Origin of the sequence: Brevundimonas sp. NIBR11 (assembly GCF_027912535.1) — a bacterium.
Taxonomy (GTDB): domain Bacteria; phylum Pseudomonadota; class Alphaproteobacteria; order Caulobacterales; family Caulobacteraceae; genus Brevundimonas.
The window spans coordinates 1,604,975-1,659,541 of sequence record NZ_CP115465.1; the positions used below are offsets into that span (position 1 = coordinate 1,604,975).

Sequence of the window (54,567 nt, forward strand, 5' to 3'; positions counted from 1 at the left end):
ACCAGCCCGGCGGGCTCAGCGTCGGGACCGCCATGGCCCAGGCCAAGGCCAATCTCGACGCGCTCAAGGCCGAGGGTCAGGCCATCGTCGCCGAACGCATCGCCCGTCTTGCCGCCCTGAAACCGCCCGGCCCCGGCATGGATCCGATCCTGCAACTGAACGAGGCCTATGAGCTGTCGAGCGCCGTGATCGACGCCGCCGGGCCGTTCGACCGCGACGACCTGTGCAAGGCCGCCGCCGGTCTGTGTGACCTGATCGACGCGGCCGAACAGGGCAAAGCCTTCGACTGGCGCATCGTCACAGTCCACGCCCAGGCGCTTCAGCTGATCCTAAGCCTGCCCGAGGACGCCGAAGCCGCGCGGACCGAAATCCTCGCCAACCTGCACCACATGGTGAAGCACAAGATCCCGACGATCGATCAGTCCCCCGACTGAGCCTCGTCAAGCCCGACGCGCGCACCGCGAGTCTGCTTCTTCCACAGGGCCGCGTATTCGCCGCCGACCCGCGCCACCAGTTCGTGGTGGGCGCCGCGCTCGACGATCCGTCCAGCCTTGAGCACCAGGATCTGCTCTGCGTCGGCGATGGTCGACAGGCGGTGCGCGACGACAAGCGTCGTCCGTCCTGCCTTGGCTTTCCGCAGCGTCTTCTGGATCGCCGCCTCGGTCCGGCTGTCCAGCGCGCTGGTCGCCTCGTCCAGGATCAGGATGCAGGGATCGGCCAAAAGCGCCCGGGCGATGCCGACCCGCTGACGCTCTCCGCCCGATAGCTTCAGACCCCGCTCGCCGACGCGGGTCTGCATCCCGTCCGGCAGGCTGCGGATGAAAGCCGCCAGCTCGGCCGCCTCGGCCGCCGCCCAGACCGCCTCCTCGGTCGCCTCGGGTCGCGCGAAGGCGATGTTCACGGCCAGAGTGTCGTTAAACAGGGCCACGTCCTGAGGCACCAGGGCCACCGCTCGCCGCAGCGACGCCTGGGTCACGTCGCGCGCATCGGCGCCGTCGATGACCACTCGCCCGACCTGCGGATCCAGCAGACGCAGAGCCAGTTTCACGATCGTCGACTTGCCCGATCCCGACGGCCCGACCAGAGCCGTCGTCGTGCCCGGCGTCACCGTGAACGACACGTCCTCCAGACCGTTGGCGCGGGCGTCGTGGCGGAAGGAGACGTCCTCGAACGCCAGCGCCCCGCCCCTCCGTCCCTCCGGCCGCACCAGATCGGCGGCGCCCGGCGCGTCGGCGACCTGAGGCGTCTGCCGGGTGACCTTCAGCATCTCCTCCATGTCGATGAAGGACTGGCGGATTTCGCGGTAGGCGAAGCCCAGGATGTTCAGGGGCGCATAGAGGGAAATCAGGATCAGCACCGCGGCCGTCACGTCGCCCGGCCCCATCCGCCCGGCCGCCGCCTCAAATCCGGCCATCACGGCCATGACGCCCAGGCCGATGTTCATGATCAGGGCCTGGACCGCGTTGAGCAGCGCCAGCGAACTGTTCGCCTTCAGGGCGGCCGCGTTATAGGCCCCCAGCGCGCGGTCGTACCCCAGGGCCGCCCGCGTCTCGGCCCCGAACGACTTCACCGTCTCGTAGTTGATCAGGGCGTCCACGACCTGACCGGCCGCCTCGGTATCGGCGGTGTTCATCGTCCGCCGGTGCTCGATCCGCCAGTTGGAGATGGCGAAGGTCAGGCCGGTGTAGATCACCACCACCACGACGGCGACGGCGGCGAACCGCCAGTCGTACTTCCCGCCCAGGACCGCCGCCGCCAGGATCAACTCCAGCCCGGTCGGCACGAGGTTGAAAGCCAGGATTCTCAGCAGGAAGTCGACCGAGCGAGAGCCGCGATCCACCGTCCGCGACAGGGCGCCGGACCGCTTGGTCTGGTGGAAATCCAGCGACAGGCTGAGGGCGTGAGCAAAGGTCTCGGTCGCGGCCGTTCGCTGCGCCGCCTGACGCACAGGGGCGAAGACGACGTCCGACAACTGAGGCGCGCCTGAGGACAGGAATCGCACGAGGGCCCAGCCGACCGCGAAGCCCGCGAACCCCAGCCCGACCGACACGCCGGCCGGCTGATCCGCCGCCAGATGGTTGACGGCCGCGCCCAGCACCAGAGGCGCCAACACGCCCAGCCCCTTGCCGGCGATGGTCAGCAGGATCGAGAACACCAGCCGCAGCCGCAGCTGCGGCGCGCCTGATCGGCCGACCAGCTTGATCAGGTCCAGCAGGGCGGGCAAGGTCTTGGGATCGACCGGGGGTTCCGCTTCCGCCCCTGCGCGCTGCGCCTTGGCCTCTATGCCGCCACCGCCCCGCATTCCTGATCGTTCACCACGCGCCATGGGGTGGATATGGACTGCGCCGGAGCCTCACGAAAGTCCGGCGATCGCCTCAATGACTTCGTCGACGACGGCCTCCTCGGTCGCCCAGGAACAGACGAACCGCACCGAGCCGTCGTCGAACCGGTAACAGGCCCAGCCCAGCTCGTTGAGCTTCGCGTGCGCCATCGCCGGCATCCGCACGAAGACGGCGTTCGCCTCGACCGGATGGGCCAGGACGAAGCGCGAGCGCGTCGCGATCCCCGCCGCCAGCCTCTGGGCCATCAGGTTGGCGTGGGCGGCCCCGTACTCCCAGGCATTGGCCTCCAGCATCCCCAGCAGGGGCGCCGCCAGAAACCGCCCCTTGGACGCCGTCTGCCCGGCCTGCTTCAGCCGGTTCTCGACCCGCCGGGCCAGCGACTTGTCGAACATGACGATGGCCTCGGTGCACAGCCCGCCGGCCTTGGCCCCGCCGAACACCAGCACATCGACGCCCAGACGCGCGATCTGTGTCAGATCAAAGCCCGCCGCCGCCGCATTGGCCAGACGCGCGCCGTCCATGTGCACGCCAAACCCCCGCGCCTTCACCGGCTCGATCAGATGGCGCAGCTCTTCCTCGGTATAGACCGTGCCGTATTCCGTGGACTGGGTCAGCGAGAGGGCCGCCGCCGGCTGGCGATGCCCGACCTCCGGTTCCTCGAGCGCGGCCTCCAGCGCCTTCTGCTCGATCTTGCCCGACAGCCCCGGCAGGCCGATCAGGCCCACGCCTTGGCCGAAGAAGCCCGGAGCCCCCGTCTCGTCGGTACAGATATGCGCCGCGTGATGGGCCAGCACCGCCTCGTGCGGCCAGGCCAGCATCGACAGGGCGATGGAGTTGGCGGCCGTGCCCGAGAAGACGAACCGGACTTCTGCGTCCGCGTCGAGCCTCTGGCGAATCTGGTCGGCGGCGCGGGCGGTAATGTCATCCGCGCCGTAGGCCCGCGCATAGCCCTCGTTCGCCGCGATCAACGCCTGCAGCGCCGCCGGCGCCATGCCGGCCGTGTTGTCCGATCCAAAATCGTAGCGCATCGCGGATCAGGCCTCTGTCTGGTCATCGTCGGGGCGGGTGTCGAAGCCCGCGCTGCGCGGATTCGTCCGACCGCGCAAACCGTGGACGCCCTCGGCCGCCTTCGGCATCGGCGCGTTTTCTTCGCCATAGGGGACCGCCACCTGATGCGGGAATGGAATTTCGATCCCGGCGGCGTCCAGCGCCTCCTTGGCGGCCTGGAAGACGTCCGCCTTGGCCTGCCAGTAGTCTTCTGATTTCGCCCAGGCGGCCAGGGTCATCTCGACCGAACTGTCCAGAAGATTGGTCACCCCCGCCCAGGGCGCGGGATCGGGCAGGACCGCTGCGACGCTGCTCGCGGCGCCGACCAGCGCCTCCTTGGCCGTATTCAGATTGTCGCCGTAGCCGACGCCGATCTTCAGCTCCATCCGGCGCGTCTTCTGGCCCGACAGGTTCAGGATGATGTCGCCGAACACCTTCCCGTTCGGGGCCATGATCTTCACGTTGTTGGCGTCCGACAGCTGGGTGAAAAAGAGGTCCAGCCGCTGCACCTTGCCGACATTGCCGCCGATGTTGACCAGATCCCCCACGCGATAGGGTCTCAGCACCAGCAACATCACCCCCGCCGCCACGTTGGACAGCGTCCCCTGCAACGCCAGACCCACGGCCAGGGACGCGGCGCCCAGCACCGCGATGATCGAGGTGGTCTGCACGCCCAGCCGCTGCAGCACGGCGATGAAGCCGATCAGGAAGACGACGACCCGCACCACCTGCACGGCGAAACTCAGCACCGTCGGGTCGTGGCGGAACCCCCTTACCCGGCCCAGGGCCTTGCGCGTCGCCCCCGCCGCCCACTTGGCCGCGAAGATGGTCGCGGTCAGGATCAGAAGGGCGACGGTCAGATTGACCGCGAAGTCGCCTGCGATCTGGGTCAGCTTGGCCAGCATCACCGCATCCACGGCGACGGCCTGCTGTCCGGTGGCGATGAGGGTGTTCAGAGGATCGGCGCTCGACGTCATGAGCGGGGTCTAACGCCCCGCGCGGAGTTTGGAACCCGACGACGTCACTTTTACAGCCCCTCGACGGCGCCATGCGAGCGGCGCACAGTGAGACTGTCTGGGGAGGAGCAAGGTCTTGCGTCAATCATCACTGGTCGTCGGCGTGGACGTGCCCTGGGTCACCAGCTGGACGGCGGAAACCATCCAGGGCGTCCGGCCCTGTCCTTCGGTCGGCGGCCAACTGGCGCTCGTGCAATCCGAGCAGCCGGGCTTCGGCAAGCCGGAGTATTCAAAGAACCATCTCCTGCGTCAGCGACTCAGCATGACCCGGATGCTCTGTCCGATGTGCGGACAGCCCACGACGCCCGGCGACCGCGTGACCCAGGTCGCCCGTCGCCTCGCCGCCGGACGGCTGCGGGCGTCGGGCCGGGCGAGCGGCCTGCCCCCGACCATCGCCGACGAACAGGTCGTGGTCGACGCGGGCGCGATCGCACCGCTGCATCGTCGCTGCTCGGACCTGTCTCTGAAACACTGTCCCCACCTGCGCGGCGAGCCCGCCATAGACGTCCAGCCCTTCCCCGCCCGCTGGGGCCTCATTCCGCTGATGATCGAGGCGACGGCCCCTACGCCCGCCGAGTTTTCGCTTCTCGCCGCCGCAGTGGTCGCCGCGCCGGTCGCCGTGGTGACCTTCCTTCAGCTTTGCGGCGTCACCGATCAGATCGACCGCGCCTGGCGCACGGTCCGCAAGTCGGCCTAGATCTTCGCCACCCGCCCGCCGCCGCTCTCGAGCTGGTCCAGCAGGTCCATCACGTCGTCCAGCGTATTCGCCTCCCGCGCCGGCTTGTCCCAGCGTATGCGGCTGACGCGCGGGAAGCGCATGGCCACTCCCGACTTGTGCCGGGGCGAGCGCTGCAGACCCTCGAAGGCGATCTCCAGAACCAGGCCGAAATCCCGCTCGGCGCGAACCGACCGCACCGGCCCGAACCGCTCCACCGTGTGATCGCGGACGAACTTGTCGAGTTGTTTCAACTCCTCGTCCGTGAAGCCGAAATAGGCCTTGCCCACGGGGGTCAGCGCCCCCTCCGCCGTCCAGACGCCGAAGGTGTAGTCGGAATAGAAGCTCGACCGCTTCCCGTGCCCCCGCTGGGCGTACATCATCACGCAGTCGACGACGTGCGGATCGCGCTTCCACTTGAACCACCGCCCTTTCGGCCGTCCGGCGACGTAGGCGCTGTCCCAACGCTTCAGCATCAGCCCCTCGGCCGCCGCTCCGACCGGCGGATCGGCGCGGAGCATGCCGAGGCCTTCCCAGCTGTCGAAATCCACCACCGGCGACAGATACAGCCGCTCGCCCTCATGACCGGCGACCACCGCCTCCAGCCGCGCCCGGCGTTCCTTCAGCGGCCGTCCGCGAAGGTCCTCCCCCGCCTCTCCCAGCAGGTCGTAGGCGTAGAGCGAAGCCGGATAGGCGGCCATCAGCTTGGCGTCGACCGTCTTCCGGTTCAGTCGCTGCTGCAGGTCGCCGAACGGCGCGACCGCAGGCTCTCCTGTTTCATTGGGCCGCATGACCAGCAGCTCCCCGTCGATCGCCCCCTCGAACGTCAGGGCGTCCATCAGATCGGGAAAGGCGCCCGTGATCTCGTCCCCGTGGCGGGAATAGAGCCGCGACACGCCCTGTTCGCGCACGGCCTGCACACGGATGCCGTCCCACTTCCATTCGGCGGCGTAGTCGGCGGGGTCCAGCTTGTCGAAATCGACCGCCTCGTCGATGGCTACGGCCAGCATGACCTGGCGGAAGCGGCCGGGCGCCTCGGTGTCCGGTCGCTCGGCCCGGCCTTCGACCCAGGCGAACAGTTCGGCATAGGGCGGCTTCACCGCGTGCCAGACCTCGACGATGTCGGCGGCGGTCAGAGGCTCCAGCGCCGTCGTCGCCTCCCCGCCTCCGGGGTCCGGCGCCTCGGTCACGGTCTCGGGCCGCATCATCGCCACGGCCGTCCGCGCCAGCTGGGCCGACAACCCGACCCGCATCCCGCCCGTGACGAGCTTCAGCAGCGCCCACCGCCCCTTGGGGGCCAGCGCATCCAGCCAGCCCTCGATCAGACCCTGCACCTCGCTGCGCTTGGCGGCGGCCAGGGCGTCGACGACCTCGCCCAGCTCCGGCTCGCGATTGGGCCTATGGTTCGGATCGGTGGGCCAGATCAGGGCGGCCGTCTCCGCCAGGTCGCCGACATAGTCGTAGGACCAGCCGAAGAGCACCGGGTCGACCCGCGCCTCCACGGCCCTCCGGATCATCGCCGGCTTGGCGTCGTTGAACACCAGTTCGCTGGTCAGGGCCGCCAGCGCCCAGCCGCGATCCGGGTCCGGCGTCGCGCGCAGATAGTCCCTCAACAGCACCAGCTTGGCGTTCCGCGACCCGGTCAGCGCCAGGCGATCCAGCAGTTCGGCGAAGGCGCGCATTCTTCCATCCGTGCACCCGGCGAGGGCTGGGGTCCACAGGCAAACTCCGAAGAAGCCGATTGGTCTCCGATCCAGCTTCACCGCCTTGTCTAGCCTCTGCCGTCCGCACCTCAGGCGTTGCCGGGGCGCACGAAGGTCAGACACGCGAAAACGCCCCGGAGGTCTCACTCCGGCGCGATCGGGGGGCAGGTTAGGATCAATCTTTCGAACGCCTTGAGGGGATGTCCTGACGTTCTGTTGCAGATTTGGACTCTCTGGACTCGGCGTCCTCGGAGTCCAAATCCTCAGGTCTTAGTTGAACAGACCCGCGATCACGGCGGTGATCAGACCACCGGCGACGGCTGCCAGGACCGCGTCATTGCCCGAACGGACGTAGTGGTAGCCGCGGGGCGGGGCGCGCAGGCCGTAGCGGCTGTAGTCGTTCACCACATAGCCCTGCGTGTAGTAGCTCGGAATCCGCTGGCCGTAGCTCCACTGGCGGACCTGGTAGCCGCGCGGCGGGGCGTAGCGACCGGCACTGTAGCGACGTTCCGCACGCTGCCAGCGGTCGTAGGCGCGAGCCTGCTGACGGTACTCCTGGCGGTCCTCGCGACGGTCCTGACGGTACTCGCGACGGTCGTCGCGGCGATCCTGGCGCTGCTCGTAACGCGACTGGGCGTCTGCGGCAGAGGCGACGCCGATGGATCCGGTGGCGATCACGGCGGCCAGGGCGGCGGTGGCGAACTTGTTCATCACATACTCCTACTGTCGGGGGCTTCCGACTTGCCCCCACACTAGGTTTCCGGCTTTGAGCCGGGTCTGAACGACGCCGGTCGGGTCAGGTTCAGGCGGCGGCCGCCGTTTCGCCCAATTCCGCCGCGACCCGGACGCTCGCGCGGCCGCCACGGACGGTCTGCATCAGCTGGGCGAGGGCGGCGAAGTCGATAGGCTTGTTCAGATAGGCGTCGGCACCCGCGTCCAGACCCGCCGCATGGTCCTCGTTCCGCGCCGAGGCGGACAGGACGGCGATCGGCGTTTCCGAGTTCTGGCCCTTGGTGCGGATCAGGCGCGTTGCGCTCAGCCCGTCCATCACCGGCATGTTGACGTCCATGATGATCAGGTCGAACCGCTGCTGGTTCGCCATATCGACGGCGATCTGGCCATTCTCGGCGGTGGCGGTGCAGTGGCCCGCCGAACCCAGCCAGGCTTCCAGGATCATGCGGTTGACCGGGTGATCCTCGACCACCAGCACGTTCAGGCATTCGCCGTCGCCGACCTCGGCGTCGATGGCCTCGGCCTCGGTCACTGTCGACCACTCGACCACGTCGGCTTCCACGATCAGGGTGAAGGTCGAGCCCTGACCCACGGTGGAGGTCACGGTGATGTCCCCGCCCATGATGTTGGCCATGCGTCGCGCGATGGTCAGCCCCAGACCGGTGCCGCCGAAACGGCGGGTCGAGGAGGCGTCGGCCTGGGTAAAGGGCTGGAAAAGCCGCTCCAGATCGGCCTCGGCAATGCCAGCGCCCGAATCGGTCACCGAAAAGGCGAAGGAGACGCGCTTGTCGCTGATACGGGTCGATTCGACGCGGTAGTCGATCAGGCCCTTCTCGGTGAACTTTACTGCATTCGACAGCAGGTTCTGGATGACCTGACAGACGCGCAACGGGTCGCCGCGCACTACTGCGGGAGTCTCGCCGATGAAGGTCGATCGGAACTCCAGCCCCTTGGCCTCGGCCTGGGCCACGAACGGGCCGGTCACCCGCCGATGCAGATCGTCGAGCTGAATGTCGATGACTTCGAAGGTCATCTTGCCCGCCTCGATCTTGGTCATGTCCAGGATGTCGTTCAGCAGGCTCAGAAGATTGTCGCCCGAGTTGCGAATGATCGAGAGATATTCGCGCTGCGTGGCTTCCAGACGCGTCGCGCCCAAGAGCTGGGCCGCGCCGAGAACTCCGTTCATCGGCGTGCGCAGTTCGTGCGAGATGACGCCGAGGAAATTCGACTTGGCCTGGTTCGCGGCGTCGGCCTTGTCGCGGGCAGCCTCGAGCTCCTCGATAAGGTGAGCCTGATGCTCTTGGAACGCCTTGATCCGCTCCTCGCGAAGCATGGTCATGGTCACCAGCACGAACATGCCGGCGGCGGTGAAGGGCATGATGCTCAGGAAGGACCAGAACATCGGCCCGCCCCACAGGCTGACGGCGATGGCGACAGCCACCGCCGTATAGGGGGACGAGATCACGACGGCCTGTTTCGGCGAGCTTCTAAGCTGGGCGAAGACGAGGACATAGCCGCTGATCAGGAGCGCCACGGCCAGCGGATGGCCGAACGGATGGCCCGAGAACCATGCCATGAGGGGCGCGGAGGCCCAGGCGGCCGTGGTCACGGTGGCGACAGCGGGAAACAGCAGGCCCCAGCCCGCGTCGACCCGACCCGCCATCGATTTTTCGAACTTGCCGCGAATGGCGCCGGCGCCGACCGTGCCCAGGAACCAGACGACAGCTTCGACCCAACCGACCGTGCCCAGGAGGCCGATCGCCCAGCTGCCGATGATGATGTAGCGCAGGTACTGGGTCTGCAGGATAGCCGTCAGGGCCTGAGCGGCCTCGGAGGCGCTGACGCCGGCCGACTTGGTCGACTCGAGGCTTTTGCCAATATCCTCGGACCCAACCATGCGTACCCCACGTCCCTGAACTTCCCGAGGTGACGCTATGACGAACCTTCTAAGACGAAGTGAACGCTGGTCTTTCCTCAACCCCCGGCTTCATCGGGACTCTGTGCCTTGATCGACAGGGCGTGCACCGGTCCCGCCAATTCGTCGGCCAGCACGGCGTTGACGGCGCGCTGCCGCTGCAACCGCCCGACGCCGGAGAAGGCCTCCGACACGATGGTCAGGTTGAAATGGCTTTCGCCGCCGGGGCGGGCGTCCATCCCGCCTTCGTGATGGTGTCCGGCGTGGCGCCAGCTGTCGTCCTCCAGCTCCAGCCGGGTCGGCTGGAACGCGGACATGAGTTTTTCCCGTATAATCGACGCGATCGGGCCTTCCGGCATGTCGGTTTCCTTGATGGTGACCAAATCGACCCTACACTGTGCCCAATGGCCGCGTCATTCGAGTACAAGCCCCGTTTCAAGGACATGCGGATCAAACCGCCCAAGGCCGGCGAAGCAGCCGAAGCCGAGGCCGACGTTCTGCGCCTCAAGCCTGGCGAAAAGCCTTGCGAATGGCCCGACTGTTCGCGCGCCGCCACAGCCAAGGCGCCCAAATCGCGCGAGCGGTTGAACGACTTCTATGAGTTCTGCCAGGCCCACGCGGGCGAATACAACAAGGGCTGGAACTTCTATGCCGGCATGAATGAGGCCCAGGTCCGCGCGGCCCAGGAAAACGAGGCCATGACCGGTGGTCGCCCGACCTGGGAGATGAAAGCCGGCAAGAACTCGCGCGAAGCGGCCGCCTTCGCCGCCAAAATGGGCACAGCCAACAACACCGGTTCGGGCTCCTGGCAGGACAGTTTTGGCCTGTTCGGCCGCCGCGTCCGCGAACAGGCGGTGCGGGAAGAAGAAGGCCTGCGAATCGGCAAGCTGGAGCGGCAGGCGCTTGCCGACCTCGACCTGGACATCCGCACCGAGAAGACGGCGGTCAAGGCGCGCTATCACGAGTTGCTGAAACGCTTCCACCCCGACCTGAACCAGGGCGACCGCGGCGCCGAAGCCAAACTCCAGCGCGTGATCAAGGCGTACAAGACTCTGAAGAAAGCCGGGCTGGCGGCTTAGACTCGTCCCTTCCCGCGCTCCGCTACAGATCCACCGTTCAAGCGCTGGCGCGACGTGGAGGAGACACTAAGTTCAAGCTCCGCACTCACAGGAGCCTGACCATGAACATCCTCTACAAGGCCCATGCCACCTCCACCGGCGGCGGCCGCGACGGAGGCCGTTCGACGACCGACGACGGCAAGATCGACGTCCTGCTGTCCCTTCCCGCCGAAATGGGCGGCCAGGGCGGTGCGGGCACCAATCCGGAGCAGCTGTTCGCGGCTGGTTACGCCGCCTGCTACATGGGCGCCCTGCGCCTGGTGTCGGGCAAGGCAGGCACGCCCGTCGGGCCGGACACCAAGATCCACACCACGGTCGGAATCGGTCCGAACACGCGCGGCGAGGGCTTCAACCTCGACATCGCCATCAAGGTCACGGACCACGGCCTCGACAAGGCGACGATCGACGGCCTGATCGCCGCCGCCCATCAGGTCTGCCCCTATTCCAACGCCACGCGTGGCAACGTCGACGTGGATCTGTCTGCGGAATAGTCTGACGGGCATGAGCGCCCTGCCTCCTCAGGTCCTGATCGTCGGCGCCGGTCCCACGGGATTGGCGGCGGCGCTTTTCCTGGCGCGCCGGGGTGTTCGCGCACGCGTTGTCGATGCCGCCCCGGGTCCGACGACGACCTCCAAGGCTCTTGCTGTCAATCCGCGCACCCTGGAGCTGCTGGCCGAGACCGGCGTCGCCGACCGCATCCTCAGCGAGGGCCAGCACATCGGCGTCATCCGCATCGGCACGAACGGCCGGGTCAACACCACCGTCCGCCCGCGTTGGGACCGCGTCGCGCCGGGCCGTCCCATGACCATCCTGCCTCAGGCCCGCACCGAGGCCCTGCTGGCCGAAGCGCTCGCAGAGCATGGCGTGAGGCCTGAATACGATGCCAGGCTCACAGGCCTGATACAAACCGCCGACACGGTGACCGCAACCCTGTCGCCGGGCGAGACAGTGACGACTGCCCTCCTGCTCGGCGCGGACGGCGCCCATTCGGCGACACGCCACGCCCTGAACCTCGACTTCCCCGGGGACGCCTCGGACCTGCCCTGGCATCTGGTGGACGTCGAGATCGAGGGCGCGGCGCGGGACGAAGCGCGCGTCGACTTCCAGCGCGCCGGTCCCCTGATTACCCTGCCCTTCGCCGGCGGCGTCTTCCGCATTATCGGTTTCGGCGATGACCTGCTGCCCCGCCTTCCCGCCGGATGGACGCCCGGCAGGGTCCTGTGGCGGTCGGAGTTCAAGGTCTCGCACCGGATGGTCCCGACCATGGCCGTCGGCCGCGTCGCCCTGGCCGGAGACGCCGCCCACATCCACTCCCCCATCGGCGGGCGCGGCATGAACCTCGGCATCGAGGACGCCTTCGTCTTCGCCGTCTGCGCCGTGGACGCCCTGAACGGAGACCTGAGTCGCATCGCCGACTACGCCCGCGTCCGCCATGCCGTCGACGCGGCCTGGGTGAAGACCTCGCGCGGCCTGACCGGCTTCGTCGCCGGCCAGTCGCCGGGCGTGCGTCTGGTGAAGCGGATCGCCCCGCCGATCGCCACATCCGTCCCCGGATTGATCGAACAGGCGCTTAAGCGCGGTCTGGGTCTCGACCACCCGACGGCGGTGCGATAATCGCACACGCATGGCCTCCCCCCTCGACGCGACCCCCGATCCTCTGCTGACGTTCGAACCCCACCATCAGGTCTCCGTACGCGAGGCCTTCGGTGTGGACTCGGACATGACCGTGCCCCTGTTCGAGACGGTCGACAGCCATGTGCCAGAGGTCGATCCGGCCTATCGCTTCGATCCTCAGACGACGCTGGCCATCTGCGCCGGCTTCGCCCACGACCGCCGCGTCATGGTCCAGGGCTATCACGGCACCGGCAAGTCGACCCATATCGAACAGGTCGCCGCCCGCCTGAACTGGCCCTTGGTGCGCGTGAACCTGGACAGCCACGTCAGCCGTATCGACCTGGTCGGCAAGGACGCCATCGTCCTGAAGGACGGCAAGCAGATCACCGAGTTCCGCGAGGGCATGCTGCCCTGGGCCCTGCAGCGCCCGATCGCCCTGGTGTTCGATGAATACGACGCCGGCCGGCCCGACGTGATGTTCGTGATCCAGCGCGTGCTGGAAGCGCAAGGCCGCCTGACCCTGCTGGACCAGAACCGCGTGATCCGCCCGAACCGATATTTCCGCCTGTTCGCCACGACCAACACCATCGGTTTGGGCGACACTTCGGGCCTGTATCACGGCACCCAGCAGATCAATCAGGGCCAGATGGACCGCTGGTCGATCGTCACCACCCTCAACTACCTCGACCACGACGTCGAAGCCGAGATCGTCGCCGCCAAGGCCCCGGAGTGGGCGACGGCAGACGGTCGTCGCGCCATCGCCGCCATGGTCCGGGTCGCCGACATGACCCGCAACGCCTTCATGAACGGCGACATCTCCACGGTTATGAGTCCGCGTACTGTCATCACCTGGGCCCAGAACGCGACCATCTTCGGTGGCGACCTGGGGCTGGCCTTCCGCCTGACCTTCCTCAACAAGTGCGACGAGCTGGAACGCCCTACCATCGCGGAGTTCTACCAGCGGGCGTTCGGGGAAGACCTCCCCGAGGCCGCGACGCGGGTGAAGGTGGGGTGAAATGACGGCTGAGACAGCGGCCCTTGTCGGCGCGATTATCGGAGCGCTCGCTACCATAATCACTGGCTTGGTGGTGGTCGCGCTCGGCTTGGCCTTGCTGAAACGGCAGGAGTTTCATCGACTTCAGGTCGATTACCTTGTGAAGCTGTTCGCTCTCCGTTCGGCCATGCACGACGAAGCTGCCCCAGAAACGCGACGCGCCTACGCAATGGAGGCCAACAAAGTCGCGGTACTTTTCTCAAGTAATCGTCAGGTTCTCGACCTCTGGCGAGACTCTGTGAACAAACGAACCAACGATGCTTGGATCAAGTTCATTCGAGCAGCCGCTGCCGAGGCAGGCATTAGCACTGGCGCATTGGCGGACGTAGACGTCGAACTGATCATCAAAGACCGTTAGTCTTCACCATTCCGCCACGTCCGCCCCGCCAGCATCCGGACGTGGTCTCGCACCCCCTCGGGCCACCCCTCGACCGCCGCGTCGAACGCCGTCCAATCCCCAGCGAACAGCATCCGCGTCGCCTCCTCGTACCCCGGCAGGTCCCCGGCCACGGCCGTCATGAAGCGATAGGCCGCCTCTCGGCCCTTGCGCACCCGATCCGGCCCCTCGGTCTCTCGCAGCGCCCCTTCGACCAGCTTCCTCAGCGCGACCGACGCCCCGCCGGGCTGGCCCGCCAGCCAGTCCCAGTGACGCGGCAACAGGGTCACCTCTCGCGCCGTGACGCCGAGTTTGGGCCGTCCCGGACCGCGCTTCTCCTCGACCGCAGGCGTCAGGCGTGCCAGCACCTCGTCCAGGGTTCCGCGCAGATCGAACTCGACCGGCCGGGCGTCCTCGTCGTCGAACACTAGCACGCTCTTGCCCGCCTCGACCACCGCCTTCACGGCCCCTACGACCTCGCGCGGGGGGCCCGACGCAATCAGGCGATGGCCGGCGAAGGCGGTGCAGGATTGGACTTGGGCGGCGGGCATCGACGGACTCTCCAGCGGGATCGCCGCGATTTACCCGGACGAAAACTGTGCGTCAATAACGCCCGGATATTATTCGCGTTCGACGCGTCGCTCATCCGGCACGATCCAGCCGACCATCCAGCTGACCAGTCCGGTCACGACGGCCGCCCCGATCCCGGCCCACAGGTCGCCGACCACGAACCCTCCGAGGAACATCGCCGTCAGCCCGATCGTCGCCGCGTTCACGACCAGCAGGAACAGGCCGAAGGTGACGACGGTCAGCGGGAAGGTGATGAAGGTCAGGATCGGCCGCACGATCGCGTTGACCAGGCCCAGCAGAACCGCCGCGGCGATCAGCGACCCGGTCGAAAGGAACTCCACGCCCGGCACCAGATAGGCCGACAGCCAAAGGCCGAGGGCCGTCACCAGAGCTTGCAGGATGAACCTCAGCATCGGCATCTCGCTCCATGTTTCGCCATTATTGCAACGCTTCATATCCGATGGCGTTGCGCGGCCCGCAATCCTTCGCTGGCGGAGGAACCGGGGCCGTCGCCGCACGCTATTGCGACACGCCTCCCCGGCACGATTTTTTGCAAGGATTTCGACCATGACCGACGAACGTATCGAAGGCGCCGTCACCGGCGCGAACGGCAAGCTGAAGAGCGGCCTCGGCAACCTGACCGGCGACACCAAGCTGCAACTCGAAGGCAAGTTCGAGGAAGTGAAGGGCAAGGCGCTGGACTACTACGGCCGCGCCATCGACAAGCTCGACACCCTGTCCGACCGCGCCCCGGAAGACCTGCGCGGCCCGGTCAAGACCGGCCTCGACTTCGCCCGTCGCAAGCCCCTTCTAACCACCGGTATCATCGCCGGCATCGCCTTCCTGATGGCCGGCTCGGGCCGCCGTCGGTACTAGGTTTCAGCGCCAGACAAACGAAAGGCCCGGGATCGCTCCCGGGCCTTTTGCTTTGGAGTGAAGGCGACGGCCGTCAGACCGCCTCCCCCTCGATCGTCTCCTTCACCGGCCCGCCGGAAGCGGGCTTGATGTCGAAGGCGATCTTGCCGTCCTTCAGCTCGACCTTCACATGGCCGCCGCGCGTCAGACGTCCGAACAGGATGTCGTCGGCCAGCGGCTTCTTGATGTTCTCCTGGATGACACGGCCCAGGGGACGTGCGCCATACAGTTCGTCGAAGCCGTTCTTCGCCAGCCAGTCGGCCGCGTCGTCGGTCAGCTCGATGGTGATGTTCCGGTCCGCCAGCTGGGCTTCCAGCTGCAGGACGAACTTGGTCACCACCTGACGGATCACCTCCGGCTGCAGGGCCTTGAAGCTGACCACCGCGTCCAGACGGTTGCGGAACTCCGGCGCGAACAGGCGCTGGATGGCCTTCTCGTCCTCGCCCTCGACCTTGCCCCGGCCAAAGCCGATGGAGGCGCGGGCGTTGTCGGCGGCCCCGGCGTTGGTGGTCATGATCAGGACGACGTTCCTGAAATCGACCTTCTTGCCGACCGCGTCCGTCAGCATCCCGTTGTCCATGACCTGGAGCAGGATGTTGTAGACGTCCGGGTGGGCCTTCTCGATCTCGTCCAGCAGGACCACGGCGTGCGGATGCTGATCGACGGCGTCGGTCAGCAAGCCGCCCTGGTCATGCCCGACATAACCCGGAGGCGCGCCGATCAGGCGGCTGACCGTGTGCCGCTCCATATACTCCGACATGTCGAAGCGCAGCATCTCGATGCCCAGGGTCGAGGCCAGTTGCTTGGCCACCTCGGTCTTGCCGACGCCGGTCGGGCCGGCGAACAGGAACGAGCCGATCGGCTTCTGCGGATCGCGCAGGCCGGCGCGGGCCAGCTTCATGGCCGAGGCCACCTGTTCGATCGCCGCGTCCTGACCGAAGACGGCGCGATTCAGATCGCTCTGCAGCTCACGCAGACCCTCGACGTCGGACTTGGAGACCGACTTCGGCGGGATGCGGGCCATCTTGGCGATGACCGCTTCCACTTCCTTCTGGCCGATGACCTTCTTCCGCTTCGATTCCGGCAGCAGCATCTGCGACGCCCCCGCCTCGTCGATCACGTCGATAGCCTTGTCGGGCAGCTTGCGGTCGGTCATGTAGCGGGCCGATAGCTCCACGGCCGAACGGATCGCCGCATCGGTGTAGCGCAGCTTGTGGTGACCCTCGTAGGAGCTCTTGAGACCCTTGAGGATCTTCACCGTGTCCTCGACCGTCGGCTCGTTGACATCGATCTTCTGGAAGCGACGCACCAGGGCGCGGTCCTTCTCGAAGTGCTGGCGATATTCCTTGTAGGTCGTCGAGCCCATGCAGCGCAGCGAGCCGGAGGCCAGGGCTGGCTTCAGCAGGTTGGATGCATCCATCGCTCCGCCCGAGGTCGCGCCTGCGCCGATCACCGTGTGGATCTCGTCGATGAACAGTATGGCGTCCTCGTGGTTCTCCAATTCCTTGACGACCTGCTTCAGCCGCTCCTCGAAGTCGCCGCGATACCGCGTCCCGGCCAGAAGCGCGCCCATGTCGAGGGAGTAGATGGTCGCGCCCTTGAGCACGTCCGGCACCTCGCCCTTGACGATCTTCAGCGCCAGACCTTCGGCGATGGCCGTCTTGCCGACGCCCGGTTCACCGACCAGCAGCGGATTGTTCTTAGTCCGGCGGCACAGGATCTGGATCGAGCGTTCAACCTCGGCCTGACGGCCGATCAGGGGGTCGATCTTGCCGTTCTTGGACTTCTCATTGAGATCGACGCAGTAGGCTTCCAGCGCCTCGCCGCCCGACTTCACGGCGGCGGCGTCCTCGGCCTCTTCCGGCGACTGACCGTTGGCCTTGGCCGGACGCACTTCACCACCCTGCCCTGCCTTCTTGGCGATGCCGTGGGCGATGTAGTTGACCGCGTCGTAGCGCGTCATGTCCTGCTCCTGCAGGAAATAGGCGGCGTGGCTCTCGCGCTCCGAGAAGATGGCGACCAGCACATTGGCGCCGGACACCTCTTCGCGGCCCGACGACTGGACGTGGATCACCGCGCGCTGGATCACGCGCTGAAAACCGGCGGTCGGCTTGGCGTCGTCGCCGTCCGAGGTCGCCAGCGCGGCCAGGTCGGTGTCGACATAGAGGGTCAGCGCCGTCTTGAGCGCGGTCAGGTCGACGTTGCAGGCCTTCATCACGCCCGACGCATCGGGATCGTCGATCAGGGCCAGCAGCAGGTGTTCGAGCGTCGCGTATTCGTGGCGGCGTTCATTGGCGTAGGAGACCGCGCGGTGAAGGGTCTCTTCGAGAGGACGTGAAAATGAGGGCATGGGGAGATCCTCTCAGTCTTTTTCCATAGTGCATTGCAGCGGGTGCTGGTGACGGCGCGCCGTCTCGACCACCTGGGCGACCTTGGTTTCGGCCACTTCGTAGGTGAAGACGCCGCACACTCCGACGCCATGCTGGTGCACGTGCAGCATGATGCGGGTCGCGTCCTCGCGGCTCTTCTGGAAGAACCGCTCCAGCACATAGACGACGAATTCCATCGGCGTGTAGTCGTCGTTCAGGATCAGCACCCGATAGAGCGAGGGCTTCTGAAGCTTCGGTTTCGTTTCGGTGATGGTGGCAGCGCCGAAGCCCTGATCCTGTCCTTCACCCGGCCGTTTGGTGGGCATCCGTCATCCGTCATTTCGGGGGAGTCGAAACGCTATGTAGGGAGCATCAGCCGGTTTTGTAGTCTCGTCCAGTCACGGGTGTCGTGAACGCCGACACTACTTTGCCTGCACCACGTCGCCCCGCCCTTTTGCGGGAGGCAACCCTCTGCGCTGGCGCTCTCACGAGCCGGGCTCTAGGATCCGGCAATGGCCGACCCGACTTCCCACGCTGTCTCCCCTCGATTGGCCCTTCGCGCAGCGACTTCCGAAGCCCACGAGCGTCTCGACGCCCGCTTCTCCACGTTCGATCTGACCGACACCGATGACTACGGCGCCTTCCTCCTCGCCCAAGCCGGCGCCTATTTCCCCGTAGAAGAGGCGCTGGAGGCGGCGGGCGTCGGCGAGCTCATCGACGACTGGCCCGCGCGCCGGAGGTCCCACGCCCTGCGCGCCGACCTCGCGGCGCTCGGCCTGCCCGATCCGACACGCGTCGCCGCACCTCCGTTAAGTTCGGAAGCCGACATACTCGGCGCGCTTTATGTGCTGGAAGGCTCGCGACTTGGCGGGGCCATCCTGGTTCGCAACGTGCCGGATGACCGCCCCAAAACCTTTCTGACCCCCGGGAACCCGGCGGCTTGGCGCGCATTCGTGACAGTTCTGGAACAACGGCTAAGCTCTCAGGCCGACATCGACGACGCGGTCCGCGTCGCGACGTCCGTGTTCGAAGCCTTTGCGTCCTCGGCGGACACTATCCTTGAGGAAGGCCAGGCTTGACAGAGACGTCCGACTTTCCTGCCGTCGACCTGACGAACTGCGAACGCGAACCGATCCACATTCTCGGCGCGATCCAGCCCATCGGATTCCTGATCGCCTTGACCGCCGACTGGCTTGTCGCCCGCGTCTCGGCCAACGTCGGCCAGTTCATCGGTCGCGAGCCCTCCGAACTTCTCGGCCTGCCGGTCGACAAGGTCTTTTCTCCCCAGGCCGTCCACGACCTGCGTAACCGCTCGGCCATGCTGCGTGGTCCGGATTCGGTGGAGCGACTGTTTCAGTGCGACATCGGCCACGGACGACAGTTCGACATCGCAATACATTTCTCGGGCGGCCAGGTCGTCATCGAGGCCGAGCCGGCGTCGGGCGAGCACGGCGACGCCACCGGCATGGTCCGATCGATGATCACCCGCCTCGATCAGACCGCCGACTTCTCCGCCTTCTTCCGCGAGGGCGCCCGCCAGGTCCGGGCCCTCATCGGCTTCGACCGCGTCATGGTCTATCGTTTCGCTGCGGACGGATCTGGCGAGGTTGTGGCCGAGGCGGTCAAGGCCGGGCTCGGCCAGTTCATGGGCCTGCACTACCCGGCCTCCGACATCCCGGCCCAAGCGCGCGAACTCTATCGCCGCAATCTGCTGCGGGTGATCACCGACGTCAACGCCACACCGGTTCCGATCATCCCCCGGCGCGACGAGAGCGGCCAACCTCTGGATCTGTCGCTGTCGGTGCTGCGCTCGGTTTCGCCGATCCACATCGAATATCTGAAGAACATGGGCGTCTGCGCCTCGCTGTCGATCTCCATCATTGTCGAGGGCAGACTGTGGGGCCTGTTCGCCTGCCATCATTATTCGCCCCGCTGTCCGAGCTTCGAGCGACGCTCGGTCTCCGAACTTTTCGCCCAGATGTTCTCCATGCGTCTGGAGAGCCGGGAGCGTCAGCAGACGGTGGAGTACGAACGTCGCGCCCGAGATATCTCCGATCAGCTCCTGGGCGCCGTCGCCTCCGACGAGACCCTGTTGAAGGATCCCGACTGGCTCGGCGACATCCTGACCCACGCGATCCCGGCCGACGGCGTCGGGGTCTGGCTGGGCGGGTCCTACGCGTTTTCGGGCTCGACCCCTCCCCCGGACCAGTTTCGTCGCATCGCCCGGGCCCTGAACGGCACGGCGGCAGGCAAGATTTTCGCCATCGACCATATCGGCTCTCTCATACCCGACGCTGACGCCTTCGCTTCGGAGGCCGCAGGCCTGCTCGCCATCCCCATCTCGCGCAGCCCACGTGACTATGTGGTGCTGTTTCGCAAGGAACTGATCCACTCGGTGCGCTGGGGCGGCGACCCGCACAAGCCCGTCGCCTATGGCCCCAACGGTCCCCGCCTGACGCCACGCGAAAGCTTCGCAGAGTGGAAGGAGTTGGTCGAAGGCAAGTCCCAACCTTTCACGAGTTCGGAAATCCGGGTCGCCGAAACCCTGCGCGCCACCCTGATCGAAGTCGTGCTCCGTCTCGCGGACGAAGCCTCTGCCGAGCGCCAGCAATCCAGCGCCCGTCAGGAACTTCTGATCGCCGAGCTCAATCACCGGGTCCGCAACATCCTCGGCCTCATTCGCGGCCTGATCCGCCAATCGAGCACCGAAGGCGGCAGTGTCGAGGATTTCGCCAAGGTCGTCGACGGCCGCATCCATGCGCTGGCCCGCGCTCACAACCAGATCACCGACGACCACTGGGGCCCTGCCCCGATGCAGGCTCTGATCGACGCGGAGGCGGCCGCCTTCGTGGACGACCACGAGCGGATCATCACCCAGGGGGAGGCCATCTTCCTCAACCCTAACGCCTACTCGACACTGGCGCTCGTGGTCCACGAACTGGTCACCAATTCTAACAAATACGGCAGCCTGTCCGCGGAGGGAGGAAGGGTCACGCTTAGCTGGCATCGCGACGCCAAGGGCGATCTGACTCTGGAATGGCGGGAAACCGGCGGCCCGACGGTCGCGCCCCCGACACGCAGGGGTTTCGGCACAACCATCATCGACCGCTCCATACCGTACGACCTCGGCGGCAAGGCACGCCTGGAGTACGATCCCAAGGGGGTGCACGCGACCTTCGTCATCCCCGCCCGCCACATTTCGGAACCGCGCCAGATCCCGGCCGGCGCCGCGCTCCGCTATCCCCGTCCCTCCCTTGGCCACCCCCAGGCTCCGCCGCCCAAGATCCTTGCGGGCCACGATGTCCTGCTGGTCGAGGACAGCCTGATCATCGCTCTGGACGCCGAAGACATCGCCCAGCGGCTCGGCGCCGCGACCGTGACCACGGCCGCCACCGTCATGGGCGCCCTGGATCAGATCGAGGCCCGCAGGCCCACCGTCGCCGTGCTCGACATCAACCTGGGTGACCGCAACTCGTATCCGATCGCCGACCGGCTGGCGGAGCTGCGCATCCCCTTCCTGTTCGCCACGGGCTACGGCGAACAGGCCAACCTGCCGTCCGACCATCGCGGCCGTCCGGTGGTGCAGAAACCCTACACGGTCGAGAACGTCGCTCGCGCCCTGGACGGTCTGCTGGGACCGGTCGGCCGGGAATAGCGCCCGAGCGGACAGGACCGACCTTACGACAAGAAGGCCCCCCGGATCGCTCCGGAGGGCCCTTTCGTTACGCGGTTAATTCTTGAGCAGGTCGCCTTAGCGGGCGGCCTGGAACTTCTCGACCGAAGCGGTGACGCGCTCATTGATCGGCTTGAAGCTGTCCTTGACCGAACCGGTCAGGGTTTCGGTCATCTTGGTGACTTCCGAGAGGTAGGTTTCCATCGCCGACTTGGCGAAGTTGGTCTGCAGCTCGATCAGCTCCTGAATCGAGCGAGCCTGCGAGATCGTCTGGGCGGCGGCGACGCCGTGTTCCCAGCTGGTCTTGCCGTAGTTCAGGGCCTGGGCCGAAAGCGCCTCGGCGCCCTTCTGGGCGGCGGCGGCCGAAGCGGTCAGGGCTTCCAGGTTCTGCTTCGACTGGGCGGTCATTTCGGCGATCGAAGCCGAGGTCTTTTCCATGCCGTCGCGAAGGGCTTGCGTGCCCTTGGCTTGGAACTGTTCGGCGCCGGCCTTGAACTGCTCGGTCTGGGCCTTCTGGGCTTCGACGGTCGCGGCGGCGGCCTGCTCGATGGTCTTCTTCACAGTGGTGGTGGCGTCAGTCATTTGAAGTCTCCTGAACCGATTGATCGCGACCGCTGCATGGGCGACCGCTGAAAGGGTCTCATCCCGGGGCCTTCCCGGTCGATGGCGCTCATATGGTGCAACTGCGAACAAGGGTCAAGAGATTTTGTGCAGTGCAACATGTGATCGACGATCAGTTGAATGCGACCGGATCGATCAGGTTCCGCGCGTTCAAATCCGCGTTGATACCTTCTTAACCACCGTGAAACCTGCCGGCCTCATGGTAGGCTCATCACTTGCGTCGCGTCGGGGGGCCGTCGTCGCGTCACGGTTTTACGAGGCTTGGCTTGCCGATGAAGCGTAACGATTCCAGCCCCAGCCGCCGCCTCGCCCTGCAGCGGGTGGTCGCCGGCCTCTGCGCCCTGTCGCTGCTGGTCGGACTGGGAAGCCTCGGTCTCGGCCGGGTCCAGGCCCAGACGGGCGAGAACAACCGCTACGCCGCCATCGTGGTCGACGCCGGCACGGGCGAGGTCCTGTTCGCCCGGCACGCCGACAGCCGCCGCTACCCGGCTTCGGTCACCAAGATGATGACCCTCTATCTGGTGTTCGAGGCGCTGGAGAAGGGTACGGCCGATCTCGACGATGTCCTGACCATCTCTCCTCTCGCCGCCTCGCAGCCGCCGTCCAAGCTGGGCCTCGCCGCGGGCCAGACGATTCGCCTGGACGACGCCATGCGCGCCACCACGGTCCGCTCGGCTAACGACATGGCGATGGCCCTGGCCGAGCACATCGGCGGCTCCCAGGCGCGCTTCGCCTCCATGGCCACGCTGAAGGCCGAGGAGCTGGGCATGACCCAGACCCGCTACGTCAATCCGAACGGCCTGCCGGACAGCCGCCAGCTGACCTCGGCTCGAGACCTGGCCATCCTGGCCCGTGCGATCATGCGCGATTATCCTCAATATTACAGCTACTTTGGTCTGCACGACTGGCATTACCAGGGGCGCGACTATCGCAACACCAACGGCCTTCTGCTGTCGGGCAACGGCTATGACGGCATCAAGACCGGCTTCACCAACGCCTCGGGCTACAACCTGGCCGCTTCGGCCGTGCGCAACGGCAAGCGCATCATCACCATCGTCCTGGGCGGGCGCTCCAGCGTGACCCGCAACGCCCACGTCGCCGCCCTGATGGACACCGGCTTCGAGGTCGAGAACCGCAGGGCCGCCGGCGAACGCATCCAGGTGGCCCAGGCCTTCTTCGAGCAGCGCGGCTTCGGCCTCGGCGGACCCGACACCGGCGGTCCAGTCGCCTACGCCGCCCTGAACGGCGCCCCGACCGCCGAGCGCGAGGAAGGCCAGGGCTCCAGCGCCCTCACCTGGACCGCCCCGCTGCCCGCGCCGACGCCGACCCCGGTCTCGACGGCCGCCGTCGCCTCGCCTCCCACGACCGCCGGTTACGGCCCTGCGGCGCCGATGCGGCGGGCCGAGGCGTCTGCGCCGCGCACCGGCAATCTGACCGCCAATCTGAACGGCGGCGTCGCCCCGCCGGCCGGCACGACCTCGGGCCTGAACCGCGGCGCCGTCGCCAATCCGCCGCGTCCGACGGCTCCGGCCCGCACCGCCACCCCGCCCGCAGGCGGCTGGTCGGTGCAGGTCGGCGCATTCCGTGACGAGACCGTGGCCCGCAACTGGCTCACCGAGGTCAACCGCCGCTTCCGCTCCAGCTTCAGCAACGCCGAGCGCAACGTCGTCACCGTCGCCGGCTGGCACCGCTCGCGTTTCACCGGAATGACCGAGGCCGCCGCCCGCAGCGCCTGCGAGGCCCTGGACGCCCGCCGGGTCACCTGCATGGTGGTCCGTCCGGGCGGGTGAGGCTTTCCGTCTCCCGACGGGAGCGGATGGGTAAGCAAAGCGAGAGGGGTTCGTCCGTGTGAACTCACTATTCCAACCCCACCCCGTCGTTGCTGCGCATCGACCATCCTCCTCATGAAGGGGAGGGAGAAGCCAGACACACCCCATCGTTCCTCCGCTGCGAACGGGTTGGGGAAGTCGACGGAGCCTGGGCGGTCGCCCGGAACCGAGGTGGCCCCCTGCTTTCGCGTTACGGGGACCGATGAAATGTTTTTCGGCTCGCGCCGAGGCTCCGTCCCCGACCGAGTCCGCGAGCGTCGCCCAGCGGGTGTACGGACACCCCGGGAGGGCCGGACTCTCCGCCTCGGCGAAGGTCGGCACAGGTCCCGGGTCCTTTGGACCCTCAGGCGATAGGCCCGCGACGGGCGGCGGGCTCAGGCCCGCCGGGCTCCGAGGTTTCACGCCCCTCGGACATTCGCTTCGGGAGCCAAATCGTTGGCTCCCTCCGCTACTACCCGCACGATCAGTCCCCGCCGCACGTCCGGGTCCTGGGCCCAGGACGCCTTCCCCAACGACGGGATGGGGAAAAGTATACGCCCGATTTGAGGGGCGCCTGCGACAATGGGCTTAAATGGAGCCGGGGGTTGAATTCGTTGGTCGAATTCCGGTGTCCGTTGATGGGTATGGCGCAGATAAGCCTCTCCCGGCGGGAGACGCAGACGATCGCCTCAGTGGGCGTGGGCGGCGGGGGCCGGAAGGGCTTTCAGGTCGGCGTCGATGGTGGCGATCAACTCCGGCGTCACGGCGCCCTGCGAATACGGGGCGACCTGGGCGAGGGTCATGTCCTGGAACTGCGGCAGGGCCGGATGCTGGCTGACGCCCGGCATGTGCTTTTCCATCACCGCATGGGTCTCCGGATTGGCCAGCAAGTCCTTGATCGAGCTTTCGATGGTCGGGCGAGCCGCAGCGTGCGCCTCGCCACCGGCGTGGGCCGAATCAACCTGGGCCGGAGCCGTCTGGGCTAAGGCGGCGGTGGAGATGGCCGAGAGGGCCACGGCGGCGAGAACAGTCTTGATCATGGAAGCAACTCCGGAACGGGAGCGGCAGATGACGCGCAAATCGCGACAGGCTCAAGACAGGAACTTTCGCTGCGACGCACACGGCGCTAGGAAAGCCGCATGACCGACACCCTCTCCTCCTCGAAACTGATCCAGGGCCGCACGGGCGACTGGGAAATCGTCATGGGCCTGGAAATCCACGCCCAGGTGGCCTCCAAGGCCAAGCTGTTCTCCGGCGCCGCCGTGGGCTTCGGCGCGGGGCCGAACGAGCAGGTGTCGCTGGTGGATGCGGGCTTCCCCGGCATGCTGCCGACGCTGAACAAGCACTGTGTCGAACAGGCGGTGAAGACCGGCCTCGGCCTGAAGGCCGCGATCAACAGGAAGAGCCAGTTCGACCGGAAGAATTATTTCTATCCCGACCTGCCGACCGGCTATCAGATCAGCCAGCTCTACTATCCGATCGTCGGCGAGGGCGTGGTCGAGGTGGAGGGCGAGGACGGGACCTTCTTCAACGTGGGCATCGAGCGGCTGCATCTGGAACAGGACGCGGGCAAGCTGATCCACGATCTGTCGCCGACCGAGAGCTATGTCGACCTGAACCGCGCGGGCACCGCCCTGATGGAGATCGTCTCCCGCCCCGACATCCGCTCGCCGGAGGAGGCGGTCGCCTACGTCAAGAAGATCCGCACCATCCTGATCTACCTGGGCACCTGCGACGGGGACATGGAGAAGGGCAACCTGCGCGCCGACGTGAACGTCTCGGTCTGCCGCGCCGGGAACTATGCGAAGTTCAAGGAGACCGGCGACTTCGGCTTCCTCGGCACGCGCTGCGAGATCAAGAACGTCAACTCGTTCCGCTTCATCTCCCAGGCCATCAACTACGAGGCCCGTCGCCAGATCGAGATTCTGGAAGACGGCGGCAAGATCGTTCAGGAGACCCGTCTGTACGACCCGACCGCCGGCGAGACCCGCTCCATGCGGTCCAAGGAAGAGGCGAACGACTATCGCTATTTCCCCGATCCGGACCTGCTGCCGCTCGAGCTGGAACAGGCCTGGATCGACGACATCAAGGCGAACCTGCCGGAACTGCCGGACGAGAAGCGCCGTCGGCTGATGGCCGACTACGGCCTGTCGCAATACGACGCCATCGTCCTGATCTCCGAGCAGGCCAAGGCGGACTATTTCGAAGAAGCGGCCAAGGGTCGTGACGCCAAGCTGGTGGCCAACTGGGTGACGAACGAGCTGTCGGCGCGTCTGGCCGCCGCCGGCAAGGACTTCTCCGAAAGCCCCCTGCCCGCCGCCCACGTCGCCGAACTGGTGGCCCTGATCGAGGAGGGCGTGATCTCCTCCAAGATCGCCAAGGAAGTTTTCGACCACGTCTGGAACGGCGAGGGATCGCCCCGCGCCGTCGTCGAGGCGCGCGGCCTGGTCCAGGTCAACGACACCGGGGCCATCGAGAAGGCCGTCGACGACCTGATCGCCGCCAACCCCGACAAGGCTGCCGCCGTCGCCGAGAAGCCCCAGGCCCTCGGCTGGTTCGTCGGCCAGGTGATGAAGGCCACCGGCGGCAAGGCCAACCCGGCCTCGGTCAACGAGATCCTGAAGGCCAAGCTGGGCATCCATTAGGGCGCTATCGCTCGCTGCCTGAGCGGGGTTGATCAGGATGGCAAAAGGCCCGCCCGGATCGCTCCGGACGGGCCTTTCGGACGCCGCGCCGCTCTTAGTTCGAGAGCAGCGAGATGATCACGCCGGTCGCCAGGGCGGCCAGCACCACGTCACCGGTATCGGTGCGGTAGTAGCCATAGCCGCGCGGCGGGGTGCGATAGCCATAGCGGTTGTAGTCGCGGATGTACCAGTTCTGGCGATACTGATACGGCAGGGTCGCGCCGCGATAGTAGCGGCGATTGTTGTAGTAGCGCCGATCGTCGCGACGGTCGTCCCAGCGGCGATCATCATGGCGACGATCCCAGCGGCGGTCATCTCGACGGTCGTCGCGACGTTCCCAGCGCTCGTACCGGCCGTCGCGGTCGCGATCACCGCCGCGCCACTGCTGGGCCGATGCGGCGACCGGTGCGGCCAGAGTGGCCAGGGTCACGGCGCCGATGACGAAAAGATTGGTCTTCTTCACTGCACTGCTCCTTGATTGGGGTTGCGCGGGGTAAGCGCGCGGTGCCCGACCTTGAACGGGAGCTTCGGGCCGGCGACATGAACTGGTGCTGAACGGCGCGTTTAGAAATCGCGATACCCGCTCGCCGGGAATCGGATACCTTCGGTTGTCGGACATCCGGAGAGAGACAATGCGCGCCTGGATCCCTATCGCCCTTGCCGCGATGCTGTCGGCCACGAATGCTGCGGCGCAGGAGGCGCCCCGCTATATCGTCGACTTCAGCGTCCTAAAGGCCGGCGCGCCCGTGGCCTCGGCCCAGGCCATTATAGCCGAAGGCGGTCAGGCGGAGATCAATCTCGTCGGCGCCGACGCCGTCTACACCTTCACCGCCGACCTGCAGCCCGTTCAGGGCGACGGCGAGGACGGCAGTCTGATGATCGAGGCTTACGTCAATCGCGACGGCGAGGACCTGGCCAATCCGCGGCTTACGATCCGGCGCGGGGGAACGGCCAGATTCGAGCTCGGCGAGGCCCGCGGCGCGTCGGGCGAACTGCAGGAAGGCGTCAAGGTCACCCTGTCGCCCGTCGCGGACTGATCTAGCGCGGGCAGCGCTCGGCGGCGGCCACCTGGGCCGCCAGCACCGATTTCACCGCCAGCGGCGTGTCGGTGGCGATGACCAACGCGCCCTGATCGAACAGGTCGCGATACTCCGATGGATCGCCGTCCGCCGCATACTGGTCGTCCAGTCGCCGACCGGGTGCGCCCAGGGTGCCGAACTGGGCTTCGACCCCCGCCTCGGCCAGGGACCGCCACAGCGCCGGCCGCACCTCCCGCGTCCCGGTCCAGGCCAGGATCTGGGGCGCGTTCAGGCCTTCCAGCCCGGCCACGTCATTGAGCCCGGCGGAGATCATCATCTCCGGCGCCATCGCCGCCACGGCGCGGGCCGTCTCCGGCGAATAGGTGATCAGGATCACCCGATCCTGGGCGTTCGCCGCCCGCACCTCGGCGATCACCGCCCGCGCCAGCGTCAGGGTTGCGGCCTCGTCGGCGGGCTTCAGGTCGATGCTGGCGATGGCCCGGACGCGACCAGCGGCGTCCAGGGCTTCGCGCAGGGTCGGCGGCGGCTCGCTGGTCACCGCGCCGTTCGTGGCCTCCAGCCGCGCGGCCCGCACCTCGGCGAAGGTCCGGTCCGAGACCTTGCCCGAGCCGGTCGAGGTCCGATCCAGCGTCTCGTCGTGCATCAGCACCAGCCGCCCGTCGGAGGTCAGGACCGCGTCGATCTCGAGGATGGCGCCGGGAATGGCGCGGCCGGTCGCCTCGATGGCGCCGATGGAGTTCTCCGCCTGATCGTCAGCCGACTGGGCCCGGTGCGCCGAGATGGCGACGCCGCCGCCGGTCCGGATGCAGTCGAAATAGGCGGCCAGAGCCGGGGTCTCGGGAGCCGGCCGGACCGGCGTGGCCGCGCAGGCGGACGCCAGAAGCGCGGTCAACAGGGCGGGAGCGACGAAGCGGGTCATGGAAGGGCCTGTGCGAACTGGAGCGCCCTCATAGACCCGCAGATCGACGGGCGTAAGACAGGCGCATCCCTTGCCCGCGCGCCTGCGCCGACGCATGGTCGCAGCCAAAGATGGTCGGGAGAGAATCGGGTGCAGGATCTAGTCGGGCCAGCGATCGGCACGCTCGCGGCAGTGGCCGTCGGCGGCTATCTGCTGGGTTCCATCCCGTTCGGCGTTCTGATCACCCGCGCGGCCGGCGCCGGCGACGTCCGCAACATCGGATCCGGCAACATCGGTGCGACCAATGTCCTGAGGACCGGCCGCAAGGACCTGGCGCTGGCGACGCTGTTGCTGGACGCCGGCAAGGGGGCCGCCGCCCTGCTGATCGCCCGGCACCTGTTCGGGTCGGAGTTGGCCGGGGCCCTGGCGGGCGGCGCCGCCTTCCTGGGGCATCTGTTCCCGGTCTGGCTGGGCTTCCGGGGCGGCAAGGGGGTCGCGACCTTCTTCGGCCTGCTGATCGCCGCCTGCTGGCCGCTGGGGCTGATGGCCGGGGCGACCTGGCTGATCGTCGCCTTCGCCCTGCGCTATTCCTCGCTGGCCGCGCTGGTGGCGGCCGCCGCCGCGCCGCTCTACGCCCTCCTACCCCTGCCGAGGCTCGGATTGCCGGCGCCCCAGCCGATCTTCATCCTGGCCATCGTCACGGCGATCCTGATCTACATCCGGCATCACGAGAACATCGCCCGTCTGCTCAAGGGGGCCGAGCCCCGCATCGGCGCCGCCAGGACGTGAGCCTGTCGGATGCCGAGCGTTTCGCCCGTCTGCGTCTCGCACGCTGCGAGCGGGTCGGCCCGGTGTCCTTCCGCCAGCTCCTGGAACGGTTCGGCAGCGCCGAGCGGGCGCTGGACGCCCTGCCCGATCTGGTCCGCAAGGGCGGCGGCCACGGCTACGCCCTGCCCCCCATGGAGCGGGTGGATGGGGAACTGGCCGCCGGGGAGCGCATCGGCGCCACCCTTCTGGTTCTCGGCGACGCCGCCTATCCGCCGATGCTGGCCGCCGTCGATCCGCCCCCGCCTCTGCTGTGGACGCGAGGCGACGTCAGCCTGCTATCTCGGGAGGCCGTCGGCGTTGTCGGCGCCCGGATCGCCTCGGCGGGCGGCCAGAGGATCGCGCGAGGTCTCGCCACCCAGCTGGGTCAGGCCGGGTTTGTGGTGGTGTCCGGACTGGCGCGGGGGATCGACGCCGCCGCCCATGGCGGATCGCTGGAGACCGGGACGGTGGCCGTCCTCGGCGGGGGTGTCGACGACGTCTATCCGTCCGAGAACGCGGGCCTCTACGACCAGATCGTCGATCGAGGCTGTGTCGTGTCGGAAAGCCCGATGGGCGCGAGGGCCCAGGCCCGGGACTTCCCCCGGCGCAACCGCATCATCTCCGGCCTGTCGCGGGGCGTCATCGTGGTCGAGGCCGAACTGCGGTCCGGATCGCTGATCACCGCCCGGCTGGCCAACGAGCAGGGCCGCGATGTCTTCGCCGTGCCCGGCTCGCCGCTCGATCCCCGCTCCAAGGGGCCGAACGAGCTGCTGCGACAGGGCGCGATCCTGTGCGAAGGCGTGGATGACGTCCGCCGGGCCTTCGAGACCCTCCGCACTCTCGCCGAGCCGCCCGCCGACCATCCCTTTGACGGAGCGCCGGACGAGATCGACGCGGTCTTCCTCGATCGCGTCGCCGATCTGCTGTCGCCGACGCCGACGCCGCGCGACGAGATCGCCCGAGCGCTGAGCGCGCCGATCGCCGATGTGGCTGCGGCCCTGCTGGAGCTCAGCCTCGCCGGGCGGGCCACCCTTCTGCCCGGCGGATCGGCCTCAACCTAGAGCCTGGTCAGCTAATGCCATGATAGGGCTCCAGACTTACGCGAGAGCATGATCCACTCTGCATGTCGGACCCGAGAAGCAAATCCTGCACCAGACGATGATGCTCTAGGCCGGGCGGCGGCGTCCCGTCTCGGGCGGCGGTGGAGCGGGCCGGTTCAGTGGCTCGGCCGCCAGGGTCGCGGCGCTCTCGAGGATTCGGCCGAGCGCCTCGTCCCCATCCCACCGCGCCATCTGGGCCAGTTCCAGCGCCATGGCGCCGATGTATTCCCGCACAGGGAACTCCGTCGCCTGTTCGTCCTGTGCGGCTTTGATCGGGGCCTCCCCCATCGTTCCGCTCGCGCTTTGCATCGCCATAGCCTCTCCTTAGCCCAGCTCGGACATTGGATACAACTTTAGGTATCTTCGCAACCTTAACGAGATGGCGTCCCGTGAAGTTTCGTGCGGTTGACACGGTTCGCAACGCCAACCACGTTCTGCGCCCCTCCTCCCAAACTGAGCCGTAATGAATCTCGTCATCGTCGAGAGCCCCGCGAAGGCCAAGACCATCAACAAATACCTCGGCTCGGACTTCGAGGTTCTGGCCTCCTACGGGCACGTCCGCGACCTGCCGTCCAAGGATGGGTCGGTGAAGCCTGACGAAGACTTCGCCATGGAGTGGGAGGTCGACGCCAAGGCGTCCAAGCGCCTGTCCGAAATCGCAGAGGCGGCCAAGCGGGCCGACCGCGTCATCCTGGCCACCGACCCCGACCGCGAGGGCGAGGCGATCAGCTGGCACGTGCTCGACGTCCTGACCAAGAAGAAGGCGCTGAAGGACACCGAGGTCCAGCGCGTCACCTTCAACGCCATCACCAAGTCCGCCGTGCTGGAGGCCATGGCCGCTCCGCGCGAGCTGGATATGGAGCTGGTGGAGGCCTATCTGGCCCGCCGCGCCCTCGACTATCTGGTGGGCTTCACCCTGTCGCCCGTTCTGTGGAGAAAGCTGCCCGGCGCCCGCTCGGCCGGTCGGGTGCAGTCGGTCGCACTGCGGATCGTCGTCGATCGCGAGATGGAGATCGAGCGATTCAAGGCCCAGGAGTACTGGTCGATCGAGGCCGATCTGGCCGCCGACAGCCCGCCGTTCACGACGCGTCTGGTGAAGCACGAAGGTAAACGGGTCCAACGTCTGGACATCGCCTCCGAGGCCATGGCCTTTGCAGCCCGCGACGCCATCAAGGCCGGCGACTTCACCATCAAGTCCATCGAGAAGAAGCCGGTCCGCCGCTTCCCCTCCCCGCCCTTCACCACCTCCACGCTCCAGCAGGAGGCCGCGCGCAAGCTCGGCTTCGACGCCCAACGCACCATGCGGGCCGCTCAGAAGCTGTACGAGGGCGTCGACGAGACCGGGGGCCTGATCACCTATATGCGGACCGACGGCGTCCAGACGACGCCCGAGGGCCTGGCCCAGGCGCGTCAGGTGATCGGCGACACCTTCGGGCCCGCCTTCGTCCCGGCCGAGGCCCGCCATTACAAGACAAAGGCCAAGAACGCCCAGGAAGCGCACGAAGCCATTCGCCCGACCAACATCGCCCGCCACCCCGACAGCCTGCGGCTGGAGAGCGACCTGCAGCGGCTCTACGAGCTGATCTGGAAGCGGATGGTCGCCTCGCAGATGGAGGCGGCGCGTCTGGACCGGACCACGGTCGAGGTCGAGACCCCCGACGGCCAGACGGGGCTGCGCGCCACGGGTCAGGTCGTGACCTTCGACGGCTTCCTGGCCGTCTACGAGGAAGGCCGCGACGAAAAGCAGAAGGGCGCCGAGGGCGAGGAGGACGACGATTCCACCCGCCTGCCGACCCTGAAGGAAGGCGCGAAGGCCAAGGTCGAGGCGGTCCGCACCGACCAGCATTTCACCGAGCCGCCGCCGCGCTTCTCCGAGGCCACCCTGGTCAAGAAGCTGGAAGAGCTCGGCATCGGACGTCCGTCGACCTATGCCTCGATCCTGACGACGCTGCGGGACCGCGAATACGTCCGCATGGAGAAGAACCGCTTCTATCCCGAGGACAAGGGACGGCTGGTCACAGCCTTCCTGGAGCAGTTCTTCAGGAAATGGGTCGAGTACGATTTCACCGCCGCGCTCGAGACCCGCCTGGACGAGGTCTCGGCCGGCGATCTGAACTGGAAGGTGCTGCTGCGCGAGTTCTGGTCGGACTTCCATGTCGCGACCCAGGCGGCGGGAGAGCTGCGGACCACGGCCATCCTCGACGCCCTGAACGAGAGCCTGGGGCCGCATATCTTCCCCATGAAGGAAGACGGGTCGGATCCGCGCGAATGCCCCCTGTGCCATCAGGGCCAGCTGAGCCTGAAGACCAGCCGGTTCGGCGCCTTCGTCGGCTGCTCGCGCTATCCCGACTGCAAATACACCCGGCCGGTGGCGGCGCCCGACGCCGAGGGCGGCGGGGCGGATGGCGGCGACCGGGAGCTGGGCGTCGATCCGGCGACGGGTCAGCCGGTTCAGCTCAAGATCGGGCGGTTCGGCCCCTATGTCGAAACCACGCCGCCAGGCGAGGAGAAGCCGAAGCGGTCGTCCCTGCCCAAGGGCTGGAGCCCGGCGTCGCTGACGCTGGAACAGGCGCTGCGTCTGCTCGGCCTGCCGCGCGAGATCGGTGAGCATCCCGAGGACGGGAAGATGATCACGGCGGGTCTGGGGCGGTATGGGCCCTTCATCCTGCATGCCGGGACCTATGCCAATGTCGCTGATATCGATGAAGTTTTCGAGATCGGGCTGAACCGGGCCGTGGTCCTGCTGGCCGAAAAGCGAGCCGGCGGATTCCGGGGGCGCGGCGCGGCTGTGGCCCCGCTGAAGGACCTGGGCACGCACCCGGAGACGGGCGAGCCCGTCCACGTCATGTCGGGCCGGTTCGGTCCCTATGTGAAGTCGGGCAAGATCAACGCCACCCTGCCCAAGGGAACGGCGCCTGAGGACATGACCATGGACGTGGCCGTGCCGCTTCTGGCCGCTCGCGCCGCGGCCGCCCCGTCCAAGGGCAAGAAGGCCCCGGCGAAGAAGGCGGCCGCTCCGAAGAAGACCGCCCCTCCCAAGGCCGCTGCGGCCAAGACGCCGGCGGCGAAGAAAGCCCCTGCGAAGAAGCCGGCCGCCAAGAAGGCCGCGCCGAAGACAAAGACCGACGCGGCCGAATAGGTCAGTTCCCCGCCAGCTCCGGCTGGCGGGCCTCGGCCTCACGGAACGGCGCGAGCTGGTCGGCCAGAGCGCGCTGGAAGGCGGGCCGCGTCTCGCAGCGGGCCAGATAGGCGGCCAGCTTCGGATAGTCGGCGACGATCGTCGTGTGGCGGAGGTCGCGCAGCACATGGGTCATCAGGATGTCGGCGGCGCTGAAGGCCCCGTTGGCGAAGAAGTCGGCATCGCCCAGCGCCGTCTGCAGATCCGCCAGGCGTTTGCGCAGCATCGTTTCAACCTGGGGGCGGCGCTCCTTCGCCCAGGCCTCGCCGGCGTGGAACAAGTCGATGCCGGCCAGCTGGGCGACAAGGGGCTCCACGCTGTTCATGGCCGCGAACAGCCAGGTCATCACCATGGCCCGGCCGGCCGGATCGGCGGGCATCAGAGCGTCGGATGACTGGGCGATATAGAGGACGATGGCGCCGCTCTCGAACATCTGGACCGTGTCGTCGCGATAGACGGGCACCTGGCCGAAGGGCTGGAGCGCGCGGTACTCGGGCGTGGCCTGGTCTTCGAAGCCGATCAGGTGGTCGCCATAGGGGATGCCCGCCTCCTCCAGCGCCCAGCGGACGCGGATGTCGCGCACGGACCCCTGGGCGAAGGGCGGAACCCATTGAAAGGCGGTGACACGGTTCATGGCTTCTCTCCGGCCGTCGTCATTGACGAGATAGGTTGATATCAACATACTGGCGGCGATGACACAAGCGATGCCAGAGACGTTCGCCACCACCCTGCACATCCGGGACCACTGTTTGTGCCTGCACGCCCAGCGCGCGGCGCGGGCCCTGTCGCGGCGCTTCGACGAGGCGATGCGGCCGGTGGGGATCACCTCGGGCCAGTTCTCGCTGCTGAACGGCCTGAACCGGCCCGAGCCCCCGACCATCGGGGCGGTGGCGACCCTCCTGGCCATGGATCGGTCGACGGTGACGGCGAACCTGAAGCCGCTGGAGCGGATGGGGGCGGTCGTCATGGCCGTGGACGCGCAGGACCGGCGAGGGCGGCGGGTCGGACTGACCGATCTGGGGCGCGGATTGCTGGCCGAGGCGACGCCGATCTGGCGCGCGGTGCATGGGGAGATCGAGGCGGGGCTGGACGGCCAGGGCGATGCGCTGAGGGGCGGGCTGAAGCGGCTGAGCTGAGGCGATCCGGACTCCGAAAATTGAGTCCGCCGAGTCCGGGGAGTCCGGGGAATCCGGTGAGTCCGCTCATGCCGATCCTTTCTACGCGAAGGGGACCAGTATGAGGGTGTTTTCAGACGTGATGGACAAAACGGCTCTCCGCAGATCCGGCCGTTGAAATCGTTGGCTGATTTCGGGCATCCGTTGATGGCCATCGCTGATCCCTCTCCCGGCGGGAGAGGGCTTGAGGCTCGCAGAGCGGAGCGGTGCGCCAGCCGAAAGGGTTGAGGGGTTGCTGTCGAAGTCGGCGCTAGCCGTGGCAGTGCGACGGCTTACGCCGATGGATAGATCAGCCCCTCACCCTTTCGCACAAGGACGACGGCTGCGCCGCCGTGTGCTCAAGCCCTCTCCCGCCGGGAGAGGGATCGGAGGTGCGGCCCCATCTTCTTCTCTAGCAGAGCCACCAGTTCCGGCTGCATGAAGCCGTCGTCGTCGGGCCCCCGGTCGAGCCGGAGGCTGACGAAGTTGAGGCAGACGACGCGGGCGGACTTCAGGCTCTTTCGGAACCGCTTCTGGAGCCGCGTGCGGTGGGCGCGTTCCATGACGAAGATCACGTCGGCCCATTCGACGAGTTCGGAGGTGGCGGGTTCGTCCGCATCGGGCGCCAGCCCGGCCGACGCCGTCTCCACCCCCGGCCAGGCGGCGAACACCTGCTCGGCCGTCGGCGAGCGGAGGCGGTTGCGGGAGCAGAGGAAGAGGAGGTTGGTCAGGGAGCGGCGCTCGCAGCGTTCACCATTCTGCGCGCGTTTTCGACGACGTCAGTGACCGCGAGCAATATTTCCTCGACCGTCTCTTGCGACATCACATGGGGCGCGGCGACGACCGATTGAAGGAAATCGGCTCGCTCGGCGTCGGTCATCTTCCACCAGCCCATATTGTCAGCGTCGTACGCGATCGCACGCGCGATCGAGTACCTTGTCGCGCCATCGTCGGCATACGGTTGCAGTTCGGAGTCTGGAGCCAGTTCGGCAGTAAGATGGGCTGCAAGCGAGGCCATCCAAGGATTGAACAGAGCGATCGACTCGTAATCGCCGGCGAATTTCGCACGTTTCAGAACGGCGAGCAGAAGCCAACGCGCCCTGCCGGAAAACCGGACGGCTCCGTCATCTTCGACTTCGATCCCTTCCGGCAGATTTTCCATCACAGTGGAATATTATCGTGCTTCTTCCACGGATTGCTCTGCGTCTTCCCCTTCAGCGTCCGTAGAGCCTTGATCAGCCTCCGCCGCGTGCCGTGCGGCATGATCACGTCGTCGATATAGCCCAGACCCGCAGCCACGAAGGGGTTGGCGAAGCGGTCCTTGTACTCGGCCTCGCGGGCGGCCAGGGCCTCGGGGTCGCCGGCCTCCTTGCGGAAGATGATCTCGACCGCGCCCTTGGCGCCCATGACGGCGATCTCGGCCGAGGGCCAGGCGTAGTTGACGTCGCCGCGCAGGTGTTTGGAGCTCATCACGTCATAGGCGCCGCCATAGGCCTTGCGCGTGATCACCGTCAGCTTGGGCACCGTGGCCTCGGCATAGGCGAACAGCAGCTTGGCGCCGTGCTTGATCAGGGCGCCGTACTCCTGGCGCGTGCCGGGCATGAAGCCGGGGACGTCGACCAGGGTCACCAGAGGGATGTGGAAGGCGTCGCAGAAGCGGACGAAGCGGGCGGCCTTGCGCGATGAGTCGATGTCGAGGACCCCGGCCAGGACCTGGGGCTGGTTGGCGACGATGCCGACGGGCTGGCCGTCCAGGCGGCCGAAGCCGCAGACGATGTTCTTGGCGAAGTCGGCGCCGATCTCGAAGAAGTCGGCCTCGTCGACCGTCTTCAGGATCAGTTCCTTGATGTCATAGGGCTGGTTCGGATTGGCCGGGACCAGGGTGTCCAGGCTGGCCTCGTCGCGCTCCGGGTCGTCGTAGCTGTCGCGGACCGGCGGCTTCTCGCGGTTCGACAAGGGCAGGAAGCCGATCAGGCGACGGACCTCCGACAGGGCCTCCAGATCGTTCTCGAAGGCGCCGTCGGCGACGCCCGACTTGCCGGCATGGACGCGCGCGCCGCCCAGATCCTCGTGACTGACGACCTCGTTGGTGACGGTGCGGACCACGTCCGGGCCGGTCACGTACATGTAGGAGGTGTCCTTCACCATGAAGATGAAGTCGGTGATGGCCGGCGAATAGACGTCGCCGCCGGCGCAGGGGCCCATGATGACGCTGATCTGCGGGATGACGCCCGAGGCCAGGGTGTTCTGGAGGAAGATGTCTGCGTAGCCGGCGAGGGATTCGACGCCCTCCTGGATGCGGGCGCCGCCGGCGTCGAACAGGCCGATGATCGGGGCGCCGTTGGTCAGGGCCATGGTCTGGAGCTTGACGATCTTGGCCGCATGCGCGCCGCTCAGAGAGCCGCCGAAAACCGTGAAATCCTTGGAGAAGACATAGACCAGACGGCCGCCGATCGTGCCGCGCCCGGTCACCACGCCGTCGCCGGGGACGCGCTGCTTCTCCATGCCGAACTGGTGGGAGCGGTGCTCCACGAACATGTCGGTCTCTTCGAAGGAGCCCTCGTCGAGCAGGACCTCGATCCGCTCGCGCGCGGTCAGCTTGCCCTTGGCGTGCTGGGCGGCGATGCGGGCGTCGCCCCCGCCCTTGCGGGCGGCTTCGCGGCGGGCTTCCAGCTGGTCGAGGATGGCTTTCATGGGGGCAGTCTCCGTGTCGCTCTGGATTAGGAGCGGCTGTCGCAGGTGGCAAGCGTGAGGCACAGCCTTCTCCCCGCCCCCTCGGGGGAGGGTGGTCGCGGAGCGACCGGGTGGGGGCGGCAAGGCGACATGGCGACGAAGCCAGTGGAGCCTTGCCTGGCCCTCCCCACCCGGCTTCGCTGCACTCAGCGACCCTCCCCCGCAGGGGGAGGGAGAGGTCTTGTACGACCCTACAAACGCCCCGCCTCGCGCAGCTTGTCGACCAGCCAGACGCGGGCGGGCGGGATCGGCTTGTTCTGTGGGTGGAAGACGAACTGCTCGAGAAAGTGGCCGGTGAGGTCGAGGCCGGCGCCGACGTCGCCGTCCCGCAAACCCGCCTGGGCGCCCAGCAGGAAGGGCGGGAGCTTCAGGAGCTTGTCGGCATAGGGTTGGCCGGCCTCGCGGCTGACGGCGCGGCCGGTGCGGGGGCTGACCCAGACGAGGTCGTCCATCGTGCCGGTGGCGGCACACGACGACAGGTCGAGGCCGAAGCCGAGGTCTTCGAGCAGGCCCGCCTCGAAGCGGACGAAGATGGCGGGCCAGACGGACGGAACCTGGAAGGCGGCCATCAGGGCCTCGAACGCCAGAAAGGCGCCGGGATGGGGCTCGCGTTCGGGAAGCGCGCCCTGCGCCACGGCGGCGGCGGCGGCGAGGCCGGTCAGGGCCAGGGGGTCGTCGAACAGGGCGCTGGGCCCCTCCCCGACCGGCTCCAGACGGGCCGAGCCGAGGTGGTCGGAGGTCCGCGCGCGGTAGTCGGCGATGACCCGGGCGCCCGGCTGCAGGAAGGGCTTCATGCGGCGCGAGGCTCCCCCCGCGATGAAGGCGGCGTGGCGGCCGTGGGTCTCGGTCAGAAGGTCGGCGACGACCCCGGTATCGCCATGGGCCCGCGCCGACAGGAGGAAGGCCTCTTCGTGGAACTCCATCAGGGGGTCGGCGGGCGAGAGACGGCTTCGGCGTCTCGTCTGACCATCTCAGCCACGGCACGCTCCTCAGCCTCTTCAAACGTCTTGATGATGCGGGCGATGGGCGAGGCCAGATCGTTCGGGACGGCGAGGCTGAGCACGTACTGCTCGATCTTCCAGCCGTCGTCGGTCAGCCGCATGACGCCCGAGCCGCGCGTGCGGCCGTAGCTTTCGTTGGTCAGTTCCTCCTCGAACCAGGCGATGCAGCGGCACTCGATCGGGGCGATGATGATGACGCGTTCGGTGGCCGGGTAGGACCATCCCTGGCCGCGATTGAAGAAGGGTTCGACATAGCCGCGCAGCTCGGCCAACGACCAATGCTCGTTGGCGTCCGTGCCGACGAAGCGGGCGTCCGGCGCATAGAGGGCGAAATAGGCCTCCGCGTCGGCGGCCTTGGAGGCGGCGTCCAGCTGATCGAGCACCGCGGCGACCTGCGCCTCAGCAGGGCCCGGGGCGGTCTGGAGCGCCAGCGCCATCATCATTGCTGCGAACATCGCGCCCTCCCAAGGCCGTCATCCTCGGGCTTGACCCGAGGATCGGATTGTCCGCCGCAAGGGCGACGGGTTCGACGTCGGGTCCAGCCCTTCGACGTGAAGACCGTCACAACGTCCGATCCTCGGGTCAAGCCCGAGGATGACGGTGCGGGGGTGCTATTCGCCGCTTTCCGGAACAGGGTAAGTCTCAGGCTTCAGAACCTTGGCGAGAGCGATCAGGTTGCGGGCGGCGTTCCTGCCCACGCGGTCGGAATAGTCGTGGCCCTGATCGGTCTCGGTGTAGTCGGGGCCCGGTCCCGGGCCGAGGTGCCAGTAGGTCCAGCTCTGGGCCGGAATGGTGAAGCCCATGTCGATCAGACCCTGGCAGACGGTCGCCACGATGTTGTGGGCGCCGTCCTCGTTGCCGGTGATGACGACGCCGCCGACCTTGCCGAAGGCGACGGGGCGGCCTGCGTCGTCGGTCTCCTCGAACCACGCGTCCATGCGTTCGAGCGCGCGCAGGCAGACACTCGACATCTGACCCAGCCAGGTCGGGGTGGCGAAGACGACGATGTCGGCCGCCTTCAGCTTCTCGTCGACGGAGGGCCAGTCGTCGCCGTCGCCTTCGTCGGCGCTGACGCCGGGCTTCACGTTCAGATCGACGAGGCGGATAAGCTCGACCTCGGCGCCGCCCTTCTCGAGCTCGGCGATGACGACCTTGGCCAGGGCCTCGGTCGAGGAGCTCTGGGGCGAGGGCTTGAGAGTGCAGTTCAGGACGACGGCGCGCATAGTGATCTCCGGCTGTATCGGGAGAACGACCGGCGGTCGGCGGCGTTCCGCCGCCTTATTTAACCAATCGGTTGACAACTTGATCGGATCGGTTCATTTAACCGGTCAGTTACAAACGAAAGCGCCATGCAGACCGATCCTCTCTCCGCCAAGTTCGCCGCCTTGGCCGACCCGACACGTCGGGCCATCCTGGCGCGGCTGACCGAGGGCGAGGCGAGCGTGAACGAGTTGGCGGAACCGTTCGACATGAGTTTGCCGGCGGTCTCCAAGCATCTGAAGGTGCTGGAGAAGGCCGGTCTGATATCTCGCGGCAAGGAGGCCCAGTGGCGCCCTGCCCGACTGGAGCCGATGGGCCTGAAGGGCATGGCCGAGTGGCTGGAACACTACCGCCGCTACTGGGACCAGAGCTTCGACCGCCTGGAAGATTATCTGCGTAAGGTTCAGAAAGGAAACGACGATGGCAAACGAAATTGAGACCCACCCGAACGACAATCCCTGCGACACCGACGGAGCCGCCCATGCTTTCGAGCTGCGGCTGGAGCGGATCATCGACGCGTCTCCGGAGAAGGTCTTCAAGGCCTACACGGACCCGCAGATCCTGGCCCAATGGTTCGCGCCCAAGCCCTGGACGATCGTCGATCCGGTGGTGGAGCCGCGTCCCGGCGGCCGCTTCAACTTCACCATGCACGGGCCGGACGGCGAGGTGTTTCCGAACTCGGGCGTCTTCCTGGACGTGATCCCGAACCGCCGGATCATCACCACCGACGCCTTCACGCCGGAGTGGAAGCCGGCCGGCCAGCCCTTCATGGTCGCCCAGGTCGACATGGAGCCGACGGCCGATGGCAAGACGAAATACACCGCCGTCGCCCGCCACTGGAACGAGGCTGCGATGAAGCAGCACGAGCAGATGGGCTTCCACGAGGGCTGGGGTCAGGTCTCCGACCAACTGGCCGAAATCGTGAAGACGTTCTGATCCCATGAGCACGCTCGTCGCCGAAGCCCCGGCTCGCCCGACCCTGAACATGCAGCGCGTCTTCGATGCGCCGCGCGAGCTGGTCTGGCGGGCCTGGTCCAATCCGGAAATCATGGTCCTGTGGATGGGGCCGGTCGAATGGCCGGCGGTCAGCGCCACGGCGGATTTCCGGGTCGGCGGCGAATGGCGCATCTGCCTGCGCTCGCCGACCACGGGCGAGAACCTGTGGCAGGGCGGGACCTATCGCGAGATCGTCGCCCCCGAGCGGATCGTCTTCACCTTCAAATGGGACGAGAGCCACGAGGACGGGCCGCCGGTCGACACCCTGGTCAGCGTCCGCTTCGCCGAGACGGCCGACGGCAAGACCCGGATGGACTTCACCCACGAGGGCCTGAAGTCCGAACAGAGCCTGACCGGCCACAAGCACGGCTGGACCTCCACGGCCGACCGGCTCGAGGCCTGGCTGGCCGCCAACCCCGACTGAAGGACACGCCGATGAAGATCGTGACCAGCCTAAGCTTCCTCGGCAACTGCCGCGAAGCCTTCGACTTCTACGCCGCCGTGCTGGGCGGACAGATCACCGCCGCCATGCCTTATGGCGAAGGCCCGCCCGAGATGCCGCATCCGCCTGAGATCAAGGACTGGCTGATGCACTGCTGGCTGCAGGTCGGTGATCAGGCGATCATGGGATCGGACATGCACCCGGCCTATGCGCCCGACATGACCAAGCCCAAGGACGGCTTCGACGTCACCCTGCATTTCGATGACGTCGAGGAGGCCCGCCGCGTGTTCGACGGCCTGTCCGAGGGCGGCGAGGTCCGGATGCCGTTGGCCGAGACGCCCTGGTCGCGAGGCTTCGCCGGCTGGACCGACAAGTATGGCGTGCCGCGGATGCTCAACGTCGCGCCCGCCGCCTGATAGAACGCCGATAAACGAAGGAGAGAGACGATGCCGGACAAGTCCATGATAGTGACCAGCCTGAGCTTCAAAGGTCAGTGTCGCGAAGCCTTCGATTTCTACGCCCAGGTTCTGGGCGGTGAGATCACCGCCGCCTATCCATTCGGCGAGGGTCCGCCCGACATGCCGATCAAGCCCGAGTACAAGGACTGGCTGATGCACTGCTGGCTGCAGGTCGGCGACTATGCGCTGATGGGCGCGGACATCCCGCCCGAGTTCGGCCCGAACATCGACAAGCCCAAGAACGGCTTCGACGTCACCTTCCACTCCAAGGACATCGAGGAGTGCAGGCGAGTGTTCGCCGGCCTTTCCGAGGGCGGCCAGGTCCAGATGCCGTTCGGGGAGACCTTCTGGTCGCCCGGCTACGGCAACTTCAGCGACAGGTTCGGCATCCCGTGGATGATCAATGCCGTGCCGTCCGCCGACTGGATGCCGGCCCATATGCGGGGGAATGGCTGATGAAGGCGTCTCCCATGGTGTGGGTCGGGCGCGTCCTGACCGGCCTTTTCGCCCTGTTCATGCTGGGCGCCTCGATCTATCCGAAATTCTTCATGCCGGACGTTGTGGCGGCCAATATGACGACCAGCGGCTGGACGCCGGACAAGACGCTGTTGCTCGGCATCATCGAGCTGAGCTGTCTGGTCCTGTACCTGATCCCGCGCACGGCGCTGTTCGGGGCGGTGCTGATGATGGCCTATCTGGGCGGGGCGCTGGCGACCAATCTCAGGGTCGACAACCCGCTGTTCAGCCACACCCTGTTCAGCGTCTATCTGGGCCTAGTCATGTGGGGCGGGCTGTGGCTGCGGGATGCGCGTGTCCGGGCCGTCTTCCCGATCCTGCGCTAGCATCGATCGAGAGCGCCGGCGGTCAGTCGGCCAGCGCCGTCGGGAACTCGTGCCCCAGGGCCTCGGCCATGCCCTGTTGCGAGATCAGCAGGACCTCGCGCTGCTGGTGGTAGTTGTTCGACAGGACGATGACCGCCACCCTTTGGTCCGGCTGCCAGACCTCGATGTTGCGGAAGCCCGACCAGCTGCCCGTGTGGTAGATTTCCCAGTCCTGGAAGGCGGGCGTGACGCGCGCGCCCAGCCGGTTGGCCATCAGGCCGTAGCCCCAGGCGCGATGCGGCCGTCCGCCCCGCTCGTTCGGCTGATCGGCGGGGGAATGGTCCATGATCATCTGGGCGTAGCTGTAGGGGGTGAGCAGATGGCCCGTGTGCAGGGCGCGCTCCCACACCAGCAGGTCATCCAGCGTCGAATAGAGGGCGCCGGCGCCGTAGACGATCGAGACGTTGGGATTACGCTGGGCCGTCAACCCGGCGGGGAAGTTGGCGTGGCCGGTGACGATGCCGAGGTCAGAGTCGTCGTCGAAGCCGGTGTCGGCCATGCCGAGAGGCTCGAAGAAGGTCGTGCGCAGATAGTCGGGGAAGCGCTGACCGCTAACCTTTTCGACGATGGCCGCGGCCAGGTTGAAGCCGGCGTTATTGTACTGAACCTTGCTGCCGGGCTCGAAGGACAAGCGGAAAGCCTTTGAATCTTCGGTCAGTTCGTCGAGCGTCGCCGGGGTGGTGCGGCGGGCGCCCCAGCCGGGTCGGGCCATCAGGTCGGGGATGCCCGAGGTGTGGGAGATCAGGTGGTGGATCTTCAGCGGCGCCCAGGCGGCGGGGCAAGGCTGGATCCACTGGCAGACCGGATCGCCGATGGTCAGCTTGCCTTCGTCCTGCAACTTCAGGATCGCGGCGGCGGTGAACTGTTTGGAGATCGAGGCGAGGCGGAAGCGCGAGTGGATGGTCAGCGGCGCGCCGGTCGCGACGTCGGCGGTGCCGTAGGCCTGGCGGAACAGGATTTCGTCGCCGCGCGCGACCAGGACCGCCCCCATGAAGCGGCCGGCCTCTGCCTCGCGCTGCAGGCGGGCGGTCAGTTGCGGGAGGTTCTCGACGACCTCGACGGCCGGGCGCGGCGGCAGCGCGGCGAGACGATCGGAGGCGGTCGGCAGCGGCCGGCTGGTCAGCACGGCCGCCAGACCGGCGCCGCCGATCAGCACGACGGCGGCGATGCAGCCGAGGAAGAGCCGGGGATGGTTCCCGGCGGTACGCGGAACGTGAAACATCGAGGCTTGGTAACGCCTACGGACGATTCGTCACTCCTGACCGGCGTTTACCCGGTCACATCCGCGCGATGTCCCTACGCGTTGAAGTCCAGACCGAACTGGGCGTACAGCGCCTTCGAGTCCTGCCACTTCGGATCGACCTTGACCGTGATGAACAGGTGGACCGGGCGGTCCAGCAGTTCGGTCAGCTCCTCACGCGACTTCTGGCCGATCCATTTCAGGGTCTGCCCACCCTTGCCGAGCACGATGGGCCGCTGGCTCTCGCGCTCGACATAGATGGTCTGTTCGATGCGGACTGAGCCGTCGGCCTTCTCGTCGAAGGCGGTGGTTTCGACAGCCGCCGAATAGGGCAGTTCCTCGTGGACGCGCAGATACACCTTCTCGCGCGTGATCTCGGCGGCCAGGACGCGGATCGGCACGTCGGCGGACTGATCCTCCGGATAGAGCCACGGCCCTTCCGGCATGTCGCGGGCCAGACGCTGTTTCAAGTCGTCGACGCCGTCGCCCGACAGGGCCGAGATCATGTAGACCTCGGAGTAAACGCCGGTTTCGAACAGGCCGTGCGACAGCGCCAGAAGCGTGTCGCGGCGCATGCCGTCGATCTTGTTTAGCACCAGGATCACCTGGGTGTCCGTCGCCTTGAGGTTGGCGATGATGGTCTCGGTGTCCTCGGCGGACTTGCGATCCGCGGCCGTGCCGTCCTTGCCCTCGGAGGCGATGTGGGAGGCTGCGTCGATCAGGTGGACGACGACGTCGGCGTCAGACGCCCCGCCCCAGGCCGAGGCGACCATGGCGCGGTCCAGGCGACGACGCGGGGTGAAGATGCCGGGGGTGTCCACCAGCACGATCTGGGCGTCGCCCTGCATGGCGATGCCGCGCACGGGGAAGCGGGTGGTCTGGACCTTCTGGGTGACGATGGAGACCTTGGACCCCGTCAGCCGGTTCACCAGCGTGGACTTCCCGGCATTGGGCGCGCCGATGATGGCGGCGAAGCCTGCACGGGTCTGCTGGGGGTTGGTGTCGGTCAAATCACGCCTTCTCTCTGGAGCATTGCGGTTGCGGCCGCCTTTTCCGCGTCCTGACGCGAACGGCCGGGCGCGGTCAAGGGTTCGATCCCTTGGATGGACACCTCGACCGTGAAGGTCGGCGCGTGGTCGGAGCCGGTCTGGCCCACGACGCGATAGGACGGCAGGGGGCGGCCCGACCCTTGCGACCACTCCTGCAGAGCGGATTTGGGATTGTTCAGAGCGCGCGGCGCCGGCGTGGCCAGTTCCTCGGCCCAGGCGCGGTCGAACATGGCGCGGGCGGCGTCCAGGCCGCCATCGAGATAGACGGCCGCCAAGAGGGCCTCCACGGCGTCGGCGACGAGGCCTTCCTTGCGGCGTCCGCCCGACTTGGTCTCGCCGGGCGAGAGACGGAGAGCATCCCCCACTTTCAGCCGCGCGCCGACCCGGCCGCAGGCGTGCTTGTCGACCAGGGCGTGGAGGCGGGACGACAGGTCGCCTTCGTCCGCTTCCGGGAAGTCGCGATGCAGGCGGTCGGCGACCAGAAGGCCGAGAACGCGGTCGCCGAGAAACTCCATCCGCTCGTTGTCGCGGGGGGCCTTGCCGGCGGCCTTGGCGGCCCCCTCCCCGACGCTGGAATGGGTCAGGGCCCGCTCAAGTAGGGTCGGATCGCGGAACGCGTGGCCGAGGCGGTCGACCAACGCGGCCACCGCCTCGTGCCGGGCATTGGCCATCAGTTAAGGACGCGGAAGAAGCGGCTGGGCCGGACGTTGGCGAACCAGCTCACCGGGTTGAAGAGCGATGCCCCCGGCTCCCACGAGAACATGATGATCTGGGCCTTGCCGACCAGGTTCTCGTCCGGGACCAGGCCGACGCCGGCCGATTCCTGAACGCGGCTGTCGATCGAGTTGTCGCGGTTGTCGCCCATCATGAAGTAGTGGCCGGCCGGGACCGAATAGACCGGGGTGTCGTCCAGGTCGCCGCCGGGGCCGAAGTCCTGGGTCATGAAGGTCTTGCCGTTGGGCAGGGTCTCGCGGACCTCGGTCACCGGGCGCGGGCCGAAGATGTCGTTGACCTCTCCGGCGCTGACGACCACGTCCTGGACCGGCTGGCCATTGATGTAGAGCTTGTTCTGGATCATCTGGATCGTATCGCCCGGCAGGCCGATGACGCGCTTGATGTAGTCGGTCTTGTCGTCGCGCGGCAGCTTGAAGACGACGATGTCGCCCCGGTTCGGCGCGCGGCCGAACAGGCGATCGTCGCCGAGCGGCAGGTTGATCGGCAGGCCCGAAGAGAATTTCGAATAACCGTACGACCACTTGGACACGACGATGTAGTCGCCCTCGTAAAGGTTCGGCTCCATCGAGGCCGAGGGGATGGTGAAGGGCTGAAACAGAAGGACGCGCAGGACGAAGGCGATGGCGAGGGCCACGACCACCGTCTTGACGATCTCCAGGGTCTCGGAGGCGGCCGAACCGCCGTCGTCGTCCTTGTCGTCGTCCTTGACGTACACCTTGGCGGCGGCGGGGATCTTTTCCTTCTTGCCGACGTCGTTGAAGGGAGCATCGCCGTGGTCGCTCCAGATCGGACGCGAGGCGGCGGCGGCTGCCGCGGCGATGGGTGCGACAGGGGCCGGCGTGGCCTGTTCAGGGGCGACAGTCTCGGCTTGGACGAGCAGGCCGGTCTCGGAGGCGGCGAAGGCGGCCTCTGCGGCGTCGACCTTGCCCGCCCCCGTAGCCTCGACGTCGTCGGGGGACACGTCGTGGGTGACGACGGCGGACGATTCGGAGTCCGTGGCGTCGACCACGGGCTTGTCGTCGTCGTTGGGCTTGTTGTCGCTCATGAAAGGCTCGTCCCCGGGCCGCAGGGCGCGGCGCGTATGCGGTGGCGAGTATAGCCCGATTATGCCGTGGGCAAGGCCTCGATCACCACGAAGGCGAGTGCATAGGGATGTTCGTCGGAAAGCGTCAGATGAATATGGGCGGTGTGGCCCGGCGGCGTCAGTCGCTCCAGGTGTTTGGCCGCCGGTCCGGTCAGGGCGAGAGTCGGCTGGCCGGAGCGCAGGTTCACCACTCCCATGTCCTTCCAATAGACATCGCGGCGCATCCCGGTCCCAAGCGCCTTGGCGCAGGCCTCCTTGGCCGCGAACCTCTTGGCGTAGCTCCAGGCCGCGTCGGGCTTGCGCTCGGAGCGGGTGCGTTCGATCTCGGTGAAGCAGCGGTTCTTGAACCGGTCGCCGAAGCGATCGATCGAAGCCTGGATGCGGCGGATGTCCGACAGGTCCGCGCCGACGCCGATGATCACTGCACCGCCTCCATGGCGTCACGCATCCGGCGGATGGCGGCGCCGAGGCCCAGGAAGATCGCCTCCCCGATCAGGAAGTGGCCGATGTTGAGTTCGCGGATTTCCGGAATGGCCAGGACCTCGGCGGCGGTGTCGTAGTCCAGGCCGTGTCCGGCGTGGACCTCCAGACCCAGGATGTCGGCCTGGGCGGCGGCGGCGGCGAGGCGGTCGAATTCGACGGACCGCTCTCCGACCGGCAGATGGCAATAGCGGCCGGTGTGGAACTCCACGACCTGGGCGCCGACGACGGCGGCGGCCTCGACCTGGTCGGCCGAGGGCTCAATGAACAGGCTGACGCGGATGCCGGCGTCGCTGAGGGACTTCACGACGGGGGCGATGCGCGCTTCGTGACCGGCGACGGCCAGACCGCCCTCGGTTGTCACCTCCTCGCGCCGCTCGGGCACCAGACAGGCGGCGTGGGGACGGTGGCGCAGGGCGATGGCCAGCATCTCGTCGGTGACGGCCATCTCGAAGTTGAGCGGACGGTCGAACTTGCGGCAGATCTCGGTCAGGCGTTCGATGTCCGCGTCGGTGATGTGGCGGCGATCCTCGCGCAGATGGGCGGTGATGCCGTCGGCGCCTGCGCCGATCGCTTCTTCGGCCGCGCGGGTGGGATCAGGATGGACGCCGCCGCGCGCGTTTCGCACCGTCGCGACATGGTCGATATTGACCCCGAGGCGGACGGCTGGGCGCTTCACTTGGCCAACCGCCGGCTGCCCGGATCTTCCACCGGGATCGCCGCCAGTTCGGCCGGCAGGGCGTCGGCGGGATAGGCCGGCACGTCCAGCGAGGCCAGGGCGATCAGAGGCACGCCGACGTCCGCCTTGCCGCCCGAGCGGTCGACGATGCAGGCGGCGGCGACGACCGTCCCGCCCGCGGCCTGGATGGCGGAGATGCACTCACGGCTGGACAGGCCGGTGGTGACGATGTCCTCGACCATGACGACCTTCTCGCCCGGCTCGACGTGGAAGCCGCGCCGCAGCTTGAACTCACCGCCCTCGCGCTCGACATACATGGAGCGGACGTTCAGGTGTTTGGCCGTCTCATAGCCGGGGATGATGCCGCCCACCGCCGGTGAGATGGCGACGTCGACCGGCCCGACCAGGGCCATAATCTTCTCGGCCAAGGCCTTGCAAAGACGCTCGCAGCGAGCGCCGTCCATGAAGACCAGGTTCTTCTGCAGGAAGACCGGGCTGTGGAGGCCCGACGACAGGACGAAATGCCCCTCGCGCAGGGCGCCGGCGGCGCGGAACTCGTTCAGGACGTCTTCGGTGTTCATCGGCTCAGTACTCGCGGCTCTCGGCCTGACGCTCTTCCAGATGGCCGTCCTTCAGGGCGAAGACGCGGTCCATGTGGCCGGCCAGCTCCATGTTGTGGGTGGCGATCAGGGCGGCGACGCCGGTGGTCTTGGTCAGTTCGCGCAGTGATTCGAAGACCGACTGGCTGGTGGTCGGGTCGAGGTTGCCGGTCGGCTCGTCGGCCAGCAGCAGGCGGGGCTTGTTGGCCAGGGACCGGGCGATGGCGACGCGCTGCTGTTCCCCGCCCGACAGCTGGGCCGGCTGGTGGGTCAGGCGTTCGCCGAGGCCGAGCGCCGTCAGGGTCTCCTCGGCGCGCCGACGCGCCTCGGCCTCGCCCACCCCCGCGATCCGCATCGGCAGGGCGACGTTGTCGCGCGCGTCGAACTCCGGCAGCAGGTGGTGGAACTGATACACGAAGCCCACGCGGTTCAGGCGGATGCGGGTGCGGGCCCGCTCGTCGAGGGCGCCGACGTCCTCGCCGTCGATGAAGACCTGGCCCGAGGTCGGGCGCTCCAGAAGGCCGGCGGCGTGCAGCAGGGACGACTTGCCCGAACCCGACGGCCCGATCAGCCCGACCAGTTCGCCGGGGAAGATGTCCAGATCGACCCCCCGAAGGACGGTCAGCTCGCCGTTGCCCGTGACATAGGTCCGGGTCAGGGCGCGCGCGGAGAAGACGGGACTACTCAAAGCGCAGGGCCTCCACCGGGTCGATCTTGGTCGCGTTCCACGACGGGATCAGGCTGGCCACGCAGGACATGAAGAAGGCCCAGACGGTGATCCAAAAGACGTCGGCGGGGTCCACCTCGGCCGGGATGGCGTCCAGCATGTAGACGTCGGCGTTGAACAGCTGGGTCTGGAAGACAAACTCCAGGAAATGCTGGATCGCGCCGATGTTCAGACAGAACAGCAGGCCCAGCACCAGGCCCGTGATCGTCCCCGCCACCCCGATCGAGGCGCCGGCCATGAAGAAGACGCGCAAGATGGACGACGGGCTGGCCCCGATGGTGCGCAGGATGGCGATGTCGCGGGTCTTGTTCTTCACCAGCATGACGATGCCGGAGATAATGTTCAGGGCCGCGATGGCCACGACCATGCCGAGGATGATCGACATGGCGACCCGTTCGACCTTCAGCGCGCCCCAGAAGGCCGCCAGCTTGTCGCGCCAGTCGAGGACGAAGGCGCCTGGTCCCGCCGCTTCACGCACGGGGGCCAGATAGTCGCCGACACGGTCGGCTTCCTTGACCTTGATCTCTATGACGTCCCAGACGCCTTCCTTGCCGAAGAAGAGCTGGGCCTGCTCCAGGGGCATGAAGATGAAGGCGCGGTCGTAGTCGGCCGTGCCCGATGAATAGGTGCCGCCGACCCGGTAGGTCTTGTTCAGCCCGCCCAGGTTGCCGAACGCCGAATCCGCTCCGGTCGGGGAATAGATCTCGATCGGATCGCCGACCCGCAGGCCCAGGCTGTCGGCCAGGGCCTGGCCGATCAGGACGTTGTCGCCGCCGTAGGCGCCTTGACCGAAGCTGCGACGCGCCTGTTCCGACAGGCTGGCGTAGACGAAGTTCATCGTGTCGAGATCGTTCGGCGCGATGCCTCGCACGAAGGCCCCGGTCGTCTGTCCGCCCGCGCGAATGATGGCCTGGCTCTCGGTCAGGGGGGTGACGCTGACCACGCCCTCGACGCCCCGGATCCGGTCCACGATGGCGTCACGGTTCGCGGCGCTCAGCACCTCGCCCTGCACATACATGTGGCCGTTGAAGCTCAGCATCCGGCCCAGCAATTCATTGCGGAACCCGGCCATGATGCTGAGCACCACGATCAGGGCCATGACCGCCAGTGCGATGCCGACGAAGGAGATGATGGCGATCAGGGCGACGCCGCCCTCCTTGCGCTTGGCGCGCAGGTACCGCATCGCCAGACCGATCTCCCAGGCGGAGAAGGGGCCGGCGGGTTTGGGCGGGGGTGTGACCGAGGTCGCCGTCAACCGATGGCCTCCAGAGCCGAATCGAGGGCCACGGTCGACTTCTCGCCGGTGGCGCGGCGCTTCAGCTCGACGACGCCCTCGGCCACGCCCTTCGGACCGATGGTCAGCTGCCACGGAATGCCGATCAGGTCGGCGGTGGCGAACTTGCCGCCCGGCCGGTCGTCGGTGTCGTCGTAGAGGACCGACTTGCCGGCCGCTTCCAGAGCCTCGACCGCCGCCTCGCAGGCTTCGCAGACTGCTTGGTCGCTGACGCGCAGGTTGATGACCACGACGTCGAACGGGGCGACCGACTCCGGCCAGATGATGCCGGCGTCGTCGTGGCTGGCCTCGATGATCGCGCCCAGCAGACGCGACACGCCGACGCCGTAGGAGCCCATGTGGACGTGGGTGTCGACGCCGTCGGGGCCCGCGACCCTGGCCTTCATCGGCTCGGAATATTTCGTGCCGAAATAGAAGATGTGGCCGACCTCGATGCCGCGCGCCGACAGGCGGTCAGCCTCCGCCGTCTGGGCCTCGAACTGGGCCGCGTCGTGCATTTCCTCGGTGGCGGCGTAGAGGGCGGTGCGCTCGTCGAACACGGCCTGGACCGTCGCGGCGTCGAAGTCGTGACCGGGAGCGGCCATCTCGACCAGTTTCCTGTCGCAGAAGACCTCGCTCTCGCCGGTTTCGGCCAGGACGATGAACTCGTGGCTGAGGTCGCCCCCGATCGGGCCGGTGTCGGCGCGCATCGGCACGGCTTTCAGACCCAGGCGGGCGAAGGTGTTCAGATAGGCCACGAACATGCGGTTGTAGGCGGTGCGCGCCGAGGCCTCGTCCAGATCGAACGAATAGGCGTCCTTCATCAGGAACTCGCGGCCGCGCATCACGCCGAAGCGCGGACGGCGCTCATCGCGGAACTTCCACTGGATGTGGAAGAGGTTCAGCGGCAGGGATTTGTAGCTCTTCACGAAGCTGCGGAAGATGTCGGTGACCATCTCCTCGTTCGTGGGCCCGTACAGAAGCTCGCGCTCATGCCGGTCGGTGATTCGCAGCATTTCGGGACCGTAGGCGTCGTAACGGCCCGACTCGCGCCACAGATCGGCCAGCTGCAGCGTCGGCATCAGCAGTTCGACCGCCCCCGCCTTCTCCTGCTCCTCGCGCACGATCTGTTCGATGCGGTTCAGCACGCGCAGCCCCAGCGGCAGCCAGGCGTAGATGCCCGCGGCCTCCTGTTTGATCATCCCGGCGCGCAGCATCAGCTGGTGCGAGACGATCTGGGCGTCGGAAGGCGCCTCTTTCAGCGTGGGCAGGAAATAGCGCGACAGGCGCATGGGCGTCTCGAATGCGAAGGCGTCAGGGGTGGTCAGCTTTAGCCGGGACTGAGGGGCAAAAGCTAGGCGGTGAGGCGGATCACAGGGCGGGCGGCGCCAGGTCCGGCAGCGGCATCCAGCCGATGAAGACCAGGAACATCACCAGGGCCCAGACGATCAGGGAGACCCAGGTCGTGGTGATGAATTTCCGCTTCAGGTTCGGGGTCTTCGGGGCGCCCCACTGACTGCCGTCGGTCGGCGGCTCGTGCGTTTCGGCGGACGTGCCGAGCGGCAGGACGGCGAACAGCACCACCCACCAGACGACGATGTAGATGGCGAACATGGTGATCGGGCCGATCGGCATGTCAGTGCGCCTCCTCGCCAGCAGAATGGGTCGGCGTTTCCATCAGCTCGATGAGGACACCGCCCATGTCCTTCGGGTGCAGGAACAGGATGGGCGTGCCGTGGGCGCCGATGCGGGGTTCGCCCGTGCCGAGCAGGGTCGCGCCCCTGGCCCGCATGGCGTCGCGGGCGATCAGGATGTCCTCGACCTCGAAACAGAGGTGGTGCTGACCGCCCTTGGGGTTCTTGGCGAGGAAGCCATGGATGGGGCTGTCGTCGCCCAGCGGCTCGATCAGCTCGATCTGCGAGTTCGGCAGGTCGATGAAACAGACCCGCACGCCTTGCGCCGGCAGGTCGAACGGTTCGCCCGCCGAGGTCACACCGAGCAGGTCGCGGTACAGGGCCAGGCTGGCCTCGATGGAGGGCGTGGCGACGCCGATATGATTGAGTCTGCCGATCATGAGATCGCTATGGCCCCTCCCCCGGCGGCGGGCAAGCCGCGCCCATCCCGGGGGCGCGCAAGGCCAGCAGGATGGATCGTCGCACCTGGGCCGGCATCAAGCCCGCGCCCTCGAGGATGCAGCCGACCACGGTGTTGGAGTTGGGCGCTAGAAGGCCATAGGTCAGGTTCTCCGCCTCCAGCCGGCGCCGCGCCAGGTCGAGGGCGGCGGGAGCGGCCGCGACCACGGTCGGATCGCGACTGACGATGGTCATCTCGTGCAGCGCTTCGCCCGAGCTGGGGAAGTCGTAGGCGGCGTCACTGTAGAGGCTGAGCCGCGCCGACAGCCGTCCAGGATGGTCTGTAGGGCCGGGGAACTTGCCCTCCTCGCTGGCGGAGAAGGCGATCGCTTCCCCTTGCGCCGGGACCACGAGGATATAGGCGTGGCGCGGGAAAAACAGATACTGCGCCATCCATTTGGTGGCCCAGACCAGAGGCGCATCGTCCGGCCCCAGGGCGTGAGCGCCGACATAGACGCCGGGCGGCATCACGCGGCTGTCGATACGCCCGTTGATGGCCTGCATGCGGTCGACCATGACCTGATCCAGCAGGAAGGTGCCACCCTCCGAAGCCCCCTCGAAATGGGCGCGGATGTCGGCGGTCGTGGGGTTGTCGCCGACCTCGCCGCCGTGGATGACGCGGAAGGCCTGATCGGAGGTCGGCACGCCGTCGGGGGTGGAGTACCAGAGCACGGCCAGTTCGTGGGCTGTGCGCGAGGCCGGGTCCTCGCCCCGGAATGTCGAGAGGCTGAGCACCAGATTGCAGGCCAGGAACAGGCCGACAAACCCCGCCAGGCCCTGCCCCGTGATCACCGCCCATTTGCGCCACCCCGCGAACGGATGGCGCGCGTTGCGGACGCGATGGCTGAACCGACGGCCCAGATCGCGCGTCCGCGCCCAGGTCACGGGTGCGGACGTCCGATGCCGTAGCGATCCGCCAGATAGGGGATGATCGCCTCGTCCTGCAGGAACCGGCGCCCGGTGGTTTCGCTGACCTGGGCGTCCGGCCAGTCGACGCCGTCGGCGAGGACCAGAAGCGGGCAGCTCTGGTTCTGCTCGCCGACCCATTCGACGACCCCGGCGCGCGGGCGCGGGTGATCGATGCGGGTGATCTCCAGCTGGTCCTTCAGCTTCGGATAGAAGCCCAGAATCCCTTCGAGGATCGCGCCGGCCGGGCAGTACCAGGGCCCGCCGGCGTCGTCGTGCCAGTCGGGGTTCAGCAGGAACAGCCGGTCGGTCATGTCAGAGCCTCAGGATGACGGTCTCGACGATGGGTCGGCGGTCCCAGATCTGCTGCGAGGCCTTCTTCAGCACCCGCGCCACGGCCTGTTCGACCACCATGTCGTCGTCGCGGGCTTCGCCCTTCAGCGAGCCCACGGTCTGCTCGACCCGTTCGGCCAGATTGTCGAGGGCGTCGCCCAGCGGCGTGACCTCGTCGCCCGGAAGGCCGATGGCGCGGACGTCGATGTCCGAGACGATCCGGCCGCGCTTGTCCATGGCGAAGCTGACGACCAGCACGCCGTTGGTCGAGGCGTGACGACGCTCGCGCAGGGCCTCGCCCTTCTCGGTGACGACCATGCCGCCGTCGACGTAGAGGCGACCGTTGGGCACCTCGTCGATAATGGCCGCCTTGCCAGGCGCCAGACGGACCATGTCTCCGTTGCGGGGCGTCACCGTCTCCGGCACGCCCAGATCGCGGGCGAAGGCGGCGTGTTCCATCAGATGGCGACGCATGCCGTGGGTCGGGACCGAGATGCGCGGCCGGGCCCAGGCGTACATCTGCTTCAGCTCGTCCCGGCACGGGTGACCGGAGACGTGGATGCCGGGGTGGTCCTTCTCGGTGTAGAGGCGCACGCCCCGGTCTGCCAGCCGGTCCTGCAGGTTGGCGATGGCCAGTTCGTTGCCCGGAATGACCCGCGACGAGAAGATGCAGTGGTCGCCCAGACCCAGCTTGATGAACGGATGCGAGCCGTCGGCGATGCGCGACAGCGCCGCGCGATCCTCGCCCTGGCTGCCGGTGCAGAGATACAGGATCTGATCCGCCGGCCAGTGCCGGGCCTCGTCCTCGGTCAGGATGGCCTGCGAGCCGTCGAACAGACCCACGTGGCGAGCCGCCGAAGTGATGCGGTGCATGGAGCGGCCCGCGAGCGCGACGCGGCGCCCGGCCTTGTCCGCCGCCTTGATGACGCTGACCATGCGGGCGACGTTGGAGGCGAAACAGCCGACGGCGATCTTGCCGGTCTTCAGCGAGCCGATCAGTTCGATCAGACCGTCCTGCGCTTCCAGTTCCGACCCCGCCTCGCCATCCACGAAGACGTTGGTGGAATCGCACACCATGGCCAGCAGGCCGTCGTCGCCCATCTGCGTGAT

General features: G+C 67.3%; 61 protein-coding genes (2 of these 61 only partly in view). 23 read left to right on the forward strand and 38 right to left on the reverse strand.

From position 1 onward, the window contains the following. Positions 1–434 carry the 3' portion of a chemotaxis protein CheE gene (locus O5O43_RS08005; protein ID WP_271083359.1) on the forward strand. Its footprint begins 52 nt before the window's first position, so only the last 434 of its 486 coding nucleotides appear in the window; the start codon falls outside the window, past its left edge; the stop codon is at positions 432–434. Here the strand turns inward: O5O43_RS08005 and O5O43_RS08010 are convergent. The 3 genes from O5O43_RS08010 to O5O43_RS08020 are packed head-to-tail and all read right to left on the reverse strand — an operon-like array spanning position 419 to position 4,366. Next, positions 419–2,302 carry an ABC transporter ATP-binding protein/permease gene (locus O5O43_RS08010; protein ID WP_271083360.1) on the reverse strand — a complete coding sequence of 628 codons (1,884 nt, stop codon included), beginning with the start codon at positions 2,300–2,302 and terminating at the stop codon, positions 419–421. The genes O5O43_RS08005 and O5O43_RS08010 overlap by 16 nt on opposite strands. 51 nt (positions 2,303–2,353) lie before the next feature. After that, on the reverse strand, positions 2,354–3,370 hold the full coding sequence (locus tag O5O43_RS08015) for a beta-eliminating lyase-related protein (RefSeq protein WP_271083361.1): 1,017 nt from the start codon (positions 3,368–3,370) through the stop codon (positions 2,354–2,356). Between the two features lie 6 nt (positions 3,371–3,376). After that, the gene (locus O5O43_RS08020; protein ID WP_271083362.1) at positions 3,377–4,366 is read right to left on the reverse strand and encodes a mechanosensitive ion channel family protein; all 990 of its coding nucleotides are present in this window, start codon (positions 4,364–4,366) and stop codon (positions 3,377–3,379) included. 115 nt (positions 4,367–4,481) lie between these two features. Here O5O43_RS08020 and O5O43_RS08025 point away from each other — a divergent pair, with 115 nt between their 5' ends. Continuing rightward, entirely contained in the window at positions 4,482–5,102 is a 621-nt protein-coding gene (locus O5O43_RS08025) for a hypothetical protein (RefSeq protein ID WP_271083363.1), read from the forward strand. Here O5O43_RS08025 and O5O43_RS08030 read toward each other — a convergent pair. From O5O43_RS08030 to O5O43_RS08045, 4 genes are all read right to left on the reverse strand, one after another. Continuing rightward, positions 5,099–6,802, reverse strand: coding sequence for a cisplatin damage response ATP-dependent DNA ligase (locus O5O43_RS08030; RefSeq protein WP_271083364.1), 1,704 nt, complete (start codon positions 6,800–6,802; stop codon positions 5,099–5,101). The two genes, O5O43_RS08025 and O5O43_RS08030, sit on opposite strands and share 4 nt — an antisense overlap. A 291-nt stretch (positions 6,803–7,093) precedes the next feature. Beyond that, entirely contained in the window at positions 7,094–7,534 is a 441-nt protein-coding gene (locus tag O5O43_RS08035; protein WP_271083365.1) for an RcnB family protein, read from the reverse strand. A gap of 91 nt (positions 7,535–7,625) precedes the next feature. Continuing rightward, positions 7,626–9,452: a response regulator gene (locus O5O43_RS08040; protein ID WP_271083366.1), complete on the reverse strand. Its 1,827-nt coding sequence runs from the start codon at positions 9,450–9,452 to the stop codon at positions 7,626–7,628. Positions 9,453–9,529: 77 nt separating this feature from the next. After that, positions 9,530–9,829, reverse strand: a complete 300-nt coding sequence (locus tag O5O43_RS08045; protein WP_271083367.1) for a BolA family protein — start codon at positions 9,827–9,829, stop codon at positions 9,530–9,532. A 45-nt stretch (positions 9,830–9,874) separates the two neighbouring features. On the opposite strand from O5O43_RS08045, the gene O5O43_RS08050 reads away from it, so the two are divergent. From O5O43_RS08050 to O5O43_RS08070, 5 genes are all read left to right on the forward strand, one after another. Continuing rightward, positions 9,875–10,549 (forward strand): J domain-containing protein, encoded by a 675-nt coding sequence (locus tag O5O43_RS08050; protein ID WP_271083368.1) that lies wholly within the window; start codon positions 9,875–9,877, stop codon positions 10,547–10,549. A 101-nt stretch (positions 10,550–10,650) separates the two neighbouring features. Next, positions 10,651–11,079, forward strand: coding sequence for an organic hydroperoxide resistance protein (locus O5O43_RS08055; protein ID WP_271083369.1), 429 nt, complete (start codon positions 10,651–10,653; stop codon positions 11,077–11,079). 10 nt (positions 11,080–11,089) lie between these two features. Continuing rightward, entirely contained in the window at positions 11,090–12,202 is a 1,113-nt protein-coding gene (locus O5O43_RS08060; protein WP_271083370.1) for an NAD(P)/FAD-dependent oxidoreductase, read from the forward strand. A 10-nt stretch (positions 12,203–12,212) separates the two neighbouring features. Then, entirely contained in the window at positions 12,213–13,217 is a 1,005-nt protein-coding gene (gene cobS, locus O5O43_RS08065; protein ID WP_271083371.1) for a cobaltochelatase subunit CobS, read from the forward strand. A 1-nt stretch (position 13,218) separates the two neighbouring features. Further along, positions 13,219–13,614, forward strand: coding sequence for a hypothetical protein (locus O5O43_RS08070; protein ID WP_271083372.1), 396 nt, complete (start codon positions 13,219–13,221; stop codon positions 13,612–13,614). Here the strand turns inward: O5O43_RS08070 and O5O43_RS08075 are convergent. Both O5O43_RS08075 and O5O43_RS08080 read right to left on the reverse strand, forming a co-directional pair. Then, complete coding sequence (locus tag O5O43_RS08075; RefSeq protein WP_271083373.1) at positions 13,611–14,183, reverse strand: DUF2239 family protein; 573 nt, start codon at positions 14,181–14,183, stop codon at positions 13,611–13,613. The genes O5O43_RS08070 and O5O43_RS08075 overlap by 4 nt on opposite strands. A 69-nt stretch (positions 14,184–14,252) precedes the next feature. Next, complete coding sequence (locus tag O5O43_RS08080) at positions 14,253–14,615, reverse strand: phage holin family protein (protein ID WP_271083374.1); 363 nt, start codon at positions 14,613–14,615, stop codon at positions 14,253–14,255. A gap of 154 nt (positions 14,616–14,769) precedes the next feature. Here O5O43_RS08080 and O5O43_RS08085 point away from each other — a divergent pair, with 154 nt between their 5' ends. Beyond that, positions 14,770–15,078: a CsbD family protein gene (locus O5O43_RS08085; protein WP_271083375.1), complete on the forward strand. Its 309-nt coding sequence runs from the start codon at positions 14,770–14,772 to the stop codon at positions 15,076–15,078. 73 nt (positions 15,079–15,151) lie between these two features. Here O5O43_RS08085 and clpA read toward each other — a convergent pair whose 3' ends face one another. After that, positions 15,152–17,467 (reverse strand): ATP-dependent Clp protease ATP-binding subunit ClpA, encoded by a 2,316-nt coding sequence (gene clpA, locus O5O43_RS08090; RefSeq protein ID WP_271083376.1) that lies wholly within the window; start codon positions 17,465–17,467, stop codon positions 15,152–15,154. Between the two features lie 12 nt (positions 17,468–17,479). After that, positions 17,480–17,812 (reverse strand): ATP-dependent Clp protease adapter ClpS, encoded by a 333-nt coding sequence (clpS, locus tag O5O43_RS08095; protein WP_271083377.1) that lies wholly within the window; start codon positions 17,810–17,812, stop codon positions 17,480–17,482. A gap of 186 nt (positions 17,813–17,998) precedes the next feature. On the opposite strand from clpS, the gene O5O43_RS08100 reads away from it, so the two are divergent. Beyond that, positions 17,999–18,565 carry a biliverdin-producing heme oxygenase gene (locus tag O5O43_RS08100; RefSeq protein WP_271083378.1) on the forward strand — a complete coding sequence of 189 codons (567 nt, stop codon included), beginning with the start codon at positions 17,999–18,001 and terminating at the stop codon, positions 18,563–18,565. Then, a complete protein-coding gene (locus O5O43_RS08105; protein ID WP_271083379.1) occupies positions 18,562–21,141 on the forward strand; it encodes an HWE histidine kinase domain-containing protein in 2,580 nt (859 codons plus the stop codon). The genes O5O43_RS08100 and O5O43_RS08105 overlap by 4 nt, the downstream gene beginning before the upstream one ends. A 96-nt stretch (positions 21,142–21,237) precedes the next feature. On the opposite strand, the gene phaP is transcribed toward O5O43_RS08105, so the two are convergent. Next, a complete protein-coding gene (gene phaP, locus O5O43_RS08110; protein ID WP_271083380.1) occupies positions 21,238–21,741 on the reverse strand; it encodes a TIGR01841 family phasin in 504 nt (167 codons plus the stop codon). Between the two features lie 311 nt (positions 21,742–22,052). Between phaP and O5O43_RS08115 the strand changes: the two genes are divergently transcribed. Further along, on the forward strand, positions 22,053–23,570 hold the full coding sequence (locus O5O43_RS08115) for a serine hydrolase (protein WP_271083381.1): 1,518 nt from the start codon (positions 22,053–22,055) through the stop codon (positions 23,568–23,570). 707 nt (positions 23,571–24,277) lie between these two features. Here the strand turns inward: O5O43_RS08115 and O5O43_RS08120 are convergent. Then, complete coding sequence (locus O5O43_RS08120; protein WP_271083382.1) at positions 24,278–24,628, reverse strand: hypothetical protein; 351 nt, start codon at positions 24,626–24,628, stop codon at positions 24,278–24,280. A gap of 99 nt (positions 24,629–24,727) precedes the next feature. On the opposite strand from O5O43_RS08120, the gene gatB reads away from it, so the two are divergent. Beyond that, on the forward strand, positions 24,728–26,233 hold the full coding sequence (gene gatB, locus O5O43_RS08125) for an Asp-tRNA(Asn)/Glu-tRNA(Gln) amidotransferase subunit GatB (RefSeq protein WP_271083383.1): 1,506 nt from the start codon (positions 24,728–24,730) through the stop codon (positions 26,231–26,233). Positions 26,234–26,327: 94 nt separating this feature from the next. Here the strand turns inward: gatB and O5O43_RS08130 are convergent, their stop codons facing one another. Next, complete coding sequence (locus O5O43_RS08130; RefSeq protein WP_271083384.1) at positions 26,328–26,735, reverse strand: RcnB family protein; 408 nt, start codon at positions 26,733–26,735, stop codon at positions 26,328–26,330. 169 nt (positions 26,736–26,904) lie between these two features. Between O5O43_RS08130 and O5O43_RS08135 the strand changes: the two genes are divergently transcribed. Then, positions 26,905–27,309 (forward strand): hypothetical protein, encoded by a 405-nt coding sequence (locus O5O43_RS08135; protein ID WP_271083385.1) that lies wholly within the window; start codon positions 26,905–26,907, stop codon positions 27,307–27,309. Between the two features lies 1 nt (position 27,310). Here the strand turns inward: O5O43_RS08135 and O5O43_RS08140 are convergent, their stop codons facing one another. After that, positions 27,311–28,231 carry a glycerophosphodiester phosphodiesterase family protein gene (locus O5O43_RS08140; protein WP_271083386.1) on the reverse strand — a complete coding sequence of 307 codons (921 nt, stop codon included), beginning with the start codon at positions 28,229–28,231 and terminating at the stop codon, positions 27,311–27,313. A 129-nt stretch (positions 28,232–28,360) separates the two neighbouring features. Here O5O43_RS08140 and plsY point away from each other — a divergent pair, with 129 nt between their 5' ends. Together plsY and dprA are read left to right on the forward strand one after the other, a co-directional pair. After that, entirely contained in the window at positions 28,361–28,999 is a 639-nt protein-coding gene (plsY, locus tag O5O43_RS08145) for a glycerol-3-phosphate 1-O-acyltransferase PlsY (RefSeq protein ID WP_271083387.1), read from the forward strand. Further along, entirely contained in the window at positions 28,996–30,078 is a 1,083-nt protein-coding gene (gene dprA / locus O5O43_RS08150; protein WP_271083388.1) for a DNA-processing protein DprA, read from the forward strand. Before plsY ends, dprA begins: the two co-directional genes overlap by 4 nt. Positions 30,079–30,183: 105 nt before the next feature. Here the strand turns inward: dprA and O5O43_RS08155 are convergent, their stop codons facing one another. Beyond that, positions 30,184–30,432, reverse strand: a complete 249-nt coding sequence (locus O5O43_RS08155; protein ID WP_271083389.1) for a hypothetical protein — start codon at positions 30,430–30,432, stop codon at positions 30,184–30,186. A gap of 148 nt (positions 30,433–30,580) precedes the next feature. On the opposite strand from O5O43_RS08155, the gene topA reads away from it, so the two are divergent. Next, positions 30,581–33,256, forward strand: coding sequence for a type I DNA topoisomerase (gene topA / locus O5O43_RS08160; RefSeq protein WP_271083390.1), 2,676 nt, complete (start codon positions 30,581–30,583; stop codon positions 33,254–33,256). Between the two features lies 1 nt (position 33,257). Here the strand turns inward: topA and O5O43_RS08165 are convergent, their stop codons facing one another. Next, positions 33,258–33,929 carry a glutathione S-transferase family protein gene (locus O5O43_RS08165; protein ID WP_271083391.1) on the reverse strand — a complete coding sequence of 224 codons (672 nt, stop codon included), beginning with the start codon at positions 33,927–33,929 and terminating at the stop codon, positions 33,258–33,260. 70 nt (positions 33,930–33,999) lie between these two features. On the opposite strand from O5O43_RS08165, the gene O5O43_RS08170 reads away from it, so the two are divergent. Then, positions 34,000–34,431: a MarR family winged helix-turn-helix transcriptional regulator gene (locus tag O5O43_RS08170; RefSeq protein WP_271083392.1), complete on the forward strand. Its 432-nt coding sequence runs from the start codon at positions 34,000–34,002 to the stop codon at positions 34,429–34,431. 377 nt (positions 34,432–34,808) lie between these two features. On the opposite strand, the gene O5O43_RS08175 is transcribed toward O5O43_RS08170, so the two are convergent. The 6 genes from O5O43_RS08175 to O5O43_RS08200 form a co-directional block, all read right to left on the reverse strand. Then, positions 34,809–35,120: a phosphotyrosine protein phosphatase gene (locus O5O43_RS08175; protein WP_271083393.1), complete on the reverse strand. Its 312-nt coding sequence runs from the start codon at positions 35,118–35,120 to the stop codon at positions 34,809–34,811. Between the two features lie 56 nt (positions 35,121–35,176). Beyond that, the gene (locus O5O43_RS08180; RefSeq protein ID WP_271083394.1) at positions 35,177–35,611 is read right to left on the reverse strand and encodes a hypothetical protein; all 435 of its coding nucleotides are present in this window, start codon (positions 35,609–35,611) and stop codon (positions 35,177–35,179) included. Continuing rightward, positions 35,611–37,143, reverse strand: coding sequence for an acyl-CoA carboxylase subunit beta (locus O5O43_RS08185; protein ID WP_271083395.1), 1,533 nt, complete (start codon positions 37,141–37,143; stop codon positions 35,611–35,613). The genes O5O43_RS08180 and O5O43_RS08185 overlap by 1 nt, the downstream gene beginning before the upstream one ends. A gap of 230 nt (positions 37,144–37,373) precedes the next feature. Beyond that, positions 37,374–38,105 (reverse strand): DNA repair protein RecO, encoded by a 732-nt coding sequence (gene recO, locus O5O43_RS08190; RefSeq protein ID WP_271083396.1) that lies wholly within the window; start codon positions 38,103–38,105, stop codon positions 37,374–37,376. Beyond that, positions 38,105–38,638: a nuclear transport factor 2 family protein gene (locus tag O5O43_RS08195; RefSeq protein WP_271083397.1), complete on the reverse strand. Its 534-nt coding sequence runs from the start codon at positions 38,636–38,638 to the stop codon at positions 38,105–38,107. Before O5O43_RS08195 ends, recO begins: the two co-directional genes overlap by 1 nt. Positions 38,639–38,794: 156 nt before the next feature. Next, positions 38,795–39,406 (reverse strand): flavodoxin family protein, encoded by a 612-nt coding sequence (locus O5O43_RS08200; RefSeq protein ID WP_271083398.1) that lies wholly within the window; start codon positions 39,404–39,406, stop codon positions 38,795–38,797. Between the two features lie 126 nt (positions 39,407–39,532). On the opposite strand from O5O43_RS08200, the gene O5O43_RS08205 reads away from it, so the two are divergent. The 6 genes from O5O43_RS08205 to O5O43_RS08230 are packed head-to-tail and all read left to right on the forward strand — an operon-like array spanning position 39,533 to position 42,181. Continuing rightward, positions 39,533–39,880: a metalloregulator ArsR/SmtB family transcription factor gene (locus O5O43_RS08205; RefSeq protein ID WP_271083399.1), complete on the forward strand. Its 348-nt coding sequence runs from the start codon at positions 39,533–39,535 to the stop codon at positions 39,878–39,880. Beyond that, entirely contained in the window at positions 39,864–40,379 is a 516-nt protein-coding gene (locus O5O43_RS08210) for an SRPBCC family protein (protein WP_271083400.1), read from the forward strand. The genes O5O43_RS08205 and O5O43_RS08210 overlap by 17 nt, the downstream gene beginning before the upstream one ends. A gap of 4 nt (positions 40,380–40,383) precedes the next feature. Continuing rightward, the gene (locus tag O5O43_RS08215; RefSeq protein ID WP_271083401.1) at positions 40,384–40,863 is read left to right on the forward strand and encodes an SRPBCC domain-containing protein; all 480 of its coding nucleotides are present in this window, start codon (positions 40,384–40,386) and stop codon (positions 40,861–40,863) included. 11 nt (positions 40,864–40,874) lie between these two features. Next, positions 40,875–41,297 (forward strand): VOC family protein, encoded by a 423-nt coding sequence (locus tag O5O43_RS08220; protein ID WP_271083402.1) that lies wholly within the window; start codon positions 40,875–40,877, stop codon positions 41,295–41,297. 30 nt (positions 41,298–41,327) lie between these two features. Then, positions 41,328–41,795, forward strand: coding sequence for a VOC family protein (locus O5O43_RS08225; protein ID WP_271083403.1), 468 nt, complete (start codon positions 41,328–41,330; stop codon positions 41,793–41,795). Then, a complete protein-coding gene (locus tag O5O43_RS08230; protein ID WP_271083404.1) occupies positions 41,795–42,181 on the forward strand; it encodes a DoxX family protein in 387 nt (128 codons plus the stop codon). The genes O5O43_RS08225 and O5O43_RS08230 overlap by 1 nt, the downstream gene beginning before the upstream one ends. A 22-nt stretch (positions 42,182–42,203) precedes the next feature. Here the strand turns inward: O5O43_RS08230 and O5O43_RS08235 are convergent, their stop codons facing one another. From O5O43_RS08235 to O5O43_RS08305, 15 genes are all read right to left on the reverse strand, one after another. Beyond that, a complete protein-coding gene (locus O5O43_RS08235) occupies positions 42,204–43,442 on the reverse strand; it encodes a serine hydrolase domain-containing protein (protein WP_271083405.1) in 1,239 nt (412 codons plus the stop codon). A 74-nt stretch (positions 43,443–43,516) separates the two neighbouring features. Then, positions 43,517–44,470, reverse strand: coding sequence for a GTPase Era (gene era / locus O5O43_RS08240; protein WP_271083406.1), 954 nt, complete (start codon positions 44,468–44,470; stop codon positions 43,517–43,519). Beyond that, positions 44,467–45,180, reverse strand: coding sequence for a ribonuclease III (rnc, locus tag O5O43_RS08245; protein ID WP_271083407.1), 714 nt, complete (start codon positions 45,178–45,180; stop codon positions 44,467–44,469). The genes era and rnc overlap by 4 nt, the downstream gene beginning before the upstream one ends. Beyond that, the gene (gene lepB / locus O5O43_RS08250) at positions 45,180–45,959 is read right to left on the reverse strand and encodes a signal peptidase I (protein ID WP_271086411.1); all 780 of its coding nucleotides are present in this window, start codon (positions 45,957–45,959) and stop codon (positions 45,180–45,182) included. The genes rnc and lepB overlap by 1 nt, the downstream gene beginning before the upstream one ends. 389 nt (positions 45,960–46,348) lie before the next feature. Beyond that, positions 46,349–46,750 (reverse strand): holo-ACP synthase, encoded by a 402-nt coding sequence (acpS, locus tag O5O43_RS08255; protein ID WP_271083408.1) that lies wholly within the window; start codon positions 46,748–46,750, stop codon positions 46,349–46,351. After that, the gene (locus O5O43_RS08260) at positions 46,747–47,487 is read right to left on the reverse strand and encodes a pyridoxine 5'-phosphate synthase (RefSeq protein WP_271083409.1); all 741 of its coding nucleotides are present in this window, start codon (positions 47,485–47,487) and stop codon (positions 46,747–46,749) included. Before O5O43_RS08260 ends, acpS begins: the two co-directional genes overlap by 4 nt. Further along, the gene (gene pyrE / locus O5O43_RS08265) at positions 47,484–48,068 is read right to left on the reverse strand and encodes an orotate phosphoribosyltransferase (RefSeq protein WP_271083410.1); all 585 of its coding nucleotides are present in this window, start codon (positions 48,066–48,068) and stop codon (positions 47,484–47,486) included. The genes O5O43_RS08260 and pyrE overlap by 4 nt, the downstream gene beginning before the upstream one ends. A 4-nt stretch (positions 48,069–48,072) precedes the next feature. Then, on the reverse strand, positions 48,073–48,774 hold the full coding sequence (locus O5O43_RS08270) for an ABC transporter ATP-binding protein (protein ID WP_271083411.1): 702 nt from the start codon (positions 48,772–48,774) through the stop codon (positions 48,073–48,075). After that, complete coding sequence (locus O5O43_RS08275) at positions 48,767–50,068, reverse strand: lipoprotein-releasing ABC transporter permease subunit (RefSeq protein ID WP_271083412.1); 1,302 nt, start codon at positions 50,066–50,068, stop codon at positions 48,767–48,769. The genes O5O43_RS08270 and O5O43_RS08275 overlap by 8 nt, the downstream gene beginning before the upstream one ends. After that, entirely contained in the window at positions 50,065–51,378 is a 1,314-nt protein-coding gene (gene proS, locus O5O43_RS08280) for a proline--tRNA ligase (RefSeq protein ID WP_271083413.1), read from the reverse strand. The genes O5O43_RS08275 and proS overlap by 4 nt, the downstream gene beginning before the upstream one ends. 79 nt (positions 51,379–51,457) lie before the next feature. Then, positions 51,458–51,721: a DUF1467 family protein gene (locus O5O43_RS08285; RefSeq protein ID WP_271083414.1), complete on the reverse strand. Its 264-nt coding sequence runs from the start codon at positions 51,719–51,721 to the stop codon at positions 51,458–51,460. A gap of 1 nt (position 51,722) precedes the next feature. Next, complete coding sequence (mce, locus tag O5O43_RS08290) at positions 51,723–52,160, reverse strand: methylmalonyl-CoA epimerase (RefSeq protein WP_271083415.1); 438 nt, start codon at positions 52,158–52,160, stop codon at positions 51,723–51,725. Between the two features lie 7 nt (positions 52,161–52,167). Next, positions 52,168–53,103, reverse strand: a complete 936-nt coding sequence (locus O5O43_RS08295; protein WP_271083416.1) for a hypothetical protein — start codon at positions 53,101–53,103, stop codon at positions 52,168–52,170. After that, positions 53,100–53,438, reverse strand: a complete 339-nt coding sequence (locus O5O43_RS08300; RefSeq protein WP_271083417.1) for a DUF3088 family protein — start codon at positions 53,436–53,438, stop codon at positions 53,100–53,102. Before O5O43_RS08300 ends, O5O43_RS08295 begins: the two co-directional genes overlap by 4 nt. 1 nt (position 53,439) lies before the next feature. Beyond that, positions 53,440–54,567, reverse strand: partial view of a ribonuclease J gene (locus O5O43_RS08305; protein WP_271083418.1) — the 3' portion only. Its footprint extends 561 nt past the window's final position; only the last 1,128 of its 1,689 coding nucleotides appear in the window; the start codon falls outside the window, past its right edge; its stop codon occupies positions 53,440–53,442.

Bases quoted from the DNA above. Each gene is read 5' to 3' on its own strand.
- O5O43_RS08010 (WP_271083360.1), bottom strand. From the start codon at position 2,302: ATGCGGGGCGGTGGCGGCATAGAGGCCAAGGCGCAGCGCGCAGGGGCG.
- topA (WP_271083390.1), top strand. From the start codon at position 30,581: ATGAATCTCGTCATCGTCGAGAGCCCCGCGAAGGCCAAGACCATCAAC.
- O5O43_RS08210 (WP_271083400.1), top strand. From the start codon at position 39,864: ATGGCAAACGAAATTGAGACCCACCCGAACGACAATCCCTGCGACACC.
- O5O43_RS08300 (WP_271083417.1), bottom strand. From the start codon at position 53,438: ATGACCGACCGGCTGTTCCTGCTGAACCCCGACTGGCACGACGACGCC.
- O5O43_RS08055 (WP_271083369.1), top strand. From the start codon at position 10,651: ATGAACATCCTCTACAAGGCCCATGCCACCTCCACCGGCGGCGGCCGC.
- O5O43_RS08225 (WP_271083403.1), top strand. From the start codon at position 41,328: ATGCCGGACAAGTCCATGATAGTGACCAGCCTGAGCTTCAAAGGTCAG.
- O5O43_RS08075 (WP_271083373.1), bottom strand. From the start codon at position 14,183: ATGCCCGCCGCCCAAGTCCAATCCTGCACCGCCTTCGCCGGCCATCGC.
- O5O43_RS08135 (WP_271083385.1), top strand. From the start codon at position 26,905: ATGCGCGCCTGGATCCCTATCGCCCTTGCCGCGATGCTGTCGGCCACG.
- O5O43_RS08070 (WP_271083372.1), top strand. From the start codon at position 13,219: ATGACGGCTGAGACAGCGGCCCTTGTCGGCGCGATTATCGGAGCGCTC.
- mce (WP_271083415.1), bottom strand. From the start codon at position 52,160: ATGATCGGCAGACTCAATCATATCGGCGTCGCCACGCCCTCCATCGAG.
- O5O43_RS08050 (WP_271083368.1), top strand. From the start codon at position 9,875: ATGGCCGCGTCATTCGAGTACAAGCCCCGTTTCAAGGACATGCGGATC.
- O5O43_RS08115 (WP_271083381.1), top strand. From the start codon at position 22,053: ATGAAGCGTAACGATTCCAGCCCCAGCCGCCGCCTCGCCCTGCAGCGG.
- O5O43_RS08015 (WP_271083361.1), bottom strand. From the start codon at position 3,370: ATGCGCTACGATTTTGGATCGGACAACACGGCCGGCATGGCGCCGGCG.
- O5O43_RS08185 (WP_271083395.1), bottom strand. From the start codon at position 37,143: ATGAAAGCCATCCTCGACCAGCTGGAAGCCCGCCGCGAAGCCGCCCGC.
- O5O43_RS08030 (WP_271083364.1), bottom strand. From the start codon at position 6,802: ATGCGCGCCTTCGCCGAACTGCTGGATCGCCTGGCGCTGACCGGGTCG.
- O5O43_RS08140 (WP_271083386.1), bottom strand. From the start codon at position 28,231: ATGACCCGCTTCGTCGCTCCCGCCCTGTTGACCGCGCTTCTGGCGTCC.
- O5O43_RS08205 (WP_271083399.1), top strand. From the start codon at position 39,533: ATGCAGACCGATCCTCTCTCCGCCAAGTTCGCCGCCTTGGCCGACCCG.
- O5O43_RS08120 (WP_271083382.1), bottom strand. From the start codon at position 24,628: ATGATCAAGACTGTTCTCGCCGCCGTGGCCCTCTCGGCCATCTCCACC.
- clpA (WP_271083376.1), bottom strand. From the start codon at position 17,467: ATGCCCTCATTTTCACGTCCTCTCGAAGAGACCCTTCACCGCGCGGTC.
- recO (WP_271083396.1), bottom strand. From the start codon at position 38,105: ATGGAGTTCCACGAAGAGGCCTTCCTCCTGTCGGCGCGGGCCCATGGC.
- O5O43_RS08100 (WP_271083378.1), top strand. From the start codon at position 17,999: ATGGCCGACCCGACTTCCCACGCTGTCTCCCCTCGATTGGCCCTTCGC.
- cobS (WP_271083371.1), top strand. From the start codon at position 12,213: ATGGCCTCCCCCCTCGACGCGACCCCCGATCCTCTGCTGACGTTCGAA.
- proS (WP_271083413.1), bottom strand. From the start codon at position 51,378: ATGCGCCTGTCGCGCTATTTCCTGCCCACGCTGAAAGAGGCGCCTTCC.
- O5O43_RS08085 (WP_271083375.1), top strand. From the start codon at position 14,770: ATGACCGACGAACGTATCGAAGGCGCCGTCACCGGCGCGAACGGCAAG.
- O5O43_RS08045 (WP_271083367.1), bottom strand. From the start codon at position 9,829: ATGCCGGAAGGCCCGATCGCGTCGATTATACGGGAAAAACTCATGTCC.
- O5O43_RS08180 (WP_271083394.1), bottom strand. From the start codon at position 35,611: ATGGAAAATCTGCCGGAAGGGATCGAAGTCGAAGATGACGGAGCCGTC.
- pyrE (WP_271083410.1), bottom strand. From the start codon at position 48,068: ATGAACACCGAAGACGTCCTGAACGAGTTCCGCGCCGCCGGCGCCCTG.
- O5O43_RS08215 (WP_271083401.1), top strand. From the start codon at position 40,384: ATGAGCACGCTCGTCGCCGAAGCCCCGGCTCGCCCGACCCTGAACATG.
- clpS (WP_271083377.1), bottom strand. From the start codon at position 17,812: ATGCCCACCAAACGGCCGGGTGAAGGACAGGATCAGGGCTTCGGCGCT.
- gatB (WP_271083383.1), top strand. From the start codon at position 24,728: ATGACCGACACCCTCTCCTCCTCGAAACTGATCCAGGGCCGCACGGGC.
- O5O43_RS08020 (WP_271083362.1), bottom strand. From the start codon at position 4,366: ATGACGTCGAGCGCCGATCCTCTGAACACCCTCATCGCCACCGGACAG.
- O5O43_RS08170 (WP_271083392.1), top strand. From the start codon at position 34,000: ATGCCAGAGACGTTCGCCACCACCCTGCACATCCGGGACCACTGTTTG.
- O5O43_RS08230 (WP_271083404.1), top strand. From the start codon at position 41,795: ATGAAGGCGTCTCCCATGGTGTGGGTCGGGCGCGTCCTGACCGGCCTT.
- O5O43_RS08155 (WP_271083389.1), bottom strand. From the start codon at position 30,432: ATGGCGATGCAAAGCGCGAGCGGAACGATGGGGGAGGCCCCGATCAAA.
- O5O43_RS08060 (WP_271083370.1), top strand. From the start codon at position 11,090: ATGAGCGCCCTGCCTCCTCAGGTCCTGATCGTCGGCGCCGGTCCCACG.
- O5O43_RS08285 (WP_271083414.1), bottom strand. From the start codon at position 51,721: ATGCCGATCGGCCCGATCACCATGTTCGCCATCTACATCGTCGTCTGG.
- O5O43_RS08080 (WP_271083374.1), bottom strand. From the start codon at position 14,615: ATGCTGAGGTTCATCCTGCAAGCTCTGGTGACGGCCCTCGGCCTTTGG.
- O5O43_RS08040 (WP_271083366.1), bottom strand. From the start codon at position 9,452: ATGGTTGGGTCCGAGGATATTGGCAAAAGCCTCGAGTCGACCAAGTCG.
- phaP (WP_271083380.1), bottom strand. From the start codon at position 21,741: ATGACTGACGCCACCACCACTGTGAAGAAGACCATCGAGCAGGCCGCC.
- O5O43_RS08165 (WP_271083391.1), bottom strand. From the start codon at position 33,929: ATGAACCGTGTCACCGCCTTTCAATGGGTTCCGCCCTTCGCCCAGGGG.
- O5O43_RS08035 (WP_271083365.1), bottom strand. From the start codon at position 7,534: ATGAACAAGTTCGCCACCGCCGCCCTGGCCGCCGTGATCGCCACCGGA.
- O5O43_RS08200 (WP_271083398.1), bottom strand. From the start codon at position 39,406: ATGCGCGCCGTCGTCCTGAACTGCACTCTCAAGCCCTCGCCCCAGAGC.
- O5O43_RS08220 (WP_271083402.1), top strand. From the start codon at position 40,875: ATGAAGATCGTGACCAGCCTAAGCTTCCTCGGCAACTGCCGCGAAGCC.
- O5O43_RS08235 (WP_271083405.1), bottom strand. From the start codon at position 43,442: ATGTTTCACGTTCCGCGTACCGCCGGGAACCATCCCCGGCTCTTCCTC.
- rnc (WP_271083407.1), bottom strand. From the start codon at position 45,180: ATGGCCAATGCCCGGCACGAGGCGGTGGCCGCGTTGGTCGACCGCCTC.
- O5O43_RS08195 (WP_271083397.1), bottom strand. From the start codon at position 38,638: ATGTTCGCAGCAATGATGATGGCGCTGGCGCTCCAGACCGCCCCGGGC.